The sequence below is a fragment of the Pseudomonas sp. UFMG81 genome, from assembly GCF_015354575.1.
Lineage (GTDB): Bacteria > Pseudomonadota > Gammaproteobacteria > Pseudomonadales > Pseudomonadaceae > Aquipseudomonas.
Genome location: NZ_JACAFQ010000008.1, coordinates 1 through 56,000, shown reverse-complemented (window position 1 = coordinate 56,000; position 56,000 = coordinate 1). Strand labels below are relative to the sequence as shown.

The 56,000-nt window shown below is 61.8% G+C and carries 50 protein-coding genes, 5 tRNA genes, 1 rRNA gene and 2 pseudogenes (1 of these 58 running past the window's edge); 22 read left to right on the top strand and 36 right to left on the bottom strand.

The genetic code is table 11. The features are described 5' to 3' along the window. Positions 1 to 654: the 3' portion of a hypothetical protein gene (locus IX761_RS08225; RefSeq protein WP_194789105.1), read on the top strand. 150 nt of this gene lie to the left of the window's left edge; only the last 654 of its 804 coding nucleotides appear in the window; the start codon falls outside the window, past its left edge; the stop codon is at positions 652 to 654. After that, positions 647 to 934 (top strand): type II toxin-antitoxin system Phd/YefM family antitoxin, encoded by a 288-nt coding sequence (locus IX761_RS08220; protein ID WP_194789104.1) that lies wholly within the window; start codon positions 647 to 649, stop codon positions 932 to 934. Before IX761_RS08225 ends, IX761_RS08220 begins: the two co-directional genes overlap by 8 nt. A gap of 76 nt (positions 935 to 1,010) precedes the next feature. Here the strand turns inward: IX761_RS08220 and IX761_RS08215 are convergent, their stop codons facing one another. Beyond that, positions 1,011 to 1,775: a carbon-nitrogen hydrolase family protein gene (locus IX761_RS08215; RefSeq protein ID WP_194789103.1), complete on the bottom strand. Its 765-nt coding sequence runs from the start codon at positions 1,773 to 1,775 to the stop codon at positions 1,011 to 1,013. A gap of 168 nt (positions 1,776 to 1,943) precedes the next feature. On the opposite strand from IX761_RS08215, the gene IX761_RS08210 reads away from it, so the two are divergent. Together IX761_RS08210 and IX761_RS08205 are read left to right on the top strand one after the other, a co-directional pair. Beyond that, complete coding sequence (locus IX761_RS08210) at positions 1,944 to 2,627, top strand: hypothetical protein (protein WP_194789102.1); 684 nt, start codon at positions 1,944 to 1,946, stop codon at positions 2,625 to 2,627. Beyond that, positions 2,624 to 3,493 carry a hypothetical protein gene (locus IX761_RS08205; protein WP_194789101.1) on the top strand — a complete coding sequence of 290 codons (870 nt, stop codon included), beginning with the start codon at positions 2,624 to 2,626 and terminating at the stop codon, positions 3,491 to 3,493. Before IX761_RS08210 ends, IX761_RS08205 begins: the two co-directional genes overlap by 4 nt. Positions 3,494 to 3,879: 386 nt before the next feature. Here IX761_RS08205 and IX761_RS08200 read toward each other — a convergent pair whose 3' ends face one another. Together IX761_RS08200 and IX761_RS08195 are read right to left on the bottom strand one after the other, a co-directional pair. Further along, the gene (locus IX761_RS08200) at positions 3,880 to 6,873 is read right to left on the bottom strand and encodes an autotransporter serine protease (protein ID WP_228533374.1); all 2,994 of its coding nucleotides are present in this window, start codon (positions 6,871 to 6,873) and stop codon (positions 3,880 to 3,882) included. Between the two features lie 147 nt (positions 6,874 to 7,020). Continuing rightward, positions 7,021 to 10,002, bottom strand: a complete 2,982-nt coding sequence (locus tag IX761_RS08195) for an autotransporter serine protease (protein ID WP_194789099.1) — start codon at positions 10,000 to 10,002, stop codon at positions 7,021 to 7,023. A gap of 862 nt (positions 10,003 to 10,864) precedes the next feature. Between IX761_RS08195 and IX761_RS08190 the strand changes: the two genes are divergently transcribed. Next, on the top strand, positions 10,865 to 11,461 hold the full coding sequence (locus IX761_RS08190; RefSeq protein ID WP_194789098.1) for a hypothetical protein: 597 nt from the start codon (positions 10,865 to 10,867) through the stop codon (positions 11,459 to 11,461). 227 nt (positions 11,462 to 11,688) lie between these two features. On the opposite strand, the gene IX761_RS08185 is transcribed toward IX761_RS08190, so the two are convergent. Next, a complete protein-coding gene (locus IX761_RS08185) occupies positions 11,689 to 11,919 on the bottom strand; it encodes a hypothetical protein (RefSeq protein ID WP_194789097.1) in 231 nt (76 codons plus the stop codon). Positions 11,920 to 12,974: 1,055 nt separating this feature from the next. On the opposite strand from IX761_RS08185, the gene IX761_RS08175 reads away from it, so the two are divergent. The 3 genes from IX761_RS08175 to IX761_RS08165 all read left to right on the top strand — a co-directional run bounded on the left by IX761_RS08175 (position 12,975) and on the right by IX761_RS08165 (position 16,618). Next, positions 12,975 to 13,901: a patatin-like phospholipase family protein gene (locus tag IX761_RS08175; RefSeq protein WP_194789096.1), complete on the top strand. Its 927-nt coding sequence runs from the start codon at positions 12,975 to 12,977 to the stop codon at positions 13,899 to 13,901. Between the two features lie 14 nt (positions 13,902 to 13,915). Beyond that, complete coding sequence (locus IX761_RS08170; protein ID WP_194789095.1) at positions 13,916 to 14,809, top strand: nucleotidyltransferase; 894 nt, start codon at positions 13,916 to 13,918, stop codon at positions 14,807 to 14,809. A gap of 63 nt (positions 14,810 to 14,872) precedes the next feature. After that, positions 14,873 to 16,618 (top strand): hypothetical protein, encoded by a 1,746-nt coding sequence (locus IX761_RS08165; RefSeq protein ID WP_194789094.1) that lies wholly within the window; start codon positions 14,873 to 14,875, stop codon positions 16,616 to 16,618. Between the two features lie 469 nt (positions 16,619 to 17,087). Here IX761_RS08165 and IX761_RS27535 read toward each other — a convergent pair whose 3' ends face one another. From IX761_RS27535 to IX761_RS08145, 4 genes and pseudogenes are all read right to left on the bottom strand, one after another. Beyond that, positions 17,088 to 17,369 (bottom strand): hypothetical protein, encoded by a 282-nt coding sequence (locus tag IX761_RS27535; protein ID WP_416366764.1) that lies wholly within the window; start codon positions 17,367 to 17,369, stop codon positions 17,088 to 17,090. A gap of 268 nt (positions 17,370 to 17,637) precedes the next feature. Further along, positions 17,638 to 18,039, bottom strand: a complete 402-nt coding sequence (locus tag IX761_RS08155; protein ID WP_194789092.1) for a hypothetical protein — start codon at positions 18,037 to 18,039, stop codon at positions 17,638 to 17,640. A gap of 547 nt (positions 18,040 to 18,586) precedes the next feature. Then, positions 18,587 to 20,393, bottom strand: a pseudogene (locus tag IX761_RS08150) (DUF927 domain-containing protein); the annotation flags it as partial. 59 nt (positions 20,394 to 20,452) lie between these two features. Beyond that, entirely contained in the window at positions 20,453 to 20,683 is a 231-nt protein-coding gene (locus IX761_RS08145; RefSeq protein WP_194789091.1) for a hypothetical protein, read from the bottom strand. 605 nt (positions 20,684 to 21,288) lie between these two features. Here IX761_RS08145 and IX761_RS08140 point away from each other — a divergent pair. After that, positions 21,289 to 21,358: transfer RNA gene (locus tag IX761_RS08140), tRNA-Ile, on the top strand. A 50-nt stretch (positions 21,359 to 21,408) separates the two neighbouring features. After that, positions 21,409 to 22,299: a hypothetical protein gene (locus IX761_RS08135; protein ID WP_194789090.1), complete on the top strand. Its 891-nt coding sequence runs from the start codon at positions 21,409 to 21,411 to the stop codon at positions 22,297 to 22,299. A gap of 101 nt (positions 22,300 to 22,400) precedes the next feature. Here IX761_RS08135 and IX761_RS08130 read toward each other — a convergent pair whose 3' ends face one another. The 5 genes and pseudogenes from IX761_RS08130 to IX761_RS08110 form a co-directional block, all read right to left on the bottom strand. After that, positions 22,401 to 23,165, bottom strand: coding sequence for a restriction endonuclease (locus IX761_RS08130; RefSeq protein ID WP_194789089.1), 765 nt, complete (start codon positions 23,163 to 23,165; stop codon positions 22,401 to 22,403). A gap of 478 nt (positions 23,166 to 23,643) precedes the next feature. Then, a pseudogene (locus tag IX761_RS27100) lies at positions 23,644 to 24,055 on the bottom strand (helix-turn-helix domain-containing protein); the annotation flags it as partial. A gap of 119 nt (positions 24,056 to 24,174) precedes the next feature. Then, positions 24,175 to 24,885, bottom strand: coding sequence for a hypothetical protein (locus tag IX761_RS08120; protein ID WP_194789088.1), 711 nt, complete (start codon positions 24,883 to 24,885; stop codon positions 24,175 to 24,177). 146 nt (positions 24,886 to 25,031) lie between these two features. Next, positions 25,032 to 25,107, bottom strand: a tRNA-Thr gene (locus IX761_RS08115). 58 nt (positions 25,108 to 25,165) lie between these two features. Beyond that, complete coding sequence (locus tag IX761_RS08110; protein WP_194789087.1) at positions 25,166 to 25,576, bottom strand: pilin; 411 nt, start codon at positions 25,574 to 25,576, stop codon at positions 25,166 to 25,168. A 217-nt stretch (positions 25,577 to 25,793) separates the two neighbouring features. On the opposite strand from IX761_RS08110, the gene IX761_RS08105 reads away from it, so the two are divergent. The 4 genes from IX761_RS08105 to yacG are packed head-to-tail and all read left to right on the top strand — an operon-like array spanning position 25,794 to position 28,691. After that, positions 25,794 to 27,002 carry a type II secretion system F family protein gene (locus tag IX761_RS08105; protein WP_194789086.1) on the top strand — a complete coding sequence of 403 codons (1,209 nt, stop codon included), beginning with the start codon at positions 25,794 to 25,796 and terminating at the stop codon, positions 27,000 to 27,002. 2 nt (positions 27,003 to 27,004) lie between these two features. Next, positions 27,005 to 27,871, top strand: coding sequence for a prepilin peptidase (locus IX761_RS08100; protein WP_194789085.1), 867 nt, complete (start codon positions 27,005 to 27,007; stop codon positions 27,869 to 27,871). Then, on the top strand, positions 27,871 to 28,494 hold the full coding sequence (coaE, locus tag IX761_RS08095) for a dephospho-CoA kinase (protein ID WP_194789084.1): 624 nt from the start codon (positions 27,871 to 27,873) through the stop codon (positions 28,492 to 28,494). Before IX761_RS08100 ends, coaE begins: the two co-directional genes overlap by 1 nt. Beyond that, on the top strand, positions 28,491 to 28,691 hold the full coding sequence (yacG, locus tag IX761_RS08090; RefSeq protein WP_194789083.1) for a DNA gyrase inhibitor YacG: 201 nt from the start codon (positions 28,491 to 28,493) through the stop codon (positions 28,689 to 28,691). The genes coaE and yacG overlap by 4 nt, the downstream gene beginning before the upstream one ends. A gap of 153 nt (positions 28,692 to 28,844) precedes the next feature. Here the strand turns inward: yacG and IX761_RS08085 are convergent, their stop codons facing one another. Beyond that, positions 28,845 to 29,528, bottom strand: coding sequence for an energy-coupling factor ABC transporter permease (locus tag IX761_RS08085; protein WP_194789082.1), 684 nt, complete (start codon positions 29,526 to 29,528; stop codon positions 28,845 to 28,847). A 109-nt stretch (positions 29,529 to 29,637) separates the two neighbouring features. Between IX761_RS08085 and IX761_RS08080 the strand changes: the two genes are divergently transcribed. The 4 genes from IX761_RS08080 to IX761_RS08065 all read left to right on the top strand — a co-directional run bounded on the left by IX761_RS08080 (position 29,638) and on the right by IX761_RS08065 (position 32,440). Continuing rightward, complete coding sequence (locus tag IX761_RS08080; RefSeq protein WP_194789081.1) at positions 29,638 to 30,069, top strand: hypothetical protein; 432 nt, start codon at positions 29,638 to 29,640, stop codon at positions 30,067 to 30,069. Between the two features lie 55 nt (positions 30,070 to 30,124). Further along, positions 30,125 to 30,754 (top strand): DUF1780 domain-containing protein, encoded by a 630-nt coding sequence (locus IX761_RS08075; protein WP_194789080.1) that lies wholly within the window; start codon positions 30,125 to 30,127, stop codon positions 30,752 to 30,754. A gap of 132 nt (positions 30,755 to 30,886) precedes the next feature. Next, the gene (locus IX761_RS08070; RefSeq protein WP_194789079.1) at positions 30,887 to 31,060 is read left to right on the top strand and encodes a DUF3094 family protein; all 174 of its coding nucleotides are present in this window, start codon (positions 30,887 to 30,889) and stop codon (positions 31,058 to 31,060) included. An 84-nt stretch (positions 31,061 to 31,144) separates the two neighbouring features. Further along, positions 31,145 to 32,440, top strand: coding sequence for an NAD(P)/FAD-dependent oxidoreductase (locus IX761_RS08065; RefSeq protein WP_194789078.1), 1,296 nt, complete (start codon positions 31,145 to 31,147; stop codon positions 32,438 to 32,440). A gap of 138 nt (positions 32,441 to 32,578) precedes the next feature. On the opposite strand, the gene IX761_RS08060 is transcribed toward IX761_RS08065, so the two are convergent. The 7 genes from IX761_RS08060 to rluD all read right to left on the bottom strand — a co-directional run bounded on the left by IX761_RS08060 (position 32,579) and on the right by rluD (position 38,339). Beyond that, a complete protein-coding gene (locus IX761_RS08060; protein ID WP_194789077.1) occupies positions 32,579 to 33,115 on the bottom strand; it encodes a dihydrofolate reductase family protein in 537 nt (178 codons plus the stop codon). A 102-nt stretch (positions 33,116 to 33,217) separates the two neighbouring features. Further along, positions 33,218 to 33,293: transfer RNA gene (locus IX761_RS08055), tRNA-Lys, on the bottom strand. Positions 33,294 to 33,299: 6 nt separating this feature from the next. Next, a tRNA-Pro gene (locus tag IX761_RS08050) sits at positions 33,300 to 33,376 on the bottom strand. A gap of 4 nt (positions 33,377 to 33,380) precedes the next feature. Continuing rightward, a tRNA-Asn gene (locus IX761_RS08045) sits at positions 33,381 to 33,456 on the bottom strand. Positions 33,457 to 33,883: 427 nt separating this feature from the next. After that, positions 33,884 to 36,448 (bottom strand): ATP-dependent chaperone ClpB, encoded by a 2,565-nt coding sequence (gene clpB, locus IX761_RS08040; RefSeq protein WP_194789076.1) that lies wholly within the window; start codon positions 36,446 to 36,448, stop codon positions 33,884 to 33,886. A 194-nt stretch (positions 36,449 to 36,642) separates the two neighbouring features. Continuing rightward, positions 36,643 to 37,380 carry a peptidoglycan editing factor PgeF gene (gene pgeF, locus IX761_RS08035; RefSeq protein ID WP_194789075.1) on the bottom strand — a complete coding sequence of 246 codons (738 nt, stop codon included), beginning with the start codon at positions 37,378 to 37,380 and terminating at the stop codon, positions 36,643 to 36,645. Continuing rightward, complete coding sequence (gene rluD / locus IX761_RS08030) at positions 37,377 to 38,339, bottom strand: 23S rRNA pseudouridine(1911/1915/1917) synthase RluD (protein WP_194789074.1); 963 nt, start codon at positions 38,337 to 38,339, stop codon at positions 37,377 to 37,379. Before rluD ends, pgeF begins: the two co-directional genes overlap by 4 nt. A 148-nt stretch (positions 38,340 to 38,487) precedes the next feature. On the opposite strand from rluD, the gene IX761_RS08025 reads away from it, so the two are divergent. Both IX761_RS08025 and IX761_RS08020 read left to right on the top strand, forming a co-directional pair. Continuing rightward, entirely contained in the window at positions 38,488 to 39,507 is a 1,020-nt protein-coding gene (locus IX761_RS08025; RefSeq protein WP_194789073.1) for an outer membrane protein assembly factor BamD, read from the top strand. A 95-nt stretch (positions 39,508 to 39,602) separates the two neighbouring features. Further along, positions 39,603 to 39,833: a PP0621 family protein gene (locus IX761_RS08020; RefSeq protein ID WP_194789072.1), complete on the top strand. Its 231-nt coding sequence runs from the start codon at positions 39,603 to 39,605 to the stop codon at positions 39,831 to 39,833. Positions 39,834 to 40,059: 226 nt separating this feature from the next. Here IX761_RS08020 and thiO read toward each other — a convergent pair whose 3' ends face one another. From thiO to IX761_RS27385, 5 genes are read right to left on the bottom strand one after another with little or no spacing between them, the layout of a single operon-like run. Continuing rightward, complete coding sequence (thiO, locus tag IX761_RS08015) at positions 40,060 to 41,157, bottom strand: glycine oxidase ThiO (RefSeq protein ID WP_194789071.1); 1,098 nt, start codon at positions 41,155 to 41,157, stop codon at positions 40,060 to 40,062. A gap of 54 nt (positions 41,158 to 41,211) precedes the next feature. Continuing rightward, complete coding sequence (locus tag IX761_RS08010; RefSeq protein ID WP_194789070.1) at positions 41,212 to 41,610, bottom strand: type IV pilin protein; 399 nt, start codon at positions 41,608 to 41,610, stop codon at positions 41,212 to 41,214. Between the two features lies 1 nt (position 41,611). After that, positions 41,612 to 42,082, bottom strand: coding sequence for a hypothetical protein (locus IX761_RS08005; protein WP_194789069.1), 471 nt, complete (start codon positions 42,080 to 42,082; stop codon positions 41,612 to 41,614). Then, positions 42,079 to 42,726, bottom strand: a complete 648-nt coding sequence (locus IX761_RS08000; RefSeq protein WP_194789068.1) for a PilW family protein — start codon at positions 42,724 to 42,726, stop codon at positions 42,079 to 42,081. The genes IX761_RS08005 and IX761_RS08000 overlap by 4 nt, the downstream gene beginning before the upstream one ends. Beyond that, positions 42,723 to 43,079: a type IV pilus modification PilV family protein gene (locus tag IX761_RS27385; RefSeq protein WP_323744564.1), complete on the bottom strand. Its 357-nt coding sequence runs from the start codon at positions 43,077 to 43,079 to the stop codon at positions 42,723 to 42,725. Before IX761_RS27385 ends, IX761_RS08000 begins: the two co-directional genes overlap by 4 nt. A 109-nt stretch (positions 43,080 to 43,188) precedes the next feature. Here IX761_RS27385 and IX761_RS07990 point away from each other — a divergent pair, with 109 nt between their 5' ends. After that, positions 43,189 to 43,668: a GspH/FimT family pseudopilin gene (locus IX761_RS07990; RefSeq protein WP_194789067.1), complete on the top strand. Its 480-nt coding sequence runs from the start codon at positions 43,189 to 43,191 to the stop codon at positions 43,666 to 43,668. On the opposite strand, the gene ispH is transcribed toward IX761_RS07990, so the two are convergent. The 6 genes from ispH to murJ form a co-directional block, all read right to left on the bottom strand. Beyond that, positions 43,669 to 44,616, bottom strand: a complete 948-nt coding sequence (ispH, locus tag IX761_RS07985; protein WP_194789066.1) for a 4-hydroxy-3-methylbut-2-enyl diphosphate reductase — start codon at positions 44,614 to 44,616, stop codon at positions 43,669 to 43,671. A 14-nt stretch (positions 44,617 to 44,630) separates the two neighbouring features. After that, entirely contained in the window at positions 44,631 to 45,068 is a 438-nt protein-coding gene (locus IX761_RS07980; RefSeq protein WP_194789065.1) for an FKBP-type peptidyl-prolyl cis-trans isomerase, read from the bottom strand. Then, positions 45,061 to 45,576: a signal peptidase II gene (gene lspA / locus IX761_RS07975; RefSeq protein ID WP_194789064.1), complete on the bottom strand. Its 516-nt coding sequence runs from the start codon at positions 45,574 to 45,576 to the stop codon at positions 45,061 to 45,063. The genes IX761_RS07980 and lspA overlap by 8 nt, the downstream gene beginning before the upstream one ends. After that, a complete protein-coding gene (ileS, locus tag IX761_RS07970) occupies positions 45,569 to 48,400 on the bottom strand; it encodes an isoleucine--tRNA ligase (protein WP_194789063.1) in 2,832 nt (943 codons plus the stop codon). The genes lspA and ileS overlap by 8 nt, the downstream gene beginning before the upstream one ends. Beyond that, on the bottom strand, positions 48,397 to 49,347 hold the full coding sequence (gene ribF, locus IX761_RS07965; protein ID WP_194789062.1) for a bifunctional riboflavin kinase/FAD synthetase: 951 nt from the start codon (positions 49,345 to 49,347) through the stop codon (positions 48,397 to 48,399). The genes ileS and ribF overlap by 4 nt, the downstream gene beginning before the upstream one ends. Before the next feature lie 117 nt (positions 49,348 to 49,464). Beyond that, positions 49,465 to 51,003, bottom strand: coding sequence for a murein biosynthesis integral membrane protein MurJ (murJ, locus tag IX761_RS07960; protein WP_194789061.1), 1,539 nt, complete (start codon positions 51,001 to 51,003; stop codon positions 49,465 to 49,467). Between the two features lie 252 nt (positions 51,004 to 51,255). On the opposite strand from murJ, the gene rpsT reads away from it, so the two are divergent. After that, positions 51,256 to 51,534: a 30S ribosomal protein S20 gene (gene rpsT, locus IX761_RS07955; RefSeq protein ID WP_003247625.1), complete on the top strand. Its 279-nt coding sequence runs from the start codon at positions 51,256 to 51,258 to the stop codon at positions 51,532 to 51,534. Positions 51,535 to 51,839: 305 nt separating this feature from the next. On the opposite strand, the gene IX761_RS07950 is transcribed toward rpsT, so the two are convergent. From IX761_RS07950 to rrf, 4 genes are all read right to left on the bottom strand, one after another. Next, positions 51,840 to 54,140, bottom strand: a complete 2,301-nt coding sequence (locus IX761_RS07950) for a PqiB family protein (protein WP_194789060.1) — start codon at positions 54,138 to 54,140, stop codon at positions 51,840 to 51,842. Then, positions 54,133 to 54,756 carry a paraquat-inducible protein A gene (locus tag IX761_RS07945; RefSeq protein ID WP_194789059.1) on the bottom strand — a complete coding sequence of 208 codons (624 nt, stop codon included), beginning with the start codon at positions 54,754 to 54,756 and terminating at the stop codon, positions 54,133 to 54,135. The genes IX761_RS07950 and IX761_RS07945 overlap by 8 nt, the downstream gene beginning before the upstream one ends. After that, positions 54,743 to 55,402: a paraquat-inducible protein A gene (locus IX761_RS07940; protein ID WP_194789058.1), complete on the bottom strand. Its 660-nt coding sequence runs from the start codon at positions 55,400 to 55,402 to the stop codon at positions 54,743 to 54,745. Before IX761_RS07940 ends, IX761_RS07945 begins: the two co-directional genes overlap by 14 nt. A 309-nt stretch (positions 55,403 to 55,711) precedes the next feature. Continuing rightward, positions 55,712 to 55,827 (bottom strand): 5S ribosomal RNA (rrf, locus tag IX761_RS07935). Positions 55,828 to 56,000: the final 173 nt, after the last annotated feature.

Genomic DNA, 56,000 nt, shown 5'->3' with positions numbered 1-56,000 from the left:
ATCATCGAAGCGCTCGACAACCGGTTCATCGCAGCATTCTGGGCGTTCGTGCGCAAAGGCGGCTACCAGATCAGGCAAGCCGGCATGGTACATCCTGTGTTCTACCGGTTTCAGAAACCCACTGACGATACATATCCCGCTCAGCTCGAGCTGTTTTCCAGGGCACCTGACGGATTCGAGCACCCAGATCACGCCACACTGACGCCAATCCCCACCGACGACTCCATGTCCAGCCTCTCGGCAATCCTGCTCGATGATGACTATTACGCGTTCCTGCTCGCAGGCCGACAACAGAGCGACACACTCTCGTTCATTGGTGCGGACCGTCTGATCCCTTTCAAGGCAAAGGCCTGGCTGGACCTTTCCGCGCGCAGGCAATCAGGCGATCGGGTCGATGCCAAGAATATCCGCAAGCATCGGAATGATGTAGTGATGCTGAGCGGACTATTGACTGGAGAGCGGGTGAATTTACCCAAGCGCATTGCGCGTGACATGGGCGAGTTCCTGAAGCGTTTGAACGAGGAGGACCAGGAACAGGGAGCCAAGGGCTCAAGGGGCACTCACGGAGAAATCATCGAGCGCCTCGGGCTCACATTCGGTATTGAAACAATGGCGCCACTTCAACCAAGCAGAGAGGAGCACCGTGATGAATAAGCCACTGAAATCGGTGCCAGCGGCAACGATGAGAAGAGCGTTCAATGCAAAGTTGGCTGAAATGGCCAATAACAGGACCGAGGGTTTCCTCATCCAAAAATGCAACAAACCAGCAGCAGTGCTGATACGTGCCCAGATGTTCGAAACGCTACGCGATCAGATCGACGATCTGCGCGCAGACCTCCTTGCAGCAGAACGCCAACGCCACCTGGACGAAGCAAGTACTGTGAGTCTGGGAGCCATGGAAGCTCGCTTCAACTTCCCGGAACGCAGCCAATGAATGTGTCGCACTGTCCAGGGAGGCGCGCTTGCTGGTGTGCCGAACCTCCACGATAGGGCCGACCAGCCTGTCTCAGTCACCGAAAGCGTTCGTCTACTGTGACTTCACATCCCTGCCACCCCGCAGCTTGAGTGCTGACAACCAGCATCCGGTTGCCGGTACCAGAAACAGCCGCGACACACCGCCCCTGCTCATCCCAGAACGCACTGCGCCCCGCCGCCGCCCAGCCGCCGGTGACCCCGCCGTGATTGGCCATGAGCACCGCCATGGCGTGCTGCTGCGCATACCCCTGCAATAGCCGGCTGTCCGTTGGGTAACCCGTCTCCCCGATCAGCACCCCGCTGGCGTACACCTGCGCGCCGCGCTGCGCGGCACTGGCGGCATGCTCGGGATGGGTGAAGTCGGCACACACCGACAAGGCCACCGACACCCCGGCGACGGACAACAGCTCGCCCCCGCTCCCGGCCTCGTAATACACATCCTCGCCGGTGTGCAGATGCTGCTTGGTGTAGGCGCCAATCGAGCCGTCCGGGTGCAGGATGCAGGCGGCAATTCGCGGTTTGGCGTGGCCCGAGAGCTTGAGTGGCATACCCACCACCGTGGTCATGCGCGCTTGATGAGCGTAGTCGCGCAGTGGTTCCAGCAGCGGCGTGTCCAGGCCCTGCGCCAGGGCGCTGGACACGGCAAGGTCGTACCCCGTGACAGACAGCTCGGGAAACAGCAGCAAGCCCACGCCGTGCTCATGCGCCCGGCGCATGAACGCCAGGTGCAAGGCCAGGTTGGCGGTGATATCGCCATCACCAACGGCACATTGGGCGGCTGCGAAAACGGCTGTCGACATGGGGGGCTCCTGGAAGGTGCGCAGACTCTGCGCGACACGCTCGCGCTACACAATACCTGCGCTGCGTTGAAGCGCCGAGCCCACCTTGAAAATAATGTCTTATTGCCATCATGATTGCCGGCCCCTGGCCGATACAGCCAGTCTCCAACACTCTTTAAGGATTACCCGATGCGTTACTTGCAGGGATGTGCAGTGCTCCTGCTGTGCTTGATCTTCACCGGCTGCGCCAACGTACAGCCCCCGGTGCAACTCGATCAGCAGTTCTGGAACGAAAAGGACCTGGTGATCGGCGTGGCCATGACCCCCGTCGCCCCACCCAAGCTGATGTTGACCGGCCAGCAAGGGCTGCTGGACCTGGCGATCAACACCGGGGTCAACAGCAAGCTCAGCGAGCATGTCAGCACCTGGGACCTGACCGACGTCAACACCCTGCCCGACGCCATCATCGCCAAGCTGCAAGCCAAGGGTTACAAGACCAAGCGCATCGAAGAACGCATCGACCTGGACAAGTACAAGGAAACCAAGTTCAAGGAAGGCTACATGGAGCGTGATATCAGCGCCCTGAAAGCCACCTACGGCATCGACCGCCTGCTGCTGGTGGCCATCGACGGCACCGGCGCGACCCGCAGCTACTACAGCGTGGTGCCCACCAGCGCGCCAATTCCGATCGTCTCGGGCCGCGGCATCCTGGTAGACGTGCAGGACAGCCGCCTGCGCTGGTTCAAGCCCTTCGTGGTCACCCAGCCGGCCCAGGGCGAGTGGGACCAGCCCACCTACAGCAACCTGTCCAACGCCTTCTACCAGGCGGTCGACAGCAGCCGCCAAGAGTTCGTTACGCCGTTCTCGCAATGAAGCGCGCGCTGCTGCTGGCCCTGCTGCTCGGCGGCTGCGCCCAGCAGGCGCCGCGCCCGGCCGATATCCACGACCCCACGGCGCTGCGCTACCTGAACGAGCACGGCGCCCGTATCGAGGTGCAGGTGGCGTCAGCCGGCTGGGTGGATGCCAACCGGGTGATCGATGCCCAGGCCGCCGCCAAAGCGCGCGAGACCAACTATTCGCTGACCCAGAACGCGACCATCAGCGGCGGCCCCATCGGCCTGCTGCTGGCCAGCGCGATCAACACCCAGGTCGGCGAAGCCGCGTTGCAGCGCGACGCCGAGCGTGACGCCAAGCAGGCGGCGCAGTCGATGGCGGTGGTGCTGGCCGAGCATCCCTACAACGGCAAGCTCCAGCAACGTTACGCCAGCGCCGCCGGCAATGCCGGGCTGCGCCCCTCCAGCGGCCCGGTCACGGCCAGTTTGCGCATTGCCCCGCAGGTGGTGGTGAGCCCCGATCGCGGCAGCTTCGTGCTGGTGAGCCAGGTGGAGTTGCAGGACATCGCCGGCAGCGTGCTGTACCGCACCCGCGTTGAAGTGCAGAGCCTGTCGGTGCGCCGCTGCGGCGAGCACTGCATCGACGATGGCGGGTTCGATGCGCAGAAAGTCGATGCGCTGCTGCAGACCTGCATCGACGAGTCGATGCGGATACTGGCGCAGGACCTGAACCAGGACCCGGCTGCCCAGCGCGGCAAGGAACAGACCATGCGCTACCTGCTGGATGGGCGGCGGATGGTGGAGCGCGGGCGGTTGTTGCCGCCTTCGGCGCAGTACACCCGCTACCGCAACCTGGATGGCGCGCTCAAGGCCGTGCCGGTGGCGTTGTTCACGGCTGCGCAGTGAGTGGTGGTTTGATTGGTGGTGGTGCTTGGTGCTGGTGCTTGGCGGGAGACTTGCAGCGCTCTTGAGATCGAGCGCCGCCCGCGCGGCGCATCGCTGGCAAGCCAGCTCCCACATCTGTTTCGGGCCAGTTACTCCTGGTCCATCTCCACTGTCCGCCTTGTTTGTACGACGCGGTTTCAGCATTGGCGCTGATGCCGCCCCACCAGACTTGAGGCTTGCACCAAGGCGTACAGTGGAGACCTCACAGGATGGATTGGCCCGAAACAAATGTGGGAGCTGGCTTGCCAGCGATGCGCCGCNCGNGCGGCGCTCGATCTCATGGGCGCTGCAAGCCCCTCGGCAAGCACCTGGCGGCCCTCACGCGATCATCTTGAAAGCTATGCCCCTCAAAACGCCCAATCCAAAGTCAGCCCAACCCCGTGGCTCTTGTCCCGGCTCCCCAGCAGCCCGCTGTAGTCCAGGCTGACCCGGGCCTGGCTACCCAGGTCGATCCCCGCCCGCACACCCACCACCGCCGCATCCCGATCCAGGGACAGCGCCTGGACCTTGTAGCTATCGCCGTGCCCCGCGAAAGCCAAATGCTGGTCAGCCCCGGTGGAACTCAAGTTGTGCTGCCACCCCAGCGTGGCGGACAGCGCCACCGCCTGGCCGCCGGACAACTGCAACTGCTTGCCCACGCGCATCCCCAGGGTCGAGAGCCAGGCATCGCGGTTATCCTTGCCCCCCTCCAGCACAGCCGCGCCGCCATGCTCCTTGAAGCTGTCACTGGCGATATGCACATAGGCCAGGTTGGCGAACGGCTCCAGCGCCATGCTCGGCAGCGCCACCTGCCACGCCGCCTCGCCGAACACCTGTGTGCTCTGGGCATCACGCTTGCTCTTCAGGCGATCGCTGACCCCGTTGTACTGCAGCTCGCGCTTGGTATCGATGCGGTGCCAGCTGTGGTTGCCGCCCAGGCTCAGGCGCAGCTGCTCCAGCTCCTGGCTGGCATAGGCCCCCAGGTGGACGCTGTCGACGCTGGCCGAGGAATGACGCCCATCGCCCATGCTCAGTGAACTGTCGCTGTAGCCGGTGAAGACGCCGATGCGGGTGTCATCGCTGACCTGCCCGTCACCTCCCAGCAACAGGCCGCCAATGGAGCTGCTGTAACGCGCCCGGCCGGAATCACCCTCGGCCTTGCCCCAGGCCCCCAGCGCCTTGACCCACAGGCCGCTGCCCTGGCCCTGCTCAGCCACCGCGACGCCCTGCTGGCGGGTCCGCTCGCCCACGGCGTCACGCACCTGGCGGCTGTCGTTGAGCAGCAGGTTGCCCACCGCCGGGTGGATTTCCCCGGACAACTGGTCGAACGCCTGCTGCGCGCTGCCGGCATCGACCGTCAACAGCAAGCTCTCGTACACCGGGTTGCCCGCGCCGAGCCGATCGGCAGCCGCGGCCACCGCACGCTGGTTGGCGGTCAGGCCGACACTGGCGAAGGACGTGGCGTTGCGCTGCACCGCCAGCTGCACCCCGCTGCCGCTGTAGGCCAAGCCACCGCCGAGAAACAACAGGTTGGACTGCACATCGGCGAAGCTACCCTGCACCCCGCCCGCGGCGCTAACGATGTCGAACTGACGCCCCACCAGGCTGGTTGCCTGCTGGGCCTGCAACGAAACCCCGGGGTTTTGCAGGTCCAGGGCCAGGTGCGCACCGCCCAGGGTGACCTGGCCATCGCTGACCAGGCGGTCGCTGCCGGTGGCATCCACCTCCACGGCATAGGTGGAGCCCGGCTGGAAGGTCACGTCCGAGCTCACCTGCAAGGTGCCGATGGAGTTGCCCGGCGCCACCACCCCGCCGGGGTTGACCACCAGCGCGCCGATCCGGCCATTGCCGCCCAGCACGCCGCTGGCATTGACCGTCACCGTCGATTGCAGCGAACCGTTGACCGCCAGCCGGCCCTGGTTGACCAGGGTCGGGCCGGCGTAGGTGTTGTTACCGGTGAGCACCAGGGTGCCGATGCCCTGCTTGGTCAGGCCGCCATGGCCGCCGATATCGTTGCTCCACAGGTCCAGCCCGCAGCTCAGGCCCAGGCAGCGCCGCTCGGTGGGCTTGCCGGCATCCACCAGGGCGCCGATGCCCGGCAGGTCGGCCACGAACTGGCTCGGGCCGTAGCCGCCGGCGATGCGGAACTCCTCGGGAATGTCCTGTTCGGTGACCAGCATGGCCGGGCCGCGGATGCCCTTGTCCAGGTTGATCATGCCCCAGCCGTACAAGGCATCCACGCCGGGCGCGCCCATGTCGGTGGCGGTGGTGCGCAGCACGCTGGCGACCTGTGCGCCGGTCATGTAGGGGAAGCGTTCCATCAGCACCGCCGCCGCGCCGGCGGCATGGGGCGCGGCCATGGAGGTACCGTTCTTGTTGGCGTAGCCCAGGGTCAGGTCTTGCTCGCTGGTGCCACCGATCACCGCACTGTAGATGCGGGTGCCGGGGGCCGACACGCACAGGCTTGCGGTATAGCCGCAACGCGATGAGAAGGTGCTGAGCTGGTAGGGGTTGGCACTGCCGCTGTCGGGGTTTTGCTGCAACGCTGCCACGGTCATCCAGTTGGGGGCGATCTCCGGGACGAAATAGCCCAGCCCGGCGATCGCATCGGGGTTGTTCAGGTTGTAGTCGTTGCCGGCGGCGAAGATGGTCAACACCCCGCTGCGGGCGGCGGCGATGGCGCCGTCATAGGCGCCGCCGGGCAAGGTGCCCAGCAGCGGCTGGATCTGCGCGAACTGCGCGCGGGCATCGTCCACGGTGAAATGCGGGAACGCCGGGTTGCGCCCGCCCTTGGCGAAGCGGTCGGTGATGCCGATGCCCCAGCTGTTGTTGATGATCCGCGCGCCACTGGCCACCAGGCCATCCCAGCCGGCCTTGTACACCGCGCCATCGTTGCCCAGGACAATGCCATCCTCAGGGCCGGGGTCGCCGTTGTCGGCACTGATGATCTGCGCCGCAAAAGCCACGCCGTGCATCGACACCCCGTCACGGTTGCCGGCGGCGATCCCGCCGACGTGGGTGCCGTGGGAGCCCAGCTTGCCATCCGAGCCCACCGAGGCGCGGCCGTCGTAGCGGAACGCATCGCCGGCCTTCACCGGGATGTAGGGGTCGGTGTACTGGCGGATGCCGCTGGTAACCAAAGTGACGATCTTGCCGTTGCCGGCGAACTCGGGGTGCGGGGCGTAGACCGGCTGGTCGAAGATGCCAAGCTTGACCCCCTTGCCGGTGTAGCCGGCGGCATAGGCGCTGTCGGCGTAGATCGCCGCCAGGCCCCAATCGGCCTTGAACTCGCTGCTGCGCCAGCTGCTGGCATCGCCCAGGCGCCCACTCTCCACATAGGGCGCGGCCTGGGCCGTGCCCATCAGCGCCGCCCAGCCGAGCAATGCCAGGGCCGCGCCCTGCCCCCGCGCGTTGTCATCCTTTTTGAGTCGCTTCACTACAACCTTCCTTAGCTGCATTGATGAAAAAAAACGGCGTTGGTCGAACGCCGTGTTGCCCGCTTCAGCGCATCAGAAACGCCATTGCAGGTTGAGGCCCGCGCCGTGCTGTTGCTCACGGCTGGCCAAGCGGCCCTGGTAGTCCAGGCTCAGGTCCAGGTCGCGGGTGAGCCCCACCCGGACCTGGAGCCCCACCAGCGCGGCATCGCGCAGGGCCGGCGCCGTGGCGACCCGGAACGGCTGGTCGCTCCCGGCAAAGGCCAGGTGCTCGCTGTCCTGGGTGCCGCTCAGGCGGTGCTGCCAACCCAGGCTGGCCGCCAGTTGCAGGTCTTGCTGCGTGCCCAGTTGCCAGTGCTGGCGCCCACGCACCCCCAAGGTGCTGAGCCAGGCATCACGCTGCTCGTCACCGGCATGCAGCGCCGCGGCGTCGCCCTGCTCATGGAAGGCGTCGCGGTCCAGGTGCTGGTAGGTCAGGTTGGCGAAAGGCTCCAGCTGCAGCGCCAGACGATAGGCCGCCTCGGCGTACAGCTGCTGGCTGCGGGCATCGAGCCGGGCGTGCTGGCGGCCGGATACCTCGCCATAGGCCAGGTCGCGCCGAACCTTGGCGCGGTGCCAGCTGTAGCTGCCGCCCAGGCTCAGGCGCAGTTGGTCCAGGTCGTGGCGGGCGTAGGCGCCCAGGTGGTAGCTGTCGACCGTGGCCCGCGAGTGGCTGCCGCCCATGCCCAGGGAGCTGTCGCTGTAGCCGGCGGCCAGGCCGGCGCGGGTCTGCGCGTCGAGGTCATGGTCCACACCCAGCAGCATGCCGCCCAGGGAACTGGTGTAGGACTCGCTGCCCTGCACGCCCTCGATGCGGCCCCAGTTGCCCAGGCCCTTGAGCCAGAGCTGGGTCGAGCCTGGCTCGCTGGCCGTCGTGCCGGGCGCGTCGGCATCCCGTGCACGCTCGCCAAAGGCATCGCGCAGCACCGTGCCCTGGCTGAGCAGCATCGAGTCCAGCGCCGGGTAGATCTCCCCGGCCAGCTGGCGCAGGCCGTCCCGGGCCTGGTCCGCCGAGGTTGACAGCAGCAGGCTTTCGTACACCGGGTTGCCCGGCCACAGCCGCTCCACGGCGCCGCCGCTGGCGCGCTGGTTGGGGGTGGCCGCGACACTGTCGAAGGTCGCGGCGCTGCGCGTCACGTCCAGTTGCACGGCGTTGGCCGAATAATCGAGGACAGTCCCCAGGAACAGGAAGCCGGGCTGGACCTGGGCGAAACGCCCATCGACGCCACCCGCAGCCTGCAAGATGTCGAACTGGCGCCCCACCAGGCTAGCGACTGGGCCACCGGCCAACAGGTTCGGCTGAACCTGGGGCACCACCAGGCTGAGATTGGCGCCATCGACAGAAGCCTGTCCACCCACGACCAGCCGGTCGCTGGCGGTGGGCGACAGCTCCACCCGATAGGTCGAACCGGGCTGCAAGTCCAGGTTGCCAGTGACATTCAAGGTCCCGATGGAGTTACCCGGCGCCACCCCCCCCCCAGCGCTGGCAGTCAGGGCCCCGACCCGGCCACTGCCGCCCAGGGTCGCGCCGGTGTTGACCGTTACCGCCGATTGCAGGCTGCCATTGACCACCAGCAACCCGCCCTCGACCCGGGTTGGGCCGCGGTAGCTGCTGTCCCCCGTGAGCACCAGCCAGCCGGCCCCGGACTTGACCAGGCTGCCCTGGTACACCCGCTGCGCGGCCGCCGCGTCCCGGGCCACGCCCAGCGCATAGTCGCTGCGATCCTGCTGGCTGGCGCCCGCTGCCAGGCCCTGTTCCCAGCCGCGATCCTTGAGGGTTTGCTGCCAGGCCTGGCGCTCCGCCGCGTCCTCGGCTTGCCGCTGCAGCAAAGCCTGGTCGGAGATACCGTTGCTCCAGCTATCGCCCTGCCCGCGCCCCAGGTTGACGTCGAACTCTCCCAGCAGCTGCCCTGGGCCGTGCATCGCCCGGCCCAGGTCCGGCACGCCCCAGCCCACCTGCTCATTGGGCCCCACGGTCGGCGAGCCATCGAGCTGGCGCGCGGTGGTCAGCAGCACCTGCAAGGCCTGCTGGTTGTTCAGGTAGGGGTAGCGTTCCATGACCAGGGCCAAGGCCCCGGTGGCGTGGGGCGCGGCCATCGAGGTGCCGTTGTAGGTGGCGTAGCCGCCAGCGGGCACGGTACTGCTGATTGCCGCGCCCGGGGTGGCCAGGCACCAGTACTTGGCGATGCCGCACTGGTTGTATTTCTGCCGGTTGCTCTTGTCCAGGCCCGACACCGCCAGCCAGTGGCCCTCCAGCTCCGGCTGGAAGTACGGCAGCGCCGCGCGCACGCTGGCATTGGCATAACCACTGTTGCCGGCGCTGAACACGTTGATCACACCCCGCCGCGCCACGTCGGCGGCGGCGTCGAGCCAGGTGTCTTGCTGATAATGCTGGGCGTAGGCCGCGCGCAGGTCGCCCAGGGTCTGGTAGCTGACATCCTTGGGCTGGCTGCCCCAGCTGTTGTTGATCGCCCGCACCCCGGCATCCACCAGGGCATCGTAGACCGCCTTGAAATAGCGCGGATCGGGGCCGGTACCGAACAGGAACTTGTCGTTGTGGTTGGTATTGCCCACGTACACCTGGGCATTGAAGGCCACCCCATGCATGCCAACACCATCGCGGGCCGCGCCCATGGTGCCGGTAACGTGGGTGCCATGGCTGTCGTTGGCGCCATTGAGCACCCCGGACACGCTGAAGGGGGCGCCGTCCAGGTACTGGCCGGTGGCGGTAACGGCGTGGAAACGTCCGGGGCTGGCCTCGGGGTGGGCGGCATCGAACCCCGAGTCCAGGGCGCCGATACGCACCCCGGCGCCGGTGATCCCGGCGGCATAGGCCTGGCTGGCCTGCATGCGCTCCAGGCCCCAGTCCTGCTGGTATTCGGCCGAGCGCCAACTGGCGGGGTCGCCGGCGCGGCCGGTGTCTTGATAGGCCGCCGCAGCCGACAGCGGCAGGCCGGTGGCGAATGCCAGGCACAGCGTGCCCGTCAGCGCCTTGAGCTGATTGCATCTCACATCCATGTCGATGACTTCTCTTGTTCTTGTTGTTCGGTCGCCCGTCCTGGACGACCCGTGTGTCGCTGCATGGCTCGGCCGCACGCTGGCGGTTCCTTCGAGCATTGCGCAGGTTACTTCGGCGTTGGGGGAAAGAGATAGGGGTATTTTTCTGCGATCTGGTGGCAAAAACATCGCTTGGTGGCTTGGGCCGCGTCCGTCGGTAATCTTGGCGGCGCACGGCCACTGCCACCAGGCATCCAGATCTTGACATGGACAAGTAAACCGAAAACAAAGTGTCCACGATTCATGGAATGTGGACGGCCGGGATTTTTACTCGAATGAAGAGTCAAGGCATTTTGCACCCAATGCTTGGCGCGAGCCTTTCAGTGCCTATGAGACCGAGCGCCGCCCGCGCGGCGCATCGCTGGCAAGCCAGCTCCCACATCTGTTTCGGGCCAATCCATCCTGTGAGGTCTCCACTGTCCGCCTTGGTGCATGCCTTGAGTCATGTGAGGCGGCGCTAGCGTCCATGCAAAAACCGCGTCGTACAAACAAGGCGTACAGCCGCGGCGGCGCAGGCAAAACTGGCCCGAAACAGATGTGGGAGCTGGCTTGCCAGCGATGCGCCGCNCGNGCGGCGCTCGATCTCATAGGCGCTGCAAGACTCCCGCCGAACACCTGGCGGCCAGCGATTGCCGATGGAGCGACTCAAGCTAGCAGCGATCAGCTCACCCAAAGTTTCCTCACCTACGTCATCAATATCTCTCGAAAGGAGCTATCCGCGATTGACATCGCACAACCGGCCGCTGATTCATCTACGTCTCAAAAGAAGGTATAAAGCGCCAGCGCTCTGCGACCCCGACGTCTGCAATAAGGAACCCCCTCCATGCTTCGGCTCACGATGCCAGCCCTGCTCCTGGCGCTTGCCGGCTGCGCCACCAAGCCCCCTGCCAACCCCGACAACCTCTGCGAGATCTTCCGCGAGAAACCGAAATGGCACGAGGCGGCGCTGAAGATGCAGGCGCGCTGGGGTGCGCCGGTGCAGGTGCCGATGGCGATGATGTACCAGGAGTCCTCGTTCAAGCACGACGCCCTGCCGCCGCGCTATTACTTCCTCGGTTTCATCCCCTGGGGCCGGGTCAGCACCGCCTACGGCTACGCCCAGGCCAAGGACGAGACCTGGGCCGACTACAAGCGCGAAGCCGGCGGCTGGGGCGCCGCCCGCGACGACTTCGCCGACGCCCTCGACTTCATGGGCTGGTACATGCAGAAGAGCCAGCGGGTGAATGGCGTGTCCAAGTGGGACGCCTTTGGCCAGTACCTGAATTACCACGAAGGCTGGGGCGGCTACCGCAACCGCAGCTATGACGCCAAGCCGTGGTTGGTGAACGTGTCGCAGAAGGTGCAGGCACGGGCGTCGGTGTTTGGGGCGCAGTATCGGAGTTGCGAGCAGGAGCTCGCGCGGGGTGGGTGGTTTTGGTAGGGCTGGCCGGGCAATGCGGGTGTGAATTAGACGTGCGCAAGTCAGCAACTATCTCCGACAATGCAAATCGTTATCTCTAAAATTTTTGCCTGAAGGCCCGAATACACTGGGCTGGCGGTGAATCGCGGTTGAGCATTATCTAGAAAGTAGCGATGGCGTAAGTAGAAACACTCGGCAGGAAGACGCCACGCGAGAGGGCCGCAAAGCGGCCCCTGTGACGCCAGGCATCAGCCTCCGATATGCCCCTCTTCGCTCATCACCTCCAGCTTGCCGAACTGCTCACTGGCCAAACGGCTGATGATCCGGATCGCCTGGTGGATCCCCGCCGTGTTGCGGAAGCTCAGTTGCGGGTTGTGTTCGCATTCCAGCACCTCGTCATGCTGGACCAGCGCCTCGCCGAGCAGTTCGAGGGTCCAGACGTAGCTTTGGATGGAAGACAGGCGTTCATGGTCAGTCATGGGGCACCTCCCGGTTGGCGCGGGTGGCGAGGGACTGGCTGTCGATCAGGTAGAAGGTTGGGGATGGGGTGGCCGCGGGGGTTGGGCGGCGGAGAGCGGATGCGAGGATCCTGCTCAGAATGCGAATAAGCATGCATGAGACTCCAAGTTTGAGATTGGAGCTACCACGATCCTTCCTACGGGATTGGGTGGCAGCTGTGCGTGGGGTAGGAATACCGGGAAACTTGGAACCCGGCCAGGCCGAAGCCTGCCCACGCACAGCCGCCATAACACATCGCGGCAGGCACAAAAAAAGCGCCAGCCGTTGTGATGGGGCGCCCAGTGCGTGCGCCAAGTTTACCAGCAGGTTCCTACACCTGGCCGCAGGTTTTGCTGCGACCTGAGGAATTTATCCCCAGAGCGGATCGGTTCGCAACAGGCCAAGTTGGAGGAAATTTCCTAAAATATTGAGTGAATGGGGATCTGGGAGGGAGCCAACACGGTAAACCCTCCATCTATCAGCAGTTCACCGGTTTACCAGTTCACTAAGCCAGTGAACAGGGTGCTAACAAAGAGCTGCGGGTTCCCCTTCCCGTGTACCGGCCAATCACCCGGGGTCCCCGGCCAGTTCGGGCAGTTCCGGGACTTGCCGCGCTGCTGGCCTTAGCACATTCTGGGGTGCGGGGTAGAGTAATCGTTAAAAATGGTGTTCTTGGTGTTCTTGGTGTTCCGTCTCGGCGGGAGGCCAGCAACGGCGGGGATTGCAGCCATGGAACACAATTGCATGGAAGGTGAAAGCGTGGTGTTCTGAACAGAAATAGTGTTCCGTGTAGGTAATTGCACTGACCTAACTAGTTGTTTGCTTCGGACTTGACGATCACGCTGGGTGTGCCCTGAATGGCAACGGCCGACTAAAAGCTGACGTCCACGAACGGCGAACGAGCTACACCCATTGAGCTCGAGCCAGAGGAAGGTTTCTCTCCCCAGTATCTGGCAGCAGTCGGGCTTGGGCCTAGTTTGGTAGGCTGTGTCAGTGCGCGAGCTAATATCAACCCCTGACACAGTGAAATCTAACCATGCTTGAAGACGATGGTGTCTATCGAATCCTTGCCTTAGACGGCGGAGGCGCCAAGGGCTTTTATACGCTCGGGGTCCTGAAAGAGATTGAAGCCATGTTGGGGTGCCCCCTTCATGAGCGGTTCGATTTAATCTTCGGAACGAGTACGGGAGCGATCATCGCTGCCCTAATCGCACTTGGCTACGGAGTAGATCAAATCCACGAGCTGTACAAATCGCATGTACCCAGAGTCATGGCATGCAGGGGAGCCTCTGCTAAAACCTCCGCTTTACGGAGCCTGGCTGAAGAGGTGTTCGGGAACAAGACCTTTGAAGACGTGCGGACCGGTCTCGGCATAGTTGCAACGCGGTGGGCCACCGAGAAGCCGATGATTTTTAAGGCTAGCGTCGCACAAGCGCACGGCCGCAAGGCGACTTTCAACCCAGGATTCGGCGTGAGCATCGCAGATGCCGTCCAGGCATCGTGTTCCGCATACCCGTTCTTCGAGCGGAAGATTGTCACGACCGCCGACGGGAACAAGATCGAGCTGATTGATGGCGGATACTGTGCAAACAACCCAACGCTCTTTGCGATTGCCGATGCGACAGCGGCCTTGAACAAGGACAGGAAGGATATCCGTGTCGTGAATGTTGGCGTCGGTATTTATCCGGAGCCGAAGCCGGGGCTACTGATGAAGATTGCGAAGAGGTGGCTCGCGGTCCAGTTGCTGCAAAAGACCCTGGAGATTAATACGCAATCGTTGGACCAACTGCGCGAGGTGTTGTTCAAAGACGTTGCAACGATACGGATAAGCGACACCTTCGAACGCCCTGAAATGGCAACGGATCTCATGGAGCACGACTTAGATAAACTGAATATGCTTCGCCAGTGTGGCAGTGAATCGTTCGCCACGCGCGAAGCGCAACTTAAAGAACTCCTACTCTGAGAGAACCAAGGAACATGGGAATTCCTGAGAGTCAACTCGACACCTGGTCCCATCAAGGCTCGGTCACGCAATCCGCTGCGACATACAATGCGATCAAGAGCGCGTTGGAGTCCACCACCGCCGAATACCATTCCAAGAATTTCAAGGTCTATCTTCAAGGTTCGTACGGCAACGACACCAATATCTTCGCTGAAAGCGATGTGGATGTCGTCATCCAGCTCGACGACGTTTACTTCAGCGACGTAACCTTACTGACGCAGACAGAAAAGGCAGCCTATGACCAAGCTTTCATTTCTGCGACCTATTCCTACGACCAGTATAGGAATGATGTAGTTAGGGCCCTCACCGATCGGTTTGGCACCGACGTCACGAGCGGTCAAAAAGCCATCGTGATAGCCGCGAACGGCAACCGCCGCAAGGCCGACGTTATAGCGGCGATGCAATTCCGTCGATACAGGGAATTCAGAAGCGCGTATGACTCAACGTACGACGAGGGAATCTGCTTTTTCACTCTCGACGGCCAACAGATCGTCAACTACCCCAAGCAGCACTCAGAAAATCTAACCACCAAGCACCAAGCTAGCAACGCGTGGCTGAAACCGATGATCCGCGTGGTGAAGAACATGCGAAGAAGGTTGGTCGCCGAGGGTCTTTTGAGTGCGGACGTTGCGCCTTCGTACTATCTCGAAGGGCTGCTCTACAACGTGCCTCCCGAAAAATTCGGACTGAGCTATGGGGACTGTTTCGTTAACGCAATCAACTGGATACAGTCCGAGGCCGATAAGAGCAAACTGGTTTGCGCGAACGAACAATATTACTTGATCTGGGAGGGCAGTCCAACTTCATGGGACCCGGTCAACGCGGAGGTTCTCCTCCAGGCTGTCATCAAACAATGGAATGAGTGGTGACTCTGTTCATTCTATCCGATGCGATTTCACGATTATTCGATCCAATTTAAAAGAGGCTGAAACATGAGCGGTCGCACAATCTACCTCTTCATGTGGGGCTATCAGGATAGCTACCGGATCAGTATTCAAAGTCTGGCGAGAGATGTTCTCTCCAAACTCGGAGTAATGGACGATGCCTACGCCCTGCTTGTAGGCGCACGCGCGCCCGGGAGTAGTAATTCCAACCCGGTCTGCGTCGAACCGGAAGACGGCCAATGGCCGCTGGCTCTCTTCGAGGGCTTGCTCGATGACGTGGAGTCGAAATATAAGGGGCATCGCTTACAGACTATGTTCTTCAGCGATAACGCCAGCATGAACGATAAGCCCGAATGGATGCGGCGCGACTCGGCGACAATGGCGGTTGCTAATGCGCTGAAATCCTACGACAAAGCAAACGAGGTAAAGTCATACTGCGGTCAGTCGAGGCTGATCGGGGAATACTACGTCGTCCCGGTCATACAAGTCCCGACATCTATCTTCACACAGTTTCCGCCTTTATCGCCGAGACCAGTAGAAACATCCGAAAGAAGTTATGGATACCGTAGCCTGATCGATGCAGCGATCTACGCCGTGCTCGAAGTAGCGACCGGGAAGCTTCAGGACCCAGAGCCTGGACGCTTCTTCCATGATGGCGTGAGGAGTGCGGAGGAAATTGTCCGCTTAGCGGCAGAGAAGTTCATGCATACCCCAGGCCTTTCGATAAGAAAGAGGTACATTGATACCGGTCTGCTCAAGACCCTCAATCTCGTCTCCTCTCTTCTCTATGAAGGCTCGAAAGGGATCGGCGACCTCGTAATCGTAGATCCCACAAACACAGCAGTCGACTTTGCCTTGAAATTTACCAGTCCCGTGCCGCTCCGCGAGCCACGCTGGGTCAGGAAAGTCCTTCAGATGGCTGCTACTGGTATCGGGATCATTACTGATTCCGAGAGCATCTACGGCCTAGGCAGGCTAAAGGAATCTCATGACCCTGCAGAGCAGGATGCGTTTATTGTCTCTTTCATTGATCACTATCACTGGGAGCTGCGTTGTGGCGAACAAATGCTGATACGAAGCCACTACGGCGTACCCAGACTTCCGCAGGAACCCTTCGACAAGATAGCCTTTCTCACCAGTTACTCGCGGATCTTCCCTAGATCCCTGCCAGAGGACGGGCTGCATGCGTGGAGTCTGCTGAAAGCACAGACCCACCTACAGCATGGCAGCATGATTGTGTTTGCGGAGGACGCGGCTAGCGAGGCAGAGCGACTCGGTAGGCAAGGCACGCCGATTACGCCAACAATCCTTACCGAAGAGTTGCTCCAAAGCGTCAGCAACATCGACGGAACGATAATCGTGGATCCCAGAGGGTATTGCCATGCTGTTGGTGTAATCCTGGACGGAAACGCAAGCGAGGATTGCATGCCATCAAGAGGGTCCCGATACAATTCTGGAGTAAGGTATGTGGGGCCCGAAGGCAGAAAAAGGCTGGCCATTATTGTCTCGGATGATCGCACTATAGACATCATCCCCGCGTTGAGACGATTAGTCAGTCGAACATTGATCGAACGACACATTGCTACCCTCGAATCCGCAAAGCTGGATAACTATCACGATTCTAGGCACTGGCTTGACAAACACCGCTTCTATATCACTCCAGAGCAGTGCGAGCGGATCAACACGGTGCTTTCCCACTTGGACAGTCTCCCAAGGGAGGTAGGCCTGCTCTACTTCGAGATCGATAGATTCGAGGCTCATCCAGATATGGACGAAAGTTACTTAGTCGGTTAATGACGGTTCGCGATGGGGCGATTCCTACCGGTCGAGGACACCAAGCGTGATAGTAAGATGCGATGCAAACGAGTGAGTGATGGCGCGGGCTAGGTGGTACACCGCACCAGCGCAAAAGGCAGGCCAGCAGGAGAAGGACGGAAATGTTTACCCCAAGCCGAATGACCCGGGCTGCTTACATCCTTTGTTCCAGTGACGTTTACGGCCAGGAGACTAAGGCCCAGTTCGGTCGTCACTTGGATCTAGCTCACACCCTTGGCCTTGCGGGCTAGCACGACCTCGATAGTCTCTGCCGCGTTGGGACGGCCAGCCTTTTTGGTGGTATGGGCCAAGCCTTCCTGGGTGTGCTCTTAGATATGGTCGCACTCAAATGCAGTGACAGCAGCCAGTACGGTCGTTTTTGATCCTAGTGCGAGTAGCTATTGGCGATTCAGCAACACAGTGCTAGCTTTAGGCTGACAAGTCGTCATCAATGAAAGGAGCTCAGACTATGGTTTGCGGGATTTACGAAGTGCATTTCCGATCCTCGATTCAAGACTTTGGAGATGGCTTGGTCGTAGTGAAGGAAGGAGCGGTGAACGGAGGCGACGCAAACTTCCTTTACACCGGCACTTTTGAGGGGCAAGGCAACAATGTCACAGCCGTCGTCAGCGTCGACAAGTGGAAACCAGGCAACACGTCTATCGTTGACATTGACCATTTCAAAATCGATTTTAACGGCACCATAACACACGAAGCGATCCAGCTTCATGGAACCGTTCAAGGTCAAGCCAACCTACAGATAACGGTCACAGGCCGGCGAGTTGGAGACGCGGCGTAAACATGTGTGCGAGCTATCACAGCTCGCACATCCTTCCTACTGCATTCACTCACGCAGCATTGGCCAGTCCACCACAATAGTTTGGTCGCACTCACAACATAGGCCAAAGCCTTAGTGCATATGGTTCAAAGCACAATCACCTAACATTCGGAGATGGTGCTTTGACCCGATAGCGGAGCTGAATTTTGACAGGTTAGAGCTAGATGCCTGTCAGCTGCTCAAGCTTTACATCGCTGCGCTGATTAACAATCCTACGATGAGAAATAAAATTATGCTTCTTCGGAAAAATGGCTGGAATATATAAATCAGTCAAACTATCGCCATACCCAAGTAGTTTCTCAGATGCTGAGACATGGGCTGCCAGAGTCGCCAGTTCATGTGCCGCCTTCTCAAAGCGGTCAGCCCAATAGAACCGGGCAGCCTGAAGAACCTTCGAGTTTAAACCGTTAAGCTCATCCTGCTTTTCTTGAATAGCATCATCAAGCTCTGAGAGCTGAGCACTAAGTGCCGACGAGACTGTATTGGCACCTTGAAGGGTCTGTTTAATTATGGCCAGCGCGTGAGATGCTTTCTGCAACAATCCCTCTGCCTGGCGCTTCAACCCGCTATCGTTCCCCCCATCGCCTGGGCGTAAGCTTGGGCGGCTTGATGTTCATCACGTTCTGCAGCTTCAAATTCGCGCTCGTGCTTCGCAACAAGACCTGCCTTTTTGGACTCCAGCGTCTCTCGCTTTTCGCGCAAGATTTTAATTTCGCTCTGAACCTTGGTTATATCTTTTCTTGCCTGCCGCACGTTTTCGGAGGCTTACTTTACACCCTCCTCCCAGCTAACCAAACCCTGGAGCCGGGGAATTTCTCGCGATAGCTCATCAATTTTAGCCTTAGCATTGGAGTAAGGCGCGATCTGATCCCGAGGATAGACAGGTCTTCCCTGACGGCTATTAGCGAATGTTTTCTCTGCCTCGTCAGCGACAGCTTTTAGCCGAGGTAGTTCTTTCTTCAAGTTTGCTAGTTCGGTTTGGCATTGTTTCAGCATAGACGAATTTGTGCTCATTTTGGACTTCAATAATTAAATTTAGTTAAGCGCAGGCGTAGCCAGGCCGATCCTACAAGTGGCCACGAATCTCCCGAATAGCTGAATGCTATTATTTAATCGCTAAGCAATACGTTTGAATTCACAACATAAACCCGCCCTTTCGGCATTCCGGGTAGTGTTACGGATTTGGCGGCTTTTCCGTCTCCGCTCGGCTCAAGTATTCCGCGCGCAACCAGTTCCCTGTTTACATTGCGCAAGTTCATCCCTTTGAAAACCTCATCGCGCCAAGTTGTGCCGAAAAAGTAATAGGTCACCGACGTATATAGAGAGTCACCAATGCCATGATCCATCGTCCTGCGAAAGCCAAGACGGTCTGCTGTACGTGGCGCATGGTCATCGGTCTTTGCGGCAATAGAATCCCATCGCGTTAAGCGACTTTCTCCATAGCGCTCCACCATGCCGCGCAGTCTGGCCACGATAGCGTCACCTTCCAGGTTTCCAGCACCGCCACGTTCAGCCAACCAAGCATCCAAGCAAACACGCGCGGATTGCAGCGCTAGACCGTCTGGCCATCCTGTAACGCCCAAGGCTGTGGCCAACTCACCCGCCGCCGCTGCCAGTCCGAAGCGAGTTGCGGCACGCTGTGCCTGGCCGCTGGCGCTGGCAGGTAATGCCTCAGTGGTAAACCGCTCCAGAGTGCTGCGCACCACGGCCGCATATGCCCGCAACTTGGCGGGCTCACAGAGGGCCGACAGGAAAGCCAGGGCCGGCGTGCCATAGCATCGGCTAACCCGGGCCTTGAGCGCATCCGAAAGCGCGGCGGCATCGTCGAAGCCATGCAGCTCTTCGAACAGCCCTAGCCCTTTGCTCGCGTCAGCCGGTACAGCAAGCAGTCGCACCTCCATACCGGCTTTCAATTCCTTGTTTGCCTCGGCCATGTGTTGCGCCAAGGTCTTTTCCCCGGTGGAGAGAAACAGCAAGCGCCACTCCTGAACTTGGCGCCCACTCATGCCACGATCATTGGCCCGCGCCTTACCGGTGCCGTTACCCAGCATGTAGACCGTTTCCCCAATGATCCGTGGGTCGCACATCCCGATCTCATCGAGCACCAGTAACCCGTCCGAGTGCGCCGCCGCGATGCTTTCCAGTGCGTTGTCTGTAGAGCGCCAGGAACGCACCAGACGTGGCCCCCTCAAACCGAGGCAGCCACCTGCAGGTGGGTGGTCTTCCCGCCCGAGCTATCGCCGTACAGGTGGAAACCGCCAGACTCATGCCCGAGTAAATGCAAAACCGCGCCAGCGAAAGCCACGCATACGACGAACGCCAGGCCGTTATTACCCACGCAAAGCGCACCGATTTGCCGCTGCCATTGTTCCAGTGTCCCCGCCGGAGTGATCGGCTGAAGCTGGGCAGCGGCTTCGTAGAAGTGCAGATATTCGGCGCTGGCACCGATCTGCCGATCTGCCGATCTGGCAGCAAGTAGGCATCCCCGTGCCAGCCCAGACGAGTGACCAGGCGAGCACGCTCAGCACTGTCATAGCCCTGCAAGTAGCTCTGTAGATCGTTGCGTGAATTGCGAGCAGTGCGCACGGGCGCCAGGCGCAGCCCCATATCAACCAGCGGCGCGAGCACTTCTTTGCCAAAGTCGCCCGCCATTGCCCTGGCCGGAATGTTGAGGCGCTTGTTGGCCCCATCCGGGTCATCAAACTCTACCAGCAGACCCCAGCCGTGGCCCTTTTCATCACGCGTGCGAGCCAATATCTCTAGCCGTGAACAAACCGGGCGTGCTTCGCCATCCTCACCGGCATAGAACACCCCATCCTTCGTGACACGGAAGCCGCTCGGGGCCGGGGCGGTTTTCTTCTCAGGTTGCGGCTTGGCCTGGCCAGTGATCTTGCTCTGCTTGGTGGGGGTGGCGGCAGGTAGGAGGGCGAATGTGCCGCGAAAGGGCCGCAAAGCGGCCCCAATATTCCGCAGCATCAATCTCCAGAAACACTCTCCTCCTTCATCGCCTCCAGCTTGCCGAACTGCTCACTGGCCAAACGGCTGATGATCCGGATCGCCTGGTGGATCCCTGCCGTGTTGCGGAAGCTCAGTTGCGGGTTGTGTTCGCACTCCAGCACCTCGTCATGCTGGACCAGTGCCTCGCCGAGCAGTTCGAGGGTCCAGACGTAGCTTTGGATGGAAGACAGGCGTTCATGGTCAGTCATGTGGCACCTCCCGGTTGGCGCGGGTGGCGAGGGAGTGGCTGTCGATCAGGTAGAAGGTTGGGGACGGGGTGGCCGCGGGGGTTGGGCGGCGGAGAGCGGATGCGAGGATCCTGTACAGATTTGCGATGAGCATGCATGAGGTCCTTTTCGGTTGAAGCACCACACCATCGTCGCCAAACGAATAGGGTGGCAGCTGTACGCAGGTTGGCGAACCGAGGAAAAGGAACCCGGCAGACCCGAGGGTCTCCCACGCACAGCCGCCATTACACGGAACTGCGGACACAAAAAAAGCGCCTGCAATCGTGATCGGGGCGCCGTTGCGCCTTTTTCGGTCGGGTCGCCAAACCCGGTCGCGGAATTGGTCGCGACGAACAGACTTTATTCCTTTAAGACACCCAGAGCAAGGTTTCTGAAATGCAAGTAGATTGCTCATGGATATGAGCGGAAAAGCGATAAGTTAGGTAGCTCTAGGCAGGGGGAAGGCGTGAATCTTTCATTTTTTTGCACATCTGCTGAGAATAATTTCAGCCAAAAATCGCATCACACATGCATAATTCTCGCACAAGAGGGTTGCAATTCTTTGCCAGGTAGGGGATCATTACGCCGGGCATGTGGTGTAATGGTTAGCACGTCCTATTAATAATAGGAAGGTATCGGTTCGAGTCCGACATGCCAAAGAAATTTTCCGAGAAGATTTTTTTGGCATACGGACTGATTTATAAAATATGGCTAGCATTTTAAACAAACTGCTCCATTTCTTTTCAGGTGCTGAAATTGTTAGCTCTTCCTTGATGGCAACTCCATCTGCAGCAATTTCCAGCAGCGAAATAAATTCATCCGTCCCCTCAGATGAAACTAACACAGCTCATCTTGCCAGCTCTGGCACAATCTCCAAAGTCAAAGATTACCACGAAAAAAACTTTGAGCACGTCTCATCAGCACTAGAACACATCGGCAAACAGTTACGAAAAGTAATTCGCAAGGGCGACGAGCCTGACGAAATTACATTTACTCGATTGTACACTATGCTTTTAGGTGTCTGGTGTGAAGCTAGACTGCACAAGCTTCTCTATGAGAAAGGGGCATTTAGCGAGCACGAAAGAGCAAATATTTATAATGCAGGCTCGCTAGAAATTCGCTGGCAGCGCGCCCTTGACATAGGTCTCAAAAAGAATGCGTCATTGGCTATTGATGCTGAAATCACAATCTCCAGCGTTGGATTCGTAAGATTTAAAATTTACGAAGAAATCCACAGCTGGATTTCTGATCATTTTTCTCCTGCCATCACACTCAGGAACAAAGTCGCTCACGGCCAGTGGGTCAGCCCCTTCACAAACATGCAAGACACTTGGATCGATAGCAGCAGCTTTAAAATCTGCTCAAAATCCATAACAGCTTTAAAGAAAGAAAACCTGCAAACCACCTCATACAAGATAGATCTGCTAAAAGAGATCTCCATCACCATCAACAATCTCGCGGTAGACAGCAACATCTATCAAGTTGAGAACTTCGACGATAGATACAAAAAAATCTTTAATATAGTTGAAAAGATTAATACCGCTGATTACTCAGATTTCAAATCTAGAATTAGAGATAGCTTAAAAACCACCTCGTAGCTCCTTTTTTGCCGACTTTCTACGAGAGCTTATCTCTGCACTAATCATACGAAAAACCGATTCAGTAGATGGCAAAACTGAAAGCTCTACCCATCCATGCTTCAAACCATGAAGTTCCGCTCAAGCTCATTCACGGAGACTCTTACCGCGGAAATGGCGCCATTTGATTCTGGGGGAGCGTAGACGATAGCCAAGTTAATGCCCCCACCTTTAGCAAATCCAATTAATATCCTCAGTTTATATTGCGGCACCCCATAGACCGACCACAACTCTCGATCCTTGAGTTTGGAAAGATAAATTTCTGCGTACCTTTTCGATATAAACAATGGGATTGTAGGTAGACCGTTGGCTGGTGGAGCGTGATAGTTACCTGTACTGTGTTTATTCAGCTTATCGCTGCATTCAGCGATAACCCAAAAAGGCTCTCCAATTAAATCAGGTTCGTGCAACGCAGAGCTGATAATTTGGCGCCCTACTAACTCTGGGAGTGATGGTAGATCGTCTGCTGTGAGCAGCGATATATTATGTCTTGCCGCCACCTTCTCCACACCGGCCTGGTATCCAGATCGAGATACGACTATTCCGACAATATCATGCCCAATGTTTTTTATTTTTTGATGAAATTCGAGAATCTTTCCCTGGTCAACAGGACGCCTCCAATCTTTACACTCGATGGCTACTCTGTGACGGATGCCGACCTTAATAAATTCATAGTACACATCTATTTCATAACTATCGCCTGCTGGAAGTTTGAAAGTGGTCCGACGGGAGACTTGGGTCTTTTCACCCCGTAGGTTGAGTAGCGTGCTATATACGTACTGAACATAGCTCTCAAAATCCTTTCCCGTGTTTGTTTTGCTATACATTTTCATACCCTTGAGATTTGCTTCTGAGATCCCAGGGATATTTAATTAGGTTCTCAGAGGCAAATTTAATTTAGATCAATGACCAATCAGGAGTGGCATTGGCCTACCTGTAGAAAAATAAAGCATCCAGAAACCTTTCTACTTTACCGCTCGAAGCACTGCAGTCTAAATGATTGGAGCATCAACATCGTAGGTTAGTGTGACTTTCTTAGTAGAGATAGTAAGGTGTCTTGGGAGTATCATCAACAAAGCTTCCTCTGACGGCCGGAATAGAGATAAAAGGCTTATTTTTAGTGCTCCGGGCGTGGCGAAAAATACAGCCGGTGAAGACCCTCGAGATTCGAATAGTTCAAGTTGCAATAAGAATGACCTGAATACGTATTTAGGCATGCGCTCACGAACCATTCTTCAGGGTCTAAGCCCGCTTCATCACAAGCACTTTCTGCATGTTTTTTCGAATAGAAAAGGACATATTTGGCGGATTGATCCCAAACGCATGCCAGATACGCATGATGCTGGCAGATGATAGACCCGGCTCACGGCTCTTGCGTCGAGTATCCCAGTAACTGGAATACTCGGATTTACCCTGCAATACCTGATTTACCACTGCTGAACCAAGTCATCCGAAATAGTAAGAGGGCGACCATAGCGCGGCCCATTGTTCAAGCCCAGCAATCCCAAATTTGAGAAGAGCTAGTGCCAGCGTAATACGACATCCTTGCTGGTACCCAAGCGCTGCGCAATGTCGTTGCATGACTCGCCAGCCGCACAAGCAATGATTATCTCGGCGCGCAGGCGTAGGTCTTAGAAGCTTGCAGAGCTTTGCTCGACGTAACAGTTCCGCTTTTCCAGACTCAGAAAGCATAATAACAGTTGCTTGGTCGACCCATGTCGATACACAACTCTTGTTGAGTGATGACCTACAGAGCCTAATTCAAATTTTTAGCGGCACTTCTGACACACCATACTAGCCTTAAAATGTCAATTTATAACTTTACGTTTCGCACCATCAACACTCTAAGCTCTTGTCTCCGAGCTCAAATTTATTCCAGATATTATCCCTATTCGTATGACTATGCCGAATTCTGTAGGCCATGCCTTCAGCAGAAAACACCTCAAACTCCACACCGGTTACGTCTTCTTCTCTAAATCCTTCACTTTGAAATTCGTATTGATCTTTCGCAAAGGAAACCAGAATGAGAATTATTTCTCCAGGCCTTAAAACTGCTGGCAGTGCATCGGTATCCGCCTGCATAGAGCAATTTCCGAAAGTTATTGCTGCCTCCTTGATTGCGAATTGTACATTACCGGTATTGCAAAGAGTGTAATTGTATTCGTCGTTTAACTCGTCGTCACTCATCCCCATTGAGAACATAGAACCACAAAGAGCCTCGCGCGCAACGTATTGATGCTCATGAGCTTTCTTGCTCAAGATTAAATCTGCCTGAGTTACTTTTACCAGTTCCCTTTGCTGTTCTACTGAAAGGTTGAGCTCTTTTACCTGAAGCTTAACGGCCTCAGTATTCAGCTTCAATTCTTCTCCCTGTTGGAAATACCCAAAGACAAGCCACATTAGAGCAATGGGTGAAAAAAATCCTGCGAGAAAGTCACCTACCTCATTAGGTGACATTAGCTTATTTGATTGCAGGTTCAACCCGAAAAACACTGCACTAGCTAGAACCCAAAGTAATGTTAGCGTGAGTGGTATTTTATTTTTCATATGTCTTAAGGCTTCTGTTGGCTCCAGTTCGGCAGGCAGAGTAGCTTCGCACTTAGCAAACGAGGTAGGTGTAACGAAAAAACCCGCCAGAAGGCGGGTTTCACGGGGGTTCCAGAGATTTTGTTAGCCTTCGCTGGAACCTGAACTGGTGCCGGAGACAGGAATCGAACCTGCGACCTTCGCGTTACGAGTGCGCTGCTCTACCGACTGAGCTACACCGGCGTGTTGCGCAACGTACCACTGCCGTGTGCGTTACGCAAACCTCTGTTTCACCTCACTTTCATTGCGCCGTGCAGCCGTTCGGGGCGAGGTCTTCCTCGACGGTGGTGGTGCAGGCCCAGCCGGCCTGGGTGCGGCTGAGGGTGATGGCCTTGCCGAGTACGTTGGCGGGGGCCTGGGCCAGGGTGCAGGCGATGCTGGCGGTGCCGTCGGCGGCGTTGCCGGTGGCGACGATGGCGCAGTGGGCGGTGGTCGCCTGGCCGCCGAGGCTGGCGACGTCGGGGACGTTCTTGCCGTCGTTCAGGCGTACGTCCATCGGGGTCTTGAGGGCGGTGATCTCCAGCAGGCCGGCGGCGGCTTTGGCGCGGGCCTGGTGGTTGGTGTACATCGGGATGGCGATGGTCGCCAGGATGCCGATGATCGCAACGACGATCATCAGTTCGATCAGGGTAATGCCGCGTTGCCCTTTCATCAGCGGTAATCCTTTGCAATACGTGGAGGCGTGAGGGGCGCTGGCTGCGCCCCGGCCGGCAGCGGCGCAGTAGGCCTGAACCGACACCTTTTGTCACCCCTGCGTGGCAGGGCGTCATGTGCGTTGCACTACTCTAGTGACCGTCATGGAAACGCGCCCGCTGGCGGGCCCGGCAAGCTGTTACGGGGCTTGTCGCTCAACTGCAAAGGACTCTCGCATGCAAGCTTCCACTCGCCTCTACGCCTGGGAGGGCATCGATGCCTCGGGCGCTCATCAACAGGGCCAGCACGCGGGGCGCAGCCCGGCGTTCGTGCAGGCGTGGCTGCGGCGCCAGGGTATCCGGGCCACGTGGGTGCGGCCGGCGGGGGGCTGGCGCTGGCGTTGGCCGGCGCGCGCGGGCAAGGCGGATGCGCCGGGGTTCAGCCGGCAGCTGGCGACGCTTTTAACGGCGGGGGTGCCGTTGTTGCAGGCGTTCGAGGTGATGGCGCGCAGCACAGTGAACCCTGGCATGGCGGCATTGCTGGCGCGGTTGAAACAGGATGTGGCGGCGGGGCTGGGCTTGGCGGAGGCGTTGCAGCGGCATCCGGCGTGGTTCGATGCGCTGTACTGCAACCTGGTGCGGGTGGGTGAGCAGTCGGGCACGCTGGACCGGCAGCTGGAGCAGATGGCGGGCATGCTGGAAAAGCGCCAGGCGCTGCGGCAGAAGGTGCGCAAGGCGATGCTGTACCCGGCGCTGTTGCTGCTGACCGGGCTTGGGGTGGCGACGTTGCTGCTGCTGGAGGTGGTGCCGCGGTTCCAGAGCCTGTTCGCCAGTTTCGACAAGGCGTTGCCGGCGTTCACGCAATGGGTGATCGATTTATCCACAGGGCTGGGCAATCACTTGCTGTGGCTGGTGCTGTTGATAACGGCGCTGGTGCTGGGTGTGCGGGAGCTGTATCGGCGGCATATGCCGGCGCGCCTGTGGCTGTTGCGTGGGGTGCTGCGGGTGCCGGTGGTGGGGACTTTGTTGGGGCGGGCGGCGTTGGCGCGTTTCGCCCGCAGCCTGGGCACCGCTTATGCTGCGGGGGTGGCGCTGCTGGATGCGCTGCAGACCGTGGCGCCGGTGAGTGGCGACAGCCTGCACGAGCGGGCAATCCTGGCGCTGCGCCAGCGGGTGGCGAGCGGGCTGGGGCTGCAACAGGCAATGGAGCTGGACGGGCTGTTCCCGCCGCTGTTGCGCCAGCTGGTGGCGGTGGGGGAAGCCAGCGGCACGCTGGACCTGATGCTGGACAAAGCCGCGCTACATTATGAAGAGCAGGTCAGCCAGGGGCTGGAGCAGTTGACCACACTGCTGGAGCCGGCCATCGTGCTGGTGCTCGGGCTGCTGGTGGGGGGCCTGGTGGTGGCGATGTACCTACCGATCTTCCAGTTGGGTAGCCTGATCTGAACATGAATGCCTGGACCTTGATCGTCGATCATCCGCCTTTCTTCTACACCCTGGCCGTGGTGCTGGGGTTGCTGGTGGGCAGTTTTCTCAATGTGCTGGCCTACCGGCTGCCGATCATGCTCGAGCGCCAGTGGCAGCGGGAGGCGCAGGAGGTGCTGGGGCTGCCGGGGGCGGTGCACGAGCGCTTCGACTTGTGCTTGCCGGCCTCGCGCTGCCCGCTCTGCGAGCACAGGATCCGTGCGTGGGAGAACATTCCCCTGCTGAGTTACCTGGCGCTGCGTGGGCGTTGCTCGGCGTGCAAGGGGCGCATCAGTGTGCGCTACCCCTTGGTGGAATTGGCGTGTGCCCTGCTGTCGCTGCTGGTGGCGTGGCACTTCGGGCCGGGCGAGGCGGCGCTGGCAGTGCTGTTGCTGACCTGGGGGCTGATCGCCTTGAGCCTGATCGATGCCGAGCACCAGCTGCTGCCGGATGTGCTGGTGCTGCCGCTGTTGTGGCTGGGGCTGGTGGTCAACGCGTTCGGGCTGCTGGTGCCGCTGGCCGATGCGGTGTGGGGTGCGGTGGCGGGCTACTTGAGCCTGTGGTCGGTGTTCTGGGTGTTCAAGCTGCTGACCGGCAAGGACGGTATTGGCCAGGGCGATTTCAAGCTGCTGGCGATGCTGGGGGCCTGGGGCGGTTGGCAGATTTTGCCGCTGACACTGATGCTGGGGTCGCTGGCGGGGGCGCTGATCGGGCTGATATTGGTGCGTTTGCGCCGGGCGCAGCTGGGCGCTGCGCTGCCTTTCGGGCCTTATCTGGCCATTGCGGGCTGGATCGCGGTGCTCTGGGGTGATGAAATAGTCGCCTCTTACCTGCAACTGCTTGGAACCTGATGAGCACAGCGCCCTTCACCCCTTGGATTCTCGGTTTGACCGGCGGCATCGGCAGCGGCAAGAGCGCCGCAGCCGAACGTTTCGTCGAGCTGGGCGTGCACCTGGTCGACGCCGACCAGGCCGCGCGCTGGGTCGTCGAGCCGGGGCGCCCTGCCCTGGCCAGCATCGTCGAGCGCTTCGGCCCCGGCGTGCTGCTCGAAGACGGCCAGCTCGACCGTGGCGCCCTGCGCCAGCTGATCTTCGCCGACCCTGCGCAGCGGCAGTGGCTGGAGCAACTGCTGCACCCGCTGATCGGGCAGGAGATTTTCAGCTACCTGGCCAAGGCCGAGACGCCCTATGCGGTGTATGTCTCGCCGTTGCTGATCGAGTCGGGGCAGTACCAGAAGATCCAGCGGATCCTGGTGATCGATGCGCCGACCGAGTTGCAGGTGCAGCGCACGTTGTCCCGCGACAACACCAGCGCCGAACAGGTGCAGGCGATTCTCAAGGCCCAGCTGGCCCGGGAAGAGCGCCTGCGCCATGCCGATGATGTGGTGGTCAACGATCGTGACCTGCAAGCGCTGCACGATGAGATTGACCGCCTGCACCACTTTTACCTGACTTTGCGAGGAGGCCAGCCATGAGCCAGCCGATGACCGTTGAATGCCCGACTTGTGGGGCGCCTGTGGAATGGGGCGAGCAGAGCCCGTTCCGGCCGTTTTGCTCGGACCGGTGCAAGTTGATCGACTTGGGCGCCTGGGCGGCTGAAGAGCACAAGATTGCGGGGGCGCAAGAGTCTGAGGATGAGCTGTATTCGGGGGATCTGGAGCCGCGGCATTAAGTTGGGGTTCGGCGAATTGCTGATTGGCGGTTTGATGATCGGGGGCCGCTTTGCGGCCCTTTCGCGGCACAAGGCCGCTCCTACAGGAGATCGCGATCCGTTGTAGGAGCGGCCTTGTGCCGCGAAAGGGCTGCAGAGCAGCCCCAGAAAACATCAGCGCTCGTCATCCTTCCACGGCGCCTGCAAATACCGGGTGCGGTTGAACGTTTCCAGCCACTCCGGGCTGAACACCACCAAGGCACTGATCACCATGCCGTTGATGAACGCCTCGGGGAACATCATCAACCACAGGTAGCCAACGAAGTCGCTGAGCCATTCCGGCATGGCGAAACGTTCGTCCACCCACAGCAGCCCCAACCCGGCCATCAGGCACACCAGCACGGTCAGGGCGGCGGGGAAAAAACCACAACAGAAGATATAAACGAACAGGTTACGCGGCTGGGCGCGTTCGACCAGGATCGCGCATACCTCGGTGACCAGCACCGGCAAACCTATGATCAGCAGGCCGTTCACCCCCAGGGCGGCAAGCTCCTGGCGGCCGAGCAGCAACAGCCCGAGCTGGGCGAGAAAGCCACCGAGAATCGCCAGCGGCCAATCCAGCAGCAGCGTCACGGCAGTCATGCCGATGAAGTGGTAGGACACACCGGTGTCGAAATCGCGACGCACCAGCCACAGGGCGAACAGGCCGAACACCGTGCCGAACAGCAAATGCTGGCGGCGGGTGTCGGTGAACAGCTCGACCCAGCGGGTGCGGCTGGCGGCCCAGATCAGCAGGGGGATGTAACCGAGCCAGCCCAGGGTGAGGCTGGTGCTGGACAAGACCTGTGCGCTGATCACCTGGGCAATACCCCTGTAAGGCCTGTGGACAAACCTGAGTCTACACCCATTCTCCCTGTCGCCCGGTTGCTATAGGCTGGCGCTTCCATTCGCTGCAGGACGCGCCCCCATGCCCGACGGACTCAACCTGCCGCTGCTGCTCGGCGCGACGTTCAGCGCCATCGCCGGCGTGCTGCACCTGGCGGTGATCGCCGTGGGGCCGCGCTGGTACCGCTTGTTCGGCGCGGGCGAGCGCATGGCCCGGGCGGTGGAGCAAGGGCGCCATTACCCGGCACTGATCACCCTGGCGATCGCGACCGTGCTGCTGGTGTGGTCGGCCTATGCGCTGTCGGCAGCCGGGCTGATCCGGCCACTGCCGGCGCTGTTGCCGGTGATCTGCCTGATCACCTTGGTGTACCTGACCCGTGGCCTGCTGGGGCCGCTGCTGCTGGCCGGCACCGGGCGCAGCCGGCGCTTTATCGCGGTCAGTTCGGTGATCTGCCTGGGCGGCGGGTTGCTGCATTTGCTGGGGGTGGTTCAGCAATGGTTGCTGTTGGGCTGATTCCTGCGCACTAACAGCATCTTACCGTCATGGATTAGCGACTAAGCTTGTCCCCATGGACGACTCAGACTACCTGCGCCTGCTGACCATCCAGGCCGAACAAGCCAATGCATTCCTGTCCAATGCCCGCAAATGGGAGCGCGAGCGTTGGGTGTGCCAACGCCTGCTGCAAGGCTTGAACATCCCCTACCGCAGCGAGGACTTCACCCCGGCCGGGCAGGAACCGCCGGATGTGCTGTTTCGCGACGCGGCGTTCGAGGTGTTCTTCGTGCTCGACGAGGGGCGGCGGCTCAATGATGAATGGCGCGAGGAGCTGCAACGGCGGCGTAGCGCGTTCTCCCTGGCGCAGTTGGTGCGCCGCGAGCAGCGGCCCCGGCGGATACCCGCGCAGGAACTGCTGGCGCGCCTGGCACCGACGCTGCGCAAGAAATCGCACAACTACCGCGAACGCGGGCTGGACCTGGGCGAGCTGGACATCATCGCCTTCGCCAGCCTCAAGCGCGAAGTGCTGGACCTCAACAGCCATTTCCCGCCGCCCACCGAGTACCTGCGCCAGGGCTGGCGGTCGCTGTCGCTGGTGGGGCCGACCTTCGCCCGTGTGCTGTTCGCCCACCCCGACGCGCCGGATTTCCTGCGCGGCAACCTGGGGCGCAGCATCGTGTTCGACGTGGGCATCAGTCTTTGATCCAGTGCCGGGTGTCTTTGCGATCACGTACACTCGGCGCCAAGGATAGAAAGCATTATCATTCGTTCCACGCGTTTGCGTGAACGCTGTGGCGTACACGCAGTCACAAACGTCTATCTGACGAGGCCCACCATGACCAGCCGCCTGAATCCTGAAGATCAGCGTCGCGTCGATGAGTATCTGAGCGCCCCCCAGCATCAAGTCGAGCGCAAGCCTTTCCGGCCGTTGCTGCTCCTGTTGCTGGTGGTGGCCGTGACCATCGGTCTGGGCCTGTTGAGCCGCCTGCTGAGTGGACTGGTGCTATGAGCTGCCTTGCGCTCGCCCTCCCCTCGTGTCGGTTGCGGCCGGGCCTTGTGCCCACGAATTCCGTAAAACTTGTGAGATATCCCCATGACTCATCGCATCGTGATTGTCGGCGGCGGCGCCGGCGGCCTGGAACTGGCGACCCGCCTGGGTAAGACCCTGGGCAAGCGCAAACAGGCCGAGATCACCCTGGTTGATGCCAACCTGACGCACATCTGGAAGCCACTGCTGCACGAAGTGGCGGCCGGCTCGTTGAACTCCTCGGAAGACGAACTGAACTACGTGGCCCAGGCCAAGTGGAACCACTTCAACTTCCAGATGGGCCGCATGAGTGGCCTGGATCGCGAGATCAAGCAGATCCAGCTGGCCGCGACCCTCGACGACGACGGCCGTGAGCTGCTGCCTGCGCGCACCCTGGGCTACGACACCCTGGTGATCGCGGTGGGCAGCAACACCAACGACTTCGGCACCCTGGGCGCGGCGCAGCACTGCCTGTTCCTCGACAGCCGCAAGCAGGCCGAGCGCTTCCACCAGCAACTGCTCAACCACTACCTGCGCGCCCACGCAGGTGACGTGGCCAGCGAGCAGATCAGCGTGGCCATCGTCGGCGCCGGCGCCACTGGCGTGGAGCTGGCGGCCGAGCTGCACAACGCCGCCCATGAGCTGGCGGCCTATGGCCTGGACAAGATCCAGCCGAAAGACATGCATATCACCATCATCGAGGCAGGCCCGCGGGTGCTGCCCGCACTGCCCGAGCGTATCAGCGTGCCGGTGCACAAGACCCTGGAAAAACTCGGGGTGACGGTGATGACCAACGCGGCGGTCAGCGAAGTGACTGCCGATGGCCTGAAAACCGCTTCGGGCGAGGTGATCCAGGCCAGCCTGAAGGTGTGGGCGGCGGGCATTCGTGCGCCGGGCTTCCTCAAGGACATCGATGGCCTGGAGACCAACCGCATCAACCAGCTGGTGGTGCGCCCGACCCTGCAGACCACCCTGGACGACAATATCTTCGCCTTCGGCGACTGCGCCGCCTGCCCGCAGCCGGGCAGCGACCGCAACGTGCCGCCACGGGCCCAGGCCGCGCACCAGCAGGCGTCGTTGCTGGCCAAGAGCTTGAAGGCGCGGCTGGAGAACAAGCCGCTGCCGACCTACGAGTACAAGGATTACGGCTCGCTGGTGTCGCTGTCGCGGTTCTCGGCGGTGGGCAACCTGATGGGTAACCTGATGGGCAGCGTGAAGCTGGAGGGCTGGTTGGCGCGGATGTTCTATGTGTCGCTGTACCGCATGCACCAGATGGCGCTGTACGGGACCTTCCGCACCTTGATGCTGATGCTGGGGAGCAAGATTGGGCGCGGGACCGAGCCTCGTCTGAAGCTGCACTGAGGCTTCGAAATCCTGGGGCTGCTTTGCAGCCCTTTCCGACCGGTCCGGCGCCCCGGCAAGGCCGCTCCTACAGGAGATCGCGTTCCCCCTGTAGGAGCGGCCTTGTGCCGCGAAAGGGCCGCAAGGCGGCCCCAAGCTTTATCTGACCACGCGATACGTGCTCTGCACGAACCCACTCTCGTAACTGGTCGTCTTCATGTGCTGCAACAGCACATCCTTCGCCAGCTCGCCGAACAGCGGTATCCCCTGCCCCAGCAGCACGGGGATGCGGGTGATGGTCAGTTCGTTCACCCGCCCCTCCCGCAAGAACCCCTGAATCAGCTTGCCGCCGTCCAGGTACAGGCTTTTCGCGCCCGTGGCCTGCAAATGTTCGAGCAGTTCAGGGATGGGCCCAGGATGCAGTTCGACGTGTTCCGGCGCACTGGCGGGCAACTGCTGCAGGCTGTTGCTGACCACCACCACACGGGTGTCTGGATAAGGCCACTGACCGAAGGTCATGACCTTGTCGAAGGTGCCGCGCCCCATCACCAGCGTGTCCACGCCGGCCATGAACCCGGCGTAGCCATGGTCATCGGCTGACTCGGTGGCGCCCATCAGCCAATCGAGGCCGCCATCTTCACGGGCGATGAAGCCATCCAGGCTGGTGGCGATGAACACACTGGCTTTCAAAGGCATGGCGCGGCGCTCCTGCGGGCAAAGGCCACAGGTTAGCAAGGACGGGGGGATAAATCGCGGGCAAAAGAAAAAGGGCATCTCGGTCGAGATGCCCTTTTTACATGGTGGGTCGTGTAGGATTCGAACCTACGACCAATTGGTTAAAAGCCAACTGCTCTACCAACTGAGCTAACGACCCGGAAAATGGTCGGGGTGAGGGGATTCGAACTCCTGACATCCTGCTCCCAAAGCAGGCGCGCTACCGGACTGCGCTACACCCCGAGATTGGCTCCGCGACCTGGACTCGAACCAGGGACCCAATGATTAACAGTCATTTGCTCTACCGACTGAGCTATCGCGGAACTGAACTTCGGTACAACTCCGAAGGCTGTGTTAGCTTCGAACTCTTTAGCTTCTTCGCTTTCGCGTTGTCGCTGCTGAGGCCGGCTATTCTACATTCTTCGTTTTGCTTGTCAACCACTTTTTTTCGTTCAACTTACTGATTTGTAAGTTATTTTCAGATCGTCGGTGTTGCTGGCGATCTGCTCAGTGCCTGACAGCGGGGCGAATATTAGGGGCACTCTGATTTTTGTGCAAGCGTTTTTTTCAAAATTTTCAGCAAGTTATGCGAAAGGCCGGAAAAACGGGCAGTTTGCGGGGTCTGGGCGGGCCCTATCGCCGGCAAGCCGGCTCCCACAGGGATCGCGCTAATCTTGTGGGAGCCGGCTTGCCGGCGATTGGGCGCACGCAAACCGCCAAAAAAAACCCCGCCGAAGCGGGGTTCTTTCATCAACCGAAGACGATCTCGTCGCCCTCCACCTTCGCGGTGATCGCCGCACCAGGCAGGAACTGCCCAGCGAGGATCAACTGCGCCAGCGGGTTCTCGATCCAGCGCTGGATCGCCCGCTTGAGCGGCCGTGCGCCATACACCGGGTCGTAACCCACGGCGATCAGCTTGTCCAACGCCTCCGGGCTCAGGCTCAGCGACAGCTCGCGTTCGAGCAGGCGGCTGCGCAGGCGGCCAAGCTGGATCTCGGTGATGCCGGCGATCTGCTCGCGGCCCAGTGGCTCGAACACCACCACTTCGTCGATACGGTTGATGAACTCAGGGCGGAAGTGCGCCCCCACCGCGTCCATCACCGCCGCCCGCTGTGCCTCGCGGTCACCGGCCAGTTCCTGGATCTGCGCCGAGCCCAGGTTGGAGGTCATCACGATCACGGTGTTGCGGAAGTCCACGGTGCGGCCGTGGCTGTCGGTCAGGCGGCCATCCTCGAGCACCTGCAGCAGCACGTTGAACACATCCGGGTGGGCCTTCTCCACCTCGTCGAGCAGCACCACCGCGTACGGCTTGCGGCGCACGGCTTCGGTGAGGTAACCGCCCTCTTCATAGCCCACATACCCTGGCGGGGCGCCGATCAGCCGCGCCACGGAGTGTTTCTCCATGAACTCGGACATGTCGATGCGCACCATGGCCTCTTCGGTGTCGAACAGGAACTCGGCCAGCGCCTTGCACAGCTCGGTCTTGCCCACCCCGGTCGGGCCGAGGAACAGGAACGAGCCGCTGGGGCGGTTGGGGTCGGACAGCCCGGCACGGGAACGGCGCACGGCGTTGGCCACGGCGGTCACCGCCTCGTCCTGGCCGATCACCCGCTCATGCAGCAGGCTTTCCATCTTCAGCAGCTTCTCGCGCTCGCCTTCGAGCATCTTGGCCACCGGGATGCCGGTCCACTTGGACACCACTTCGGCGATTTCTTCCTCGGTGACCTTGTTGCGCAGCAGTTGGTTCTCGGTCTTGCCGTGCTGGTCGACCATCTGCAGGCTGCGCTCCAGGTCCGGGATCACCCCGTACTGCAGCTCGGCCATGCGGCTGAGGTCGCCTTTGCGGCGCGCGGCTTCCAGCTCCTGGCGGGCCTGCTCGATCTTCTGCTGGATCTGCGCCGAGCCTTGCACCTCGGCTTTTTCCGAAGCCCAGATTTCTTCCAGGTCGGAGTATTCACGCTCCAGCCGTTCGATTTCTTCGGTCAGCTTCTCCAGGCGTTTCTTCGCCGCTTCGTCCTCTTCTTTCTTCAGCGCCTGGGACTCCACCTTCAGCTGGATCAGGCGACGGTCGAGGCGGTCGAGCACTTCGGGCTTGGAGTCGATCTCCATGCGGATGCGGCTGGCAGCTTCGTCGATCAGGTCGATGGCCTTGTCCGGCAGCTGGCGATCGGTGATGTAGCGGTGGCTGAGCTTGGCCGCGGCGATGATCGCGCCGTCGGTGATGGCCACCTTGTGGTGCACTTCGTAGCGTTCTTTAAGGCCGCGCAGGATGGCGATGGTGTCTTCCTCGCTCGGCTCCTCGACCAGCACCTTCTGGAAGCGGCGCTCGAGAGCGGCGTCCTTCTCGATGAACTGGCGGTACTCGTTGAGCGTGGTGGCGCCGACGCAATGCAGTTCGCCACGGGCCAGGGCCGGCTTGAGCATGTTGCCGGCGTCCATGGCGCCCTCGCCTTTGCCGGCGCCGACCATGGTGTGCAGCTCGTCGATGAACAGGATGATCTGGCCTTCCTGCTTGGACAGCTCGTTGAGCAGGCCTTTGAGGCGCTCTTCGAACTCGCCGCGGTACTTGGCGCCAGCGATCAGCGCGCCCATGTCCAGCGCCAGCAGGCGCTTGCCCTTGAGGCCGTCGGGCACTTCGCCGTTGATGATGCGCTGGGCCAGGCCTTCGGCGATGGCGGTCTTGCCCACGCCAGGCTCACCGATCAGCACCGGGTTGTTCTTGGTCCGGCGTTGCAGCACCTGCACGGTGCGGCGGATTTCGTCGTCACGGCCAATCACCGGGTCGAGCTTGCCCTCTTCGGCGCGCTTGGTGAGGTCGACGGTGTACTTGTCCAGGGCCTGGCGCGACTCTTCGGCGTTGGCGTCATTCACCGCCTCGCCGCCACGCAGGTTGTTGATGGCGTTTTCCAGGGCCTTCTTGGTCACGCCCTGGCCCAGCAGCAACTTGCCGACCTTGCTGTTCTCGTCCATGGCGGCCAGCAGCACCAGTTCGCTGGAGATGAACTGGTCGCCCTTCTGCTGGGCCAGGCGGTCGGCCTGGTTGAGCAGGCGCGCCAGGTCCTGGGACATGTTCACGTCGCCGGTGGGGTTCTGGATTTTCGGCAGTTGGTCGAGCTCTTTGCTCAACGCCTTCTTCAGGCTGTTGATGTCGAAGCCCACCTGCATCAGCAGTGGCTTGATCGAGCCGCCCTGCTGGTCGATGAGGGCCTGCAACAGGTGCAGAGGCTCGATGGCCGGGTGGTCCATGCCCACGGCCAGGGATTGGGAATCGGATAACGCGAGTTGCAGCTTGCTGGTCAGTCGGTCTATTCGCATGGGGATACCTTCCTATAAAGGGCAGGCGGAGCGATGGACAGCACCTTATGAAGAACCTGCCTGAGATGACCAATAGATAAGGCTGATTCTGGAAGATTCAAGCTTAGCGGGGTTGACGGGGGTCAGCAGTGCCGGTGGAGCAGCCAAGATTGCTGGGGCTGCCGCGAAAGGGGCGCAAAGCGCCCCCAGGGTCATCAAGGCTGCAACCACACCAACGAAGCAAAGCGCCCACCCTGCGGGGTGCGGCGATAAGAGAAGAAGCGCGGGTCGCTGACGGTGCAGAAGCCGCCACCATAAACGGCAGTCACCCCACGCGCCGCCAGGCGTATCCGCGCCAGCGCGTAGATATCCGCCATCAGCTTGCCCGGGCGCTCGCCCTCGACAAACGCCGCGGCGGCCTCGGGATGCTCGGCGGTAAAGGCATCGCGCACTTCCACGCCAACCTCGAACGCCTGCGGGCCAATAGCAGGCCCCAGCCACACCAGCACCTCTTCAGGCGCCAGCGCCAGGCGATCAAGGGTTGCCTCCAGCACACCACCGGCCAACCCGCGCCAGCCGGCATGGGCAGCCGCCACACGGGTACCGGCGCGGTCGCAGAACAGCGCAGGCAAGCAGTCAGCGGTCATCACGGTGCAGGCGATACCGGGCTGGTCGGTCCAGCTGGCGTCGGCTTCGGCGACCACGGCCGGGTCGGCGTCGGCCACCACCAACCCGTGCACCTGCTTGAGCCAGGCGGGTTGAACAGCGAATTCATCACTGAGGCGGCGGCGGTTCTCGGCGACCGCGGCGGGGCTGTCGCCCACGTGGTCGCCAAGATTGAAGGTGTCGTAGGGCGGCAGGCTGACGCCGCCCTCGCGGGTGGTGACACAGGCGCGAACCGAGGCCGGGGCCGGCCAGTCGGGGAAGATCAGCGACTGCGCCAGCCCACTCATCCGATAAAGCTCTCGCGGTCGTCGTTGAGCAGCGACAGCAGCCAGAGGAAATCATCCGGCAGCGGCGAGGCCCATTCCATGCGTTCACCGGTGGCTGGGTGGTCCAGCGCCAGGAAGCGTGCGTGCAGGGCCTGGCGCGGGAAGTTCTTCACCGCCTCGACCATGGCCACGCTGGCGGCCGGCGGAATGCGGAAACGCACGCCGTAGGTCTGGTCGCCGACCAACGGATAACCCACATGCGCCATGTGCACACGGATCTGGTGGGTGCGGCCGGTTTCCAGCTTGACCCGCACATGGGTGTGCGAACGGAAGCGCTTGAGCACGCGGTAGTGGCTGACCGCCGGCTTGCCGCCGTCGGTCACCGCCATGCGCTGGCGCTCGCCACCGTGACGACCAATGGGGGCGTCGATCTTGCCACCGGCAATCACCACGCCCACCACGATGCATTCATAGATGCGGCTGACCGAGCGCTTCTGCAGCTGGTCGACCAGATTCGTTTGCGCCTGCAGGGTCTTGGCCACCACCATCAGACCGGTGGTGTCCTTGTCCAGGCGGTGCACGATACCCGCGCGCGGCACGTTGACGATGTCCGGCACGTGGTGCAGCAAGGCATTGAGCAGGGTGCCGTCCGGGTGGCCGGCCGCCGGGTGTACCACCAGCCCGGCGGGCTTGTTGATCACCAGGATCTGGTCGTCCTCGTAGACGATGTCCAGCTCGATATCCTGGGCCACCCATTCGCCCTGGGCCTCCTGCTCGGCCTCGAGTGCCAGGATGGAGCCACTGTGGACGGTGTCGCGCGGCCGCAGCACCGCGCCATCGACAGTCAGGCGGCCATCTTTGATCCACGAGGACAGGCGCGAACGCGAGTACTCGGCGAACAGTTGGGCGGCGACCTGGTCGAGGCGTTGGCCGCCCAGTTCGGACGGGACCTCTGCGCTAAGTTGAATGATCTCGGACATGCTCGAATCGACGGGCGTTCAGCCTTTGGTTTCGGCTGCGCGCTTGTGGTTAAATACGGCTTCTTTTGCCCCGGGGTTGGCCGGGGGCGCTCATCATAACAGGACGGCACCGCCCAAGACAGCGGCCGTCAAAGGGACGCAAGCCGCCATGCAAGTGAAACACCTGCTGCTGATCGCCATCCTCGGGCTCACCGCGGCCTGTTCCTCGAACAAGGAAGTCATCGACGAGAACCTCAGCGAAGCTGAGCTGTACCAGCAGGCCCAGGCCGACCTGGACAACTCCAGCTATACCAGCGCCGTGAACAAGCTCAAGGCCCTGGAATCGCGCTACCCGTTCGGCCGCTACGCCGACCAGGCCCAGCTCGAGCTGATCTACGCCAACTACAAGAACTCCGAGCCCGAGGCCGCCAAATCGGCCGCCGAGCGCTTCATCCGCCTGCACCCGCAGCACCCGAACGTCGACTACGCCTACTATCTCAAAGGCCTGACCTCGTTCGACCAGGACCGTGGCCTGCTGGCGCGCTTCCTGCCGCTGGACATGACCAAGCGTGACCCGGGCGCCGCCCGCGACTCGTACAACGAGTTCGCCCAGCTGACCAGCCGCTTCCCCAACAGCCGCTACGCGCCAGACGCCAAGCAGCGCATGATCTACCTGCGCAACCTGCTGGCCGCCTACGAAATCCACGTGGCCGACTACTACCTGAGCCGCGAAGCTTATGTAGCTGCCGCCAACCGTGGCCGCTACGTGGTGGAGAACTTCCAGGAGACGCCGTCCGTCGGCGACGGCCTGGCGGTGATGACCGAGGCCTACCAGAAGATGCACCTGGACGACCTGGCGGCCACCAGCCTGGAAACCCTCAAGCTCAACTACCCGGACCACCCGAGCCTGGTCGATGGCCAGTTCGTGCCCAAGCAGGGCGAAGCTGATGAGCGCTCGTGGCTGTCCAAGGCCACCCTGGGCCTGATCGAAACCGAGACCCCGCTGCCGCCAGGCGAGACCCGCGCCAACCAGGACGTGGTCCGTCAGTTCCAGGATGCCCGTTCGGAGATGCCGGCAGACCTGCTGCCCAAGGACGAGAACGGCGACCCGATCCTGCCGGAAGGCCCGAAGGAAGCCGAGAAGGACCGCTCCTGGTTCAGCTACATGACCTTCGGTCTGTTCGACTGATCCATCGCGCTGCGAGAAAGGGAGGCCTGAGGCCTCCCTTTTTTATTGGCCGCGCCCTAGACTGTCGGCTTCTTTATTTCGACAAGCTGGAAAAAATGGTTCGCCTACTCTTCTGGATCGCCCTGATCGCCGCCGCGTTCTGGCTGTGGCGCAAGTTCAAGACCAGCCAGCAATCGCCCGCCGAGCCTCGCCTCGAGGACCCGCTGCGGATGGTGCGCTGCGCCCATTGCGGCGTGCACCTGCCCAATGACCGGGCGCTGCAGCTGGGCAAGGAGTTCTATTGCAGCCAGCAGCACCTGGAACAGGGGCCTGGGCGGCAGGGCTGACGGAGGCCGCTTTGCGGCCTTTTCGCCGGCATGCCCCCACCTCAAGGCTTGCACTTCTCCTGTAGGAGCGGCCTTGCCGGGGCGCCGGACCGGCCGGAAAGGGCCGCAAAGCGGCCCCGGCGATCTTGAGGTGTATTCGAGATCCAGGGGGCGCTACGCACCCCTTTCGCGACACAAGGCCGCTCCTACATGTCAGCGAAAGGCCCGCAAAGCGGGCCCGGCAATCTCAGCCCAAGCGCCCCGCTGGCGCGTAGGGTGCAGGGTCGATGATTGGCGCGTGCCCCAGCAGCAGGTCGCTGAACAGCTGGCATGACGCCGGCGCCAGCACCAGCCCATTGCGGTAATGCCCGCAGTTCAACCACAACCCCGCATACCCCGGCACCGCGCCGATGTACGGAATGCCTTCGGGTGACCCCGGGCGCAGGCCTGCCCAATGCCCGACCACCTCGGCCTCCGCCAACGCCGGCAGCAACTCGATCGCCGAGGCCCTGAGGCTTTGCAGCGCGTCCTCGGTCGGGGTCTTGTCGTAACCTTCGTGCTCCAGCGTGCTGCCGACCAGGATATGGCCGTCGCGGCGCGGGATCGCATAACGCCCCTTGGCCAGCACCATGCTTGGCAGGAAGTCCTCGGCGCACTTGAACAGGATCATCTGCCCTTTCACCGGCTCCACCGGCAACTCAAGGCCCAGGGTGCGCAGCAGGTCGCCGCTCCAGGCGCCGGCACTGAGCACCACGTCATCGGCCGCCAGCACGCCTTCACCGGTTTGCACGCCGGTGATACGCCCGTCTTGTTGCTCGAAGCCGGTGATCTGGCAGTGCTCGCGCAAGGTGACGTTGGGCAGCGCCAGCAGCGCAGCCTTGAGCGACTTGACCAGGCGCGGGTTGCGCACGTTGGCGACGCCGGCCATGTAGATGGCGTGGCGGTAGCCCGGGCCGAGCACCGGCACCGCGTCGTAGGCAGCCGAGATATCCACCGCGCTGAGCGGCCGCCGTTCGCGGGCGGCCCATTGCAGGGCTTCGGCTTCGTCATCCAGGTCCAGCCAGTACAACCCGGTGGTATGCACCTCGGGGTCGATGCCGGTGCTGCCGAACAGGCGCTCGCCCAGCTGTGGATAAAAATCCTGCGACCAGTGCGCCAGGGCGGTCACCGCTGCGCTGTAGCGCCAGGGGTACAGTGGCGAGACAATCCCGCCGCCCGCCCAGGACGACTCGCGGCCGACTTCGCCCTGGTCGCACACCACCACCCGGTCGACCTCGGCCGCCAGGTTGAACGCCGTCAGCAGGCCGATGACGCCACCGCCGACAATCACTACTTGCTTGCTCATCGTTCGATCCAACACCTGAAGTAATTCCACGGTGCCCAGGCACCCTAATACGCTTCAGCTTCCCCAGCACAGTTCGAGACTGTCGCTACCGCCCGGATTGCCACGCACGCCGGCCTGGTCGAGCAGGAAGTCGCCGCAGCGGTCGTCCGCCATGTAGCCGCCTGGCAGGCGCGTGGCCAGCAGCTCGAAGCGGTCGTTGTCGCGACGAGCCTGCAAACGGTAGTAGCGCGTGCCCGCGGGCAATGGCGTCAGCTGCTGGCCACTGTCGGCATAATCGCCGGCGCGGGTGCGGTGCTGCTCCAGGCGCAGGGCGGCTTCATGCAGCAGGCCGACCACTTCGCTGCGGGCGGCACGCCGCAGCTGGTCGCTGTAGCTGGGGTAGGCAATGGCCGCCAGCATGCCGATCAGCGCCACGACAATCAATAACTCAATCAGGCTCAGGCCACGCTGCATGTCAGTCCTCCTCCAGGCGCTGGCGCCAGCTGATGCGTCGAGGCACTGCCGTATCATCCAATGCATGCACCGCTTCCAGTACCCGGCGCCCGTGCACCTGGCGGCTGATGGCCGTTACCCGCACCAGGTTCACTGGTTGCCCGGCCGGCATGCTGGCAGCTCGGGTACTTTCGCCGAGGTTCTGCAACAGCACGTAGCCGCTGTCGGTGGCTTGCCAGGGTGGCGCCGGTTCGCCGTCGGGGAGCCCCGGCGGCAGGCAGGCCGAACACCGCTCGGGCAAGCGCGTCGAGAGCAACGCCGCACCCTCGATCAGGCTGGCCTCTGCCTGCTCGAAAGCGCGTGCCCCCGCCAGTTGCTCGCCCATCAGCCGCTGCTGCATCAGTGCCTCACGCAACCCCTGGGCCGCCAGCAGGCCGAGCAGCAGGCTCAGGCTCAGGGCCAGCAACAGCACCACACCCTGCTGCCGTTTCATGAGCCGTGCCTCGGGTTGCGCAACGCCACGCTCAACTGGTGACGGTGCTCGAGCTGGTGCTGGCGGTCGAACAGCGTCAGGCGAATATCCAACCGCTCACCCTCCCCCGCTTCGACGCGGTTCACCTCGAACGCCCGCACATTGTCGATCAGCAGGGCATTCTGGACATTGGTAACGAGCTGGAGGCTACCGTTGTTCAGCCGATAGGTCAGCCTGCGAATGGGCAGCGCCATCGTGCCTGGGCCGGGTACATGCTGGTGGCCCACCACCTCGGCCCAGCTGTGGCAATCGGTCAGTACCGTCCAATCGGCCTTGCCGACCAACCCTGGCAGCTCGGCCCCCACCAGGGTCAGGCTGCCGGGCGCGATCGTGATGGGTGTGGCAAACGCCTCGGCGGCGCCGGATGACTTGAAGTCCGTGGCTTCCAAGCGCAGGCAACCGAACATGCCGGCCATGCGGATATCCTCTGCCAGGCGCTGCAACGCCAGCCGGGCGTCCTCTTGCAGGCGGGCCGTCGCCCCTTGCAGGCGCCAGGCTTGGTAGGCCGAACCGAACAACTGGCTGGCCGCCGCCAGCAGCATCAGGCCGAGCGCCAGGGCCAGCAGTGCCTCGATCAAGCCGAAGCCGACAGAGCGCCGCCTCATGGCTGTACCCTGCCTTGCAGTTCGAGCACCTGCCGCTGACCGGCCACTGGCCAAGACACTTCGAGCATCAGCCAATCAGCCGTGAAGCTGGCGCGCGCCTCGGCCTGCCCACCTAGCACAGCCGCCACCTGCCCCCGCCACGCCGCCGTGTCGACCGCCGACAGCGCGCCCCTCGCCCTGGCGCGCTCCAGCATGCCTTGCAGCAGCTGCAACGCCTGCCCTTCACGCCGGACGCTGTCGCTGGCGTGCAGGCCGTGTACCTGTATGGCCGCGGCCATGAACACGCCCAGCGCCAGCACGGTCATGGCCACCAGCACTTCCAACAACGTCATTCCGCTTTCCCTGCCCCACATCGCTCCCCCTCCTGGGATTATTCCTCGCCTGCTGCCTGAAGCCACCGACTGGCACTCGTGTGAACGGGTGGCGAAGCTTCAGCGAAGCACTTCCAGGGAGGAATGCACGGTGAGGCAACAGGGTGTAACACTGCTACAAATGATGTCTGCGCTGGCCGTGGCGGGCCTTCTGACACAGCTTGGGGTATCAGCCTACGGCAAGCTCAGCGAGGAGCTGCATCAGGCTGCGACAGCCCGTGAGCTGGTACAGGCGCTGCGTGACGCGCGCAATCAGGCCTTGCTAGGTCAGCGGGCGGTAGTGGTGCGGCCGATGGAGGAAGGCTGGGGCAAGGGCTGGCGTGTTGTGCTGGAGCACAACGGCCAGTTGCTGCGTGAGTACCGCCTGGCAAAGCCAGCCAGGATCGTCGCAAGTTCGGCTAGAACGGTCAGGTTCAGCGGGCGCGGGGCGCCGCTGGGGGATGGCTTCGGGGGAATCACCTTGGCCGTTTGCCGGCGGGGGGCCACAGGGGGCGAGCAGCACGTGGTGCTCAGCCCCAGTGGCCGGGTCAGCCTGCGCGAAGGCGACAACGGCCTTTGCGCAGGCGCCTGATCAGATCAGCGAGCGTACCCGCAGCTCCTTGGGCATGGAGAAGGTGATGTTCTCCTCGCGCCCGTCGAGCTCTTCGGCGCCGATGGCGCCCCAGGCCTTGAGCTGCTCGATCACGCCACGCACCAACACCTCGGGGGCCGAGGCGCCAGCGGTGATGCCGATGCGCTCAACGCCGTCGAACCAGCTGCGTTGCAGGTCTTCGGCGCCGTCGATCAGGTAGGCTGGAGTGCTCATCCGTTCCGCCAGCTCACGCAGGCGGTTGGAGTTGGAGCTGTTGGGGCTGCCGACCACCAGCACCACGTCGCACTCGTCGGCCAGTTGCTTAACGGCGTCCTGGCGGTTCTGGGTGGCGTAGCAGATGTCATCCTTGCGCGGGCCGCCGATGCTCGGGAAGCGGGCGCGCAGGGCATCGATGACCCGGCTGGTGTCATCCATCGACAGCGTGGTCTGGGTGACGAAGGCCAGGTGCTCGGGGTTGCGCACCTGCAACGCGGCGACGTCCTTCTCGTCTTCGACGAGGTAGATGGCGCCGCCATTGCTGGCGTCGTACTGGCCCATGGTGCCTTCCACTTCCGGGTGCCCGGCATGGCCGATAAGGATGCACTCACGGCCGTCGCGGCTGTACTTGGCGACCTCGATATGCACCTTGGTCACCAGCGGGCAGGTGGCGTCGAACACTTTCAGGCCACGGCCGGCGGCTTCCTGGCGCACCGCTTGCGAAACACCGTGGGCGCTGAAGATGACGATGACGTCGTCGGGCACCTGGTCCAGTTCTTCGACGAACACCGCGCCACGGCTGCGCAGGTCTTCGACCACGAACTTGTTGTGCACCACTTCGTGGCGCACGTAGATCGGCGGGCCGAAGACTTCCAGGGCGCGGTTGACGATCTCGATCGCCCGGTCGACCCCGGCGCAGAAGCCGCGCGGGTTGGCGAGTTTGATTTGCATGCTCGGCTCCGGGCTCACAGGGCCTTCACGTCGAGGATCTGCACCTCGAAGTTCAGGGTCTTGCCAGCCAGTGGATGGTTGAAGTCGATGGTCACCTGGTTGTCGTCGAACGCTTTGACCACGCCGGGCAATTCAGTGTTGGCGGCGTCGTTGAAGATCACCAGCAGCCCCTCGGACAGCTCCATGCCTTCGAACTGCGAGCGCGGCATCACCTGCACGTTCTGCGGGTTGTGCTGGCCGAAGGCGTTTTCCGGGGCGATGCTCAGCTTGCGCTGGTCACCGGCCTTGAAGCCGAACAGGGCGTTCTCGAAGCCCGGCAGCAGGTTGCCGTCGCCGACCTTGAACGTGGCCGGGGCCTTGTCGAAGGTGCTGTCGACGGTATCGCCGTTCTCGAGGTGCAGGGCGAAGTGCAGGGTCACTTCGGTGTTCTGGCCAATACGTGTCTCAGTCATGGACAGGCTCCTCGGACTTCTTGCTCTTGAACATGTCCAGCGCCAGCATCACCGCACCGACGGTGATGGCGCTGTCGGCCAGGTTGAAGGCCGGGAAGTAATGGGTGTTGCGCCAGTGCACCAGGATGAAGTCGACCACGTGGCCCAGCACCACGCGGTCATACAGGTTGCCCAGCGCACCGCCCAGCACCAGGGCCAGGGCCACGGCCAGCCAGGTCTCGTTGCGCCCCAGGCGCTTGAGCCAGACCACCAGCACAGCACTGACCACCACGGCGATTACGGCGAACAGCCAGCGCTGCCAGCCGGAACTGTCGGCGAGGAAGCTGAACGCGGCGCCGGTGTTGTAGGCCAGGGTCCAGCTGAAGTAGTCGGGGATGACCACGATCTGCTGGTACAGGCTCAGCGCGCCCTCGAAGTAGACCTTGGTGGCCTGGTCGGCGACCAGCACCACCAGGCTCAGCCAGAGCCAGGCAAGGCGCCCGAAGCGCCCCGCAGCCGCATTAGGCATAGTGGCGCACCTCACCTTCACCGCTCAGGTTGTCGACGCAACGGCCGCAGATTTCCGGGTGCTCCGGGTGGCTGCCGACGTCGGCGCGGAAGTGCCAGCAACGGCCACACTTGGCGTGACCGGACTTGACCACCTTCAGCTTGAGACCTTCGACTTCGGTTGTCACGGCATCGGCCGGGGCCTGGACGAACGGTACGACGCTGGCGGCCGAGGTGATCAGCACGAAGCGCAGCTCGTCGCCCAGCTTGTTCAGGTCGGCGGTGAGGCCTTCCTCGGCGAACAGGGTGACTTCGGCCTGCAGGTTGCCACCGATGACCTTGGCGGTACGCTGGTTTTCCAGCTCCTTGTTGACCGCGGCCTTGACGGCCATCACACGGTCCCAGTAGGCGCGGTCCAGCTCGGTACCTTCGGGCAGCTCGCTCAGGCCTTCGTACCAGCCGTTGAGCATCACCGACTCGTTGCGCTCGCCCGGCAGGTACTGCCAGATTTCGTCGGCGGTGAACGCCAGGATCGGCGCGATCCAGCGCACCAGGGCCTCGCTGATGTGGTACAGCGCGGTCTGGCAGGAACGGCGGGCGACACTGTTGGCGCCGGTGGTGTACTGGCGGTCCTTGATGATGTCGAGGTAGAAGCCGCCCAGCTCCTGCACACAGAAGTTGTGGACCTTGGAGTAGACGTTCCAGAAGCGGTATTCGCCGTAGTGCTCTTCCAGCTCGCGCTGCAGCAGCAGGGTGCGGTCGACCGCCCAGCGGTCCAGGGCCAGCATGTCTTCGGCCGGCAGCAGGTCGCGGGCCGGGTCGAAGCCGGACAGGTTGGAGAGCAGGAAGCGTGCGGTGTTGCGGATACGGCGGTAGGCGTCGGCGCTGCGCTGCAGGATCTGCTCGGAAACAGCCATCTCGCCGGAATAGTCGGTGGCGGCGACCCACAGGCGCAGGATGTCGGCGCCCAGGGTGTTGTTGACCTTCTCCGGCTCGATGGTGTTACCCAGCGACTTGGACATCTTGCGGCCGTTTTCGTCCACGGTGAAGCCGTGGGTCAGCAGCTCGCGGTACGGCGCGTGGCCGTCGATGGCGCAGCCGGTCAGCAAGGATGAGTGGAACCAGCCGCGGTGCTGGTCGGAGCCTTCGAGGTACAGGTCGGCGCGCGGGCCGGTGGCGTGGCCGATGTTGTGCGAGCCACGCAGCACGTGCCAGTGGGTGGTACCGGAGTCGAACCAGACGTCGAGGGTGTCGGTGATCTTGTCGTACTGGCCGGCTTCGTCACCCAGCAGTTCTTTGGCGTCGAGCTTGAACCAGGCTTCGATGCCTTCTTTCTCGACGCGCTTGGCCACTTCTTCCATCAGCTCGACGGTGCGCGGGTGCAGCTCGCCGGTTTGCTTGTCGAGGAAGAACGGGATCGGCACGCCCCAGTTGCGCTGACGCGAGATGCACCAGTCCGGGCGGTTGGCGATCATCGAATGCAGGCGCGCCTGGCCCCAGGCCGGGACGAACTTGGTGTCTTCGATGGCCTTGAGCGCGCGTTCGCGCAGCGGCTCGCCGGTGGACGGCTGCTTGTCCATGCCCACGAACCACTGCGCGGTGGCGCGGTAGATCAGCGGGGTCTTGTGGCGCCAGCAGTGCATGTAGCTGTGGCTGATGGTTTCGGTGTGCATCAGCGCACCGACTTCGCTGAGCTTGTCGACGATGGCCGGGTTGGCCTTCCAGATGAACTGGCCGCCGAAGAACGGCAGCGACTCGACGTACACGCCGTTGCTTTGTACCGGGGTGAGGATGTCGTCGTTGACCATGCCGTAGCGCTTGCAGGTGACGAAGTCGTCTTCACCGTAGGCAGGCGAGGAGTGAACCACGCCGGTGCCGGCGCCCAGTTCGACGTAGTCGGCCAGGTAGATTGGCGACAGGCGGTCGTAGAACGGGTGGCGGAAGTTGATCAGTTCCAGCGCCGAACCTTGGGCGGTGGCGATGACCGAGCCTTCCAGGTTGTAGCGCTTGAGGCACGACTCGACCAGCTCTTCGGCCAGCACCAGCAGGCGCTCGCCGGTATCGACCAGGGCGTACTTGAACTCCGGGTGGATGTTCAGCGCTTGGTTGGCCGGGATGGTCCACGGGGTGGTGGTCCAGATCACGATGGCGGCGGGCTTGGCCAGCGAGGCCAGGCCGAAGGCGGCAGCCAGTTTACCTTCGTCGGCGACCGGGAAGGCGACGTCGATGGTCTGGGATTTCTTGTCGGCGTACTCGACTTCGGCTTCGGCTAGCGCGGAGCCGCAATCAAAGCACCAGTTCACCGGCTTGAGGCCCTTGAACACGAAGCCTTGCTTGACCATTTCGGCGAGCGCGCGGATTTCACCGGCCTCGTTGGCGAAGTCCATGGTCTTGTAGGGGTTGTCCCAGTCGCCCAGCACACCCAGGCGGATGAACTCGGTCTTCTGCCCTTCGATCTGCTCGGCGGCGTACTCGCGGCACAGTTCGCGGGTGCGGTCGGCGGTCAGGTGCTTGCCGTGGGTGACCTCGACCTTGTGCTCGATCGGCAGGCCGTGGCAGTCCCAGCCCGGCACGTAGGGTGCGTCGAAGCCCGACAGGGTTTTCGAGCGGATGATCATGTCCTTGAGAATCTTGTTCAGCGCATGACCGATGTGGATCTTGCCGTTGGCATAGGGCGGGCCGTCGTGCAGGACGAACTTCGGACGGTCCTTGCCAATTTCGCGCAGCTTCTGGTACAGGCCAATGCTGTCCCAGCGCTGCAGGATCTGCGGTTCGCGCTGAGGCAGGCCGGCCTTCATTGGGAAGGCGGTGTCCGGAAGGTTTAGCGTGGCTTTGTAGTCGGTCATTTCAGGCTCTTCGTTAGCGGTTGAGCGTGCCAGTGGGCACGTGCGGCGGCGATGTCCGCGTCGATCGCCGACTTCAGCGCCTCCAGGGAGGCGAAACGCTGCTCTTCACGCAGCTTGTGGTGGAACTCCACCGTCAGACGCCGGCCGTAGAGGTCACCGGCGTAGTCCAGAAGATGAATCTCCAGGTGGGGACGCCCGTCACCAGCGACGGTGGGGCGTACTCCGATGTTGCCGACACCCGGCCAGTGCTTGCCGTCGATCTCGATGCTGGCCAGGTAGACCCCGGACAGCGGCACGCGGCGGCGCTTGAGCTGGATGTTGGCGGTGGGCGTGCCGAGCTGGCGGGCCAGCTTCTGGCCGTGCAGCACGCGCCCGGTGATGCGGTAAGGGCGGCCCAGCAAGTGCTCGGCCAGCTCGAAGTTGCCTTCGCCCAGGGCCTTGCGCACTTCGGTGCTGCTGACCCGCAGGCCGTCCTGGATCACGGTGTTGGCCGCTTCGACCGTGAAGCCGTATTGCTTGCCGGCTTCGACCAGGAAGGCGAAGTCGCCGGCGCGGTCGCAGCCGAAGCGGAAGTCGTCGCCCACTTCGAGGTGGCGCACGCCCAGGCCGTCGACCAGGATCGCCTTGACGAACGCATCGGCGCTGAGCTTGCTCAGGCGCTGGTTGAAAGCCAGGCACAGCACCCGGTCGATACCTTCGGCGGCCAGCAGCTCGACCTTGTCGCGCAGGCGCGCCAGGCGGGCTGGAGCAGTGTCGGGGGCGAAATATTCGCGCGGCTGCGGCTCGAAGATCACCACGCAGGTGGGCAGGCCCAGTTCCTGGCCGCGTTCGCGCAGGCGCGCGAGGATCGCCTGGTGGCCCCGGTGGACCCCGTCGAAGTTGCCAATGGTGGCGACACAGCCCCGGTGCTCGGGGCGTAGGTTGTGAAGACCTCGAACCAGCTGCATAACGCGCTTCTTGCTCATAAAGTGGCCGATTATAACCACACCCGGGCGCTGACGACAGGCAGCAGCGCCACCCGGGTGTGTGGAATGTGAAAAACCGACGCCTGACCCTTTTACGCCTCAGTGCAGCGCATTTCGGGCGAAATGCCGCGGGCGGAAACCGCACAGGTACAGGCAACCGAAGTAAGTGATCACGCCCGCCGCGATCAGGGCGCCCAGGCGCAGGAAGCGCTCGAGCATGTTGCCCTGTTCCCAGGCCGGCAGGTAATGCATGCCCAGCAGCAGTACGCCCGACATCAGCCCCACCGCCAGCACCAGCTTGAGCAGGAACAGCAGCCAGCCAGGCTGCGGTTGGTAAAGCCGCTGGGTGCGCAGCTTCCAGAACAGCAGGCCGGCGTTCAGGCAGGCGCCGATGCTGATGGCCAGGGCCAGGCCGGCATGGGCCAGCGGGCCGATCAGCACCAGGTTGAGCAACTGGGTGCAGACCAGGGTGAACACGGCGATCTTCACCGGCGTGCGGATATTCTGCTGCGCATAGAAGCCCGGTGCCAACACCTTGACCAGGATGATCGCCAGCAGACCCACCGAGTAGGCGATCAGCGCACGCTGGGTCATCGCCGCGTCGAAGGCGGTGAACTTGCCGTACTGGAACAGCGCCACGGTCAGCGGCTCGGCGAGAATCGCCAGGGCCAGGGTGCAGGGCAGCACCAGCAGGAAGCACAGGCGCAGGCCCCAGTCGAGGATCCGCGAATATTCTTCACGGTCCTTGTTGGCGTAGGTCTTGGCCAGCGTGGGCAGCAGGATGGTGCCCAGGGCCACGCCCAGCACCCCCGATGGCAGCTCCATCAGGCGGTCGGCGTAGTACATCCACGACACCGAGCCTGCGACCAGGAACGAGGCGAAGATGGTGTTGATGATCAGCGAGATCTGGCTCACCGACACCCCGAGAATCGCCGGCAGCATCTGCTTGAGCACCCGCCATACGCCGCTGTCGCGCACGTTGAGGCGCGGCAGTACGAGCATGCCGATCTTCTTCAGCGCCGGCAGCTGGTACAGCAGCTGCGCCAGGCCTCCAGCCAGCACACCCCAGCCCAGGGCCATGATCGGTGGGTCGAAATAAGGGGTGAGCAGCACGGCGAAGGCGATCATCGCCACGTTGAGCAGGGTCGGCGTGAAGGCCGGCACGCTGAAGCGGTTCCAGGTATTGAGGATGGCGCCGGCCAGCGATGACAGCGAGATCAGCAATATATAAGGAAAGGTCACCCGCAGCAGCGAGGTGGTCAGCTCGTATTTTTCAGTGCTGTCGACGAAACCTGGCGCGGTGGCCCACACCACCCAGGGCGCGGCGAGGATGCCGACCACGGTGACCAGGGCCAGGACCAGGGTCAGCAGGCCGCTGACATAGGCGATGAAGGTGCGGGTGGCCTCCTCGCCCTGCTGTGTCTTGTACTCGGCCAGGATCGGTACGAAGGCTTGCGAAAACGCGCCTTCGGCGAAAATCCTGCGCAGCAGGTTGGGCAGTTTGAAGGCGATGAAGAAGGCGTCGGTGGCGATGCCGGCACCGAAAACGCGGGCCAGGATGGTGTCGCGCACGAAGCCGAGCACCCGGGAAATCATGGTGATGGAACTGACCGCAGCCAGGGATTTGAGCAGGTTCATCGAAAGTTTTTCACGCCAGAGGACGGAGGACGCTGCCAGTTGGCATCCGAATGTGCGATACTCCCGCGCCTTCGCAGGGGAGCCAAAAATTCCCGAGTTTACAGGTCGCGTAACAGAATGGAATCTTTCCAGCCTGTTGACCCACCACTCGGCGGAACCTTGCAGGTGGCCTTGACATCCGTTCGACTCGTCGGCATGATTCGCGGCCTATTTTGTTTGCTATTTACCTAAAGTCTTTCGAGGAGCTCGACGGTGGCCAACACACCTTCCGCCAAGAAACGTGCAAAACAGGCTGAGAAGCGTCGCAGCCACAACGCCAGCCTGCGTTCCATGGTCCGCACCTACATCAAGAATGTAGTTAAAGCCATTGACGCAAAAGACGCCGAAAAAGCGCAAGCCGCTTACGTTCTGGCTGTGCCTGTTATCGACCGTATGGCCGACAAAGGCATCATCCACAAGAACAAAGCTGCTCGCCACAAAGGCCGTCTGAATGGCCACATCAAGGCGCTGAAAGAAGCTGCAGCTGCCTAAGCGACGTTCTTGTCGAAAAAACCGACCCTAGGGTCGGTTTTTTTATGCCTGTGATTTGGCTGTCGATTGCGCTGGCCCTCCACTATCTTGCACAGAGCATGTGTCTTGCACGTGAATCTGTAGGAGCGGCCTTGTGTCGCGAAAGGGCCGCAAAGCGGCCCCGGCTATTGATGGTGCTACATAAATGGCTGGGGTCTGCTTCGCAGCCCTTTCGCGACACAAGGCCGCTCCTACACGGGCCGTGCAAGCCTTGAGGTGTGGGGCCGGCTTGCCGGCGAAAGGGCCGCAGAGCGGCCCCTACCCTGCTACTTGCCGACCTGGATCTTCGGCGCCCACTGCAGCCAGGCATCTTCAGGCTTGTCGAACAAGGCGAAGGTCTGCTGCGGGCGTGCTGGGTTGCCCATCTGCTCGCCGTCCGGCGTGGCGAAGGCGATGCCGCCATCGATCAGGGTCTCCAGCGACTCGGTACGCACCGTGGCACCTTTGAACAGCCCCCAGTCGAAGCCGAACCCGCTGCTGTTCCAGAACCGGCTACCGCCACGCACCAGGCCGGCATAGCGCGGCTCGATGAGGATGTGGATCAGTACCCTGTCGGCGGTCTGGCCCAGCTCGAACCCGGTCACCTTGCCCACCTGCACCTCGCGGTAGGTGACCGGCACACCCGGCTTGATCGAACCCCGGCGCGGCGCGCTGAGGGTCAGCGGCAAGCCGACCTCTTCGCCCTTGAGCTCCGGCGCATCGGCCAGGGCGATGAAATCACGCTGCGACCCCTTGTCCTTCAGCGCTGGCAGCACTTCCAAGTACTGCCCGCCCACCAGTGTGTCGAGGTTCTCGGTACGTACCAGGCCAAGGGACGGCTTGACCACCCAGAACTGCGTGCCGGTACGGGCAATGCGCTCGGCGGCATGGGTAATGCGCGCGCGCAGCATGACACCCTGCAGGTCGCTGGTCAGGTCGACACTTTCCACGCTGCCCACATCCAGGCCGCGAAAACGAATGGGGGTACCCGGCTTCAGGCCATCGGCACGCTCCACGCGAATGGTGATCAAGGCGCCGGCACGGTTGGCCGCGTCCTGGCTTTCATGCAGGCGGAAGCGCGGGATGCGACGCTTGAGCGGTACATCAGGCTTGGGTGTGTCGAAGGAAATACCACCGGCCATCAGGGTCTGCAGCGACTCGCTCTTGACCTGGATGCCGGACAACCCACCGGTCAAGGTGATACCACTGGCATTCCAGAAGCGGGTGGAACCGTTGACCAGGTTGGCGTACTCCTTCTCGATATGCACACCGATCAGGATGCGCTTGCTGTTGCGGGCGAACTGGTAGCTTTGCACGCTACCCACGCGCACCTGGCGGTACATGACCGGGCTGCCCACTTCCAGCGAACCCAACGTGTCGGCGAACAGCACCATGTGCAGGCCGGGCGCCTTCAGGTCCAGCGGTGGCGCTTTGGGACGCGCCTCGAACTCTCGCAGGGGCTTGGCACCGGGCTCACCGGGGCGGACAGCGATGTAGTTGCCCTTCACCAGCGCCTCAAGGCCGGTGATGCCAGCCAGCGAGATGGACGGCTTGACCACCCAGAATTGCGTGCCCTCGACCAGGTAGTCTTCGGCGAGCGGGTCCAGGGTCAGCTCGGCGGTGGCACTGGAGAGGTCGCCCGCGACCGCCAGATCCTTGAGCGTACCCACCTGGATACCCTTGTACAGCACGGGTGTACGGCCCTTCTGCAGGCCTTCGAAGTCGCTGAGCTTGACCTTGACGCGGATCCCGGCCTGGGCGGCATCGAAATCCTCGTACAGCCGGAACGGCAGGCCTGGGTCGGTGGGCGGGCTGTCCTTGCGATTCTCTGGCGTGGCGAAGGCGATACCACCGGCGACGATGCTCGACAGCGACTCGGTGCGCACCTTCACCCCGGACAGGTCGGCGTCGATGCTGACGCCGCTGGCATTCCAGAAGCGCGTGTGCTTGCGCACCAGGCTGGCATAGGCTGGCGCGATGAACACTTTGATTTCTACCGTGCTCTGGTCTTCGGACAGGCGATAGCTCTTCACCCGGCCTACTTGGATCTGCTTGTAGAACACCGGGCTGTCGCGGTTGAGCGAGCCCAGGCGTTCAGCCTTGAGCGTCAGGTGCAGGCCCGGCTCGGTGTCGGACAGTGGCGGGGCTTCCTTGAGTGCGGTGAAACGTTTGGTTGGCTCACCTTCACCGGGGTCCACGGCGATGTAGTTGCCCGAAACCAAGGTCTCCAGCCCCGTGATACCGGCCAGGCTGACGCTTGGCTTGACCAGCCAGAAGCGGGTGCCCTTGGTCAGGTGTGGGCCGGCTTCCTTGCGCATCTCGATGGTGGCGACGACGCCACGGTTGTCACCTTGGTTATCCAGCACCAGGCTGGTGACCTTGCCCACCGACATGCCTTTGAAGATGACTTCGGTCTTGTTGGCTACGATGCCTTCGCCGGTTTCGAAGCGCACCTGGATTTCGACACCGGCATCACGGTAGGCCTGCCAGGCCAGCCAGCCGCCGATCGCCAGGGCGATCAGCGGCAGGATCCAAATGGCCGACCAGTTTGAAGCGGGGCGGGTTTTAGCCGTAGGCAAGTCACTCATGGTCGTCATCCGACTCCGTGTTGTCCCAGATCAGTCGGGGATCGAAAGTTAAGGCGGCGAGCATCGTCAGGATCACCACGGTGGCAAAGGCGACGGCGCCCAAGTTGGCTTCGACACTGGCGATACGGCCAAAATTCACCACTGCCACAAGGATGGCGATGACGAAGATGTCCAGCATGGACCAGCGCCCGATGAATTCGATGAAGCGGTACATCAATATGCGTTGCCGTGCCGATAACGGCTGGTGGCGTTGCACGGAATAGAGCAGCAGGGCGATGCCCACCAGCTTGAAGGTCGGTACCAGGATGCTGGCGATGAACACCACGGCGGCGATGGGCAGCATGCCGTGCTTCATCAGGGTGATGACCCCCGACATGATGGTGTCGGGGCTGCCCTGGCCCAGCGCGCTGACCGTCATGATCGGCAGCACGTTGGCGGGGATGTAGAGGATCATCGCCGCGATCAGCAGCGCCCAGGTACGCACGATGCTGTTTGGGCGCCGTTCATGGACTACCGCACCGCACCGGGTGCAGGTTTGCGAACTGGCGCCCGCCTCGCGACGGTTGAGCTCGTGGCATTCGCCACAGACCAGGATGCCCGCATCAATCGCCCGCATGGACGTCCTCCCCCGACAGCGCTACCCAGATCTGGTGCGGCGACATCACCACCTCCAGCCATACCTGGACCAGCAACAGGCTGATGAAACAGAACAAGCCAAGGCCGATGCTCAGCTCGGCCAGGTCGACCAGCTTGACGATGGCCACCAGCACGCCCATGAAGTAGACCTCGAGCATGCCCCATTCGCGCAGGTGGTGGTAAATGCGGTAGATGAGCAGGCCGTAGCTGCGGCCGATGTCCAGGCGGATGCTCAGCAGCACCGTCAGCTGGCAGATCAGCTTGAGCAGGGGGATGGCCATGCTGCACAGGAACACCACCATCGCGATGCCGCGCATGCCTGAGTTATAGAGGCCCAGCACACCACTCCAGACTGTGTCGTCGGAGGTCTGGCCGAGCAGGTGCAATTGCATGATCGGCAGGAAGTTCGCAGGTACATACAGCAGTAACGCCGTCAGTACCAGCGCAAGGCTGCGGTTGACCAGGTTATGGCGATGGGCATAGAGCTCGTAGCCACAGCGCGGGCAGAGAGCCTTTTCGTCATGCTGCAGTGAGGTCTTGCGCATCAGTAGATCGCACTCGTGGCAGGCCACAAGCTCGTCCAACGGCAATTGCGCGAGTGCTTCGGGGTCGACAGGGTTGGGCATGGAGAGGTTCTGAATGGATGCGTCGGCTCTATTCTAGTGTTCCGACTTGAAATGTGGGAGATGACGATTGTGAGGAACTGTGCGCTGCCGGTGAGGCGGGCCTCGCGAGGATTGGCACCGGCGTTGCCGGTGTTCGCCGGCAAGCCCACCCCGAGCGCACGATTATCAAGACTTGCGCTGTACCTGTGGGAGCCGGCTTGCCGGCGATGAGACCGGCGCATGCAGCACAAGACAGTTGCGCCCACTGTTTTCGGCCCACAAAGACAAAACCCCTACCTGCATGCGCAGATAGGGGTTTTGCGAAATGAATCTTGACGATGACCTACTCTCACATGGGGAAACCCCACACTACCATCGGCGATGCATCGTTTCACTACTGAGTTCGGGATGGGATCAGGTGGTTCCAATGCTCTATGGTCGTCAAGAAATTCGGTTGCCGGTCTGTCTTTGCAGACAACCCAGCCAATTCGGATATGTGATCTTGTGAAGTTGCGAACTTTCGGGTCTTTCGTCTTCACCACCACAATCTGCAGTTGCAAATTGCTTGGGTGTTATATGGTCAAGCCTCACGGGCAATTAGTATCACGGGCAATTAGTA

Coding starts and splice junctions, on each gene's coding strand:
- IX761_RS07940 (WP_194789058.1), bottom strand. CDS start 55,402: ATGCCCAACCCTGTCGACCCCGAAGCACTCGCGCAATTGCCGTTGGAC.
- IX761_RS08210 (WP_194789102.1), top strand. CDS start 1,944: ATGCGTTACTTGCAGGGATGTGCAGTGCTCCTGCTGTGCTTGATCTTC.
- ispH (WP_194789066.1), bottom strand. CDS start 44,616: ATGCAAATCAAACTCGCCAACCCGCGCGGCTTCTGCGCCGGGGTCGAC.
- IX761_RS08020 (WP_194789072.1), top strand. CDS start 39,603: ATGGTTCGCCTACTCTTCTGGATCGCCCTGATCGCCGCCGCGTTCTGG.
- ribF (WP_194789062.1), bottom strand. CDS start 49,347: ATGCAGCTGGTTCGAGGTCTTCACAACCTACGCCCCGAGCACCGGGGC.
- IX761_RS08130 (WP_194789089.1), bottom strand. CDS start 23,165: ATGTATAGCAAAACAAACACGGGAAAGGATTTTGAGAGCTATGTTCAG.
- lspA (WP_194789064.1), bottom strand. CDS start 45,576: ATGCCTAATGCGGCTGCGGGGCGCTTCGGGCGCCTTGCCTGGCTCTGG.
- IX761_RS08060 (WP_194789077.1), bottom strand. CDS start 33,115: ATGCCTTTGAAAGCCAGTGTGTTCATCGCCACCAGCCTGGATGGCTTC.
- IX761_RS27535 (WP_416366764.1), bottom strand. CDS start 17,369: ATGAAGCTGGATCGCTTCGTGTGTTATGGTGCCGTTAAAATCGATTTT.
- IX761_RS08075 (WP_194789080.1), top strand. CDS start 30,125: ATGGACGACTCAGACTACCTGCGCCTGCTGACCATCCAGGCCGAACAA.
- IX761_RS08110 (WP_194789087.1), bottom strand. CDS start 25,576: ATGAAAGGGCAACGCGGCATTACCCTGATCGAACTGATGATCGTCGTT.
- ileS (WP_194789063.1), bottom strand. CDS start 48,400: ATGACCGACTACAAAGCCACGCTAAACCTTCCGGACACCGCCTTCCCA.
- IX761_RS08205 (WP_194789101.1), top strand. CDS start 2,624: ATGAAGCGCGCGCTGCTGCTGGCCCTGCTGCTCGGCGGCTGCGCCCAG.
- IX761_RS07980 (WP_194789065.1), bottom strand. CDS start 45,068: ATGACTGAGACACGTATTGGCCAGAACACCGAAGTGACCCTGCACTTC.
- rluD (WP_194789074.1), bottom strand. CDS start 38,339: ATGTCCGAGATCATTCAACTTAGCGCAGAGGTCCCGTCCGAACTGGGC.
- yacG (WP_194789083.1), top strand. CDS start 28,491: ATGAGCCAGCCGATGACCGTTGAATGCCCGACTTGTGGGGCGCCTGTG.
- IX761_RS08080 (WP_194789081.1), top strand. CDS start 29,638: ATGCCCGACGGACTCAACCTGCCGCTGCTGCTCGGCGCGACGTTCAGC.
- IX761_RS08220 (WP_194789104.1), top strand. CDS start 647: ATGAATAAGCCACTGAAATCGGTGCCAGCGGCAACGATGAGAAGAGCG.
- thiO (WP_194789071.1), bottom strand. CDS start 41,157: ATGAGCAAGCAAGTAGTGATTGTCGGCGGTGGCGTCATCGGCCTGCTG.
- IX761_RS08105 (WP_194789086.1), top strand. CDS start 25,794: ATGCAAGCTTCCACTCGCCTCTACGCCTGGGAGGGCATCGATGCCTCG.
- IX761_RS08070 (WP_194789079.1), top strand. CDS start 30,887: ATGACCAGCCGCCTGAATCCTGAAGATCAGCGTCGCGTCGATGAGTAT.
- IX761_RS08135 (WP_194789090.1), top strand. CDS start 21,409: ATGGCTAGCATTTTAAACAAACTGCTCCATTTCTTTTCAGGTGCTGAA.
- IX761_RS27385 (WP_323744564.1), bottom strand. CDS start 43,079: ATGTGGGGCAGGGAAAGCGGAATGACGTTGTTGGAAGTGCTGGTGGCC.
- clpB (WP_194789076.1), bottom strand. CDS start 36,448: ATGCGAATAGACCGACTGACCAGCAAGCTGCAACTCGCGTTATCCGAT.
- IX761_RS07945 (WP_194789059.1), bottom strand. CDS start 54,756: ATGCGGGCGATTGATGCGGGCATCCTGGTCTGTGGCGAATGCCACGAG.
- IX761_RS08175 (WP_194789096.1), top strand. CDS start 12,975: ATGCTTGAAGACGATGGTGTCTATCGAATCCTTGCCTTAGACGGCGGA.
- IX761_RS08000 (WP_194789068.1), bottom strand. CDS start 42,726: ATGAGGCGGCGCTCTGTCGGCTTCGGCTTGATCGAGGCACTGCTGGCC.
- pgeF (WP_194789075.1), bottom strand. CDS start 37,380: ATGAGTGGGCTGGCGCAGTCGCTGATCTTCCCCGACTGGCCGGCCCCG.
- IX761_RS08170 (WP_194789095.1), top strand. CDS start 13,916: ATGGGAATTCCTGAGAGTCAACTCGACACCTGGTCCCATCAAGGCTCG.
- murJ (WP_194789061.1), bottom strand. CDS start 51,003: ATGAACCTGCTCAAATCCCTGGCTGCGGTCAGTTCCATCACCATGATT.
- IX761_RS08120 (WP_194789088.1), bottom strand. CDS start 24,885: ATGAAAAATAAAATACCACTCACGCTAACATTACTTTGGGTTCTAGCT.
- IX761_RS08185 (WP_194789097.1), bottom strand. CDS start 11,919: ATGACTGACCATGAACGCCTGTCTTCCATCCAAAGCTACGTCTGGACC.
- IX761_RS08100 (WP_194789085.1), top strand. CDS start 27,005: ATGAATGCCTGGACCTTGATCGTCGATCATCCGCCTTTCTTCTACACC.
- IX761_RS08065 (WP_194789078.1), top strand. CDS start 31,145: ATGACTCATCGCATCGTGATTGTCGGCGGCGGCGCCGGCGGCCTGGAA.
- IX761_RS08190 (WP_194789098.1), top strand. CDS start 10,865: ATGCTTCGGCTCACGATGCCAGCCCTGCTCCTGGCGCTTGCCGGCTGC.
- IX761_RS08215 (WP_194789103.1), bottom strand. CDS start 1,775: ATGTCGACAGCCGTTTTCGCAGCCGCCCAATGTGCCGTTGGTGATGGC.
- IX761_RS08025 (WP_194789073.1), top strand. CDS start 38,488: ATGCAAGTGAAACACCTGCTGCTGATCGCCATCCTCGGGCTCACCGCG.
- IX761_RS07950 (WP_194789060.1), bottom strand. CDS start 54,140: ATGAGTGACTTGCCTACGGCTAAAACCCGCCCCGCTTCAAACTGGTCG.
- IX761_RS08195 (WP_194789099.1), bottom strand. CDS start 10,002: ATGGATGTGAGATGCAATCAGCTCAAGGCGCTGACGGGCACGCTGTGC.
- IX761_RS08165 (WP_194789094.1), top strand. CDS start 14,873: ATGAGCGGTCGCACAATCTACCTCTTCATGTGGGGCTATCAGGATAGC.
- IX761_RS08200 (WP_228533374.1), bottom strand. CDS start 6,873: ATGGGCACGGCCCAGGCCGCGCCCTATGTGGAGAGTGGGCGCCTGGGC.
- IX761_RS08005 (WP_194789069.1), bottom strand. CDS start 42,082: ATGAAACGGCAGCAGGGTGTGGTGCTGTTGCTGGCCCTGAGCCTGAGC.
- coaE (WP_194789084.1), top strand. CDS start 27,871: ATGAGCACAGCGCCCTTCACCCCTTGGATTCTCGGTTTGACCGGCGGC.
- IX761_RS08145 (WP_194789091.1), bottom strand. CDS start 20,683: ATGACTGACCATGAACGCCTGTCTTCCATCCAAAGCTACGTCTGGACC.
- IX761_RS08010 (WP_194789070.1), bottom strand. CDS start 41,610: ATGCAGCGTGGCCTGAGCCTGATTGAGTTATTGATTGTCGTGGCGCTG.